Here is a 56803-nt window from a genome sequence, read left to right on the forward strand (position 1 = left end):
CGCTGGAGGAAATCGTGATGGCGGTGAAGACCCGCCACGACCTGATGCCTGTGACCACCAATATCGACCCGGTACATATCGTGCCCACCTCGCGCCTGGTGTCCTCCATTACCGGTTTCCCGGTGCAGCCGAACAAGGCCATCGTGGGTGCCAATGCCTTCGCGCATGAATCCGGTATCCACCAGGATGGCGTGCTCAAGTTCCGTGAGACCTATGAGATCATGAAGGCCGAGGATGTGGGCTGGAACACCAACAAGCTGGTGCTCGGCAAGCACTCCGGCCGTGCGGCGGTCAAGGCGCGCTTCGAGGAGCTGGGCATTACCTTTGACAGCCAGGAAGCGCTGAATGAGGCGTTCGGCCGCTTCAAGGCGCTGGCAGACAAGAAGCACGAGATTTTTGACGAGGATCTGCAGGCGCTGGTCGGTGACAGCACCCACGAGGTGAAGGAAAAGTTCAGCCTTGTCGGCCTCGAAGTGATCAGCAAGACCGGTGCTCGCCCGAGCGCGACCCTGGACCTGGTAATTGAGGACGCTGCCGTCAAGGCCCACGCCGAGGGCAGTGGCCCCGTGGATGCGACCTTCAAGGCGATCGAGTCCGTGGTCAACAGCGGTTCCGAGCTGAAGCTCTACTCCGTCAATGCGGTAACCGAAGGCACTGACTCCCTCGGTGACGTGACGGTGCGCCTGGAGCGCGGCGGTCATCTGGTCAACGGCGTGGGTTCGGATACCGATGTGGTGGTGGCCTCTGCCAAGGCCTACCTGGATGCACTGAACCTGCTGGAATCCGGCGTGGCCGCGGAAGCCAAAGAAGGCGTCTGAATTTCAGTGCCCTTATAGCGACAGAGACTGTTATTGATGAACGAACTGCGTAGAGCGGAATATCTGAATGCACTCGGCGTGGCGAGCTATATGCCGCGCCGGCTGCTGCCGCTCGCGCCCAAGCCGCGATTGGCCCAGTTACCTGTCGAGAAACGGCCGGAGGCCAGGCAGGAGCCACAAGTGGCGCCTGGGGTGCAGCTCGGGCAGGTCGAACAGGCTTCGTCACCTGCGCAGGTGGCTTCCGTTATCGATCGCATCGAGGTCGCTGTCGATGGCACTGTCGATAGCGCACGGCAGGCACCGCGCGCGCCGGTTGTGGAGGCTGCGGCTGTAGCACCCACAGCACAGCAGGCAGCGGAGCCGTTCGTGCTGAATTGCTGGTGGATGGGCGAGCAGCTGCTGGCCATCGACAGCCACGCGCCGGGTGTCGCCCTGCCACTGGAAAAACTGTTTGCGAATATGGTGTGCGCGCTGGAATGGCACAAGCTGCCGTTGGCGCGCCATCGCCTGCAGTGGCCACTGGCCCAGGACCGCTTCTCGGCACAGGCCGGCGAAGACGATGCGCGCGAAATGTGCCTGTCCTGGCTGGAAGCCGTGGCTGAGAAACGCCCGACTGCGGAAATCTGGTTGATGGGCGATGCCGCCCGTCGCTTCTGTGCACCGGTGGAGTTGTCCGGCCCCACCGCAACCTGGACACAGAACGGTAACGAGGCCCGCGTTGTGGCCTTCCCGAGCCTGACTGAACTGTTGCAGGCGCCGGCGCGCAAGCGCGACGTCTGGCAGCTGATGCAGAAGCTCTACCTGCAGCCAGCCGGCTGATGGACCAATTCCCCTCCCTCGATTTGCGCAGGGCAGTAGTGGCGGACGCTGTCGCCATGGCTACTGTGGCCGCGCAGGTCAACTCTCATCCCTGGTCCGAAAAACTTTACCGCGAAAGTATCGAGCAGGGGCACGCTTGCTGGGTGGTGTATGACGCAGGCGTGCTCGTCGCTGCCGCGGTGTTCCGCCAGATCTGCGATGAGGCGGAGTTGCTGGATGTGTTTGTGGCGCCGGCATGGCAGGGGCGGGGGCTGGCGACTGCGCTATTGCATACCCGCATTACGGCGCTACCGCTGGATGCGGAGCGGGTCTTTCTGGAAGTGCGCGCCTCGAACAGTGCCGCCATCGCGCTGTACAGCAAACTGGGTTTCGGCGAGGTGGGCCTGCGTCGTGGCTACTACCCGGCTAATCTCGCCGCAGGCGCTGATCCTGCCTCCACCGGCCGTGAAGATGCGATCCTGATGGCGCTGCTGCGCTGAATCGCCCCTCAAAATTTTATTATTGCTTGACCGGCCTTTTCTGCAGCTTGCGCTGCAGGGTGCGCCGGTGCATGCCGAGCGCCCGTGCCGTCGCAGAGATGTTGCCCTCGTTTTCCGCCAGCACCCGCTGGATATGTTCCCACTCAACCCGTCCCACGGAAGGTGGATTGTCGGGCAGCGGTGTCTGCACAAGCGCTTCTTCGGCCTCGGCTGCCGGCTGGCCGGCAAGTGCTGCAGCAACCGCCTCCCCGGTGGCCGGCTTGCACAGATAGTCGTTGGCACCCAGTTTGATCGCGGCAACGGCGGTGGACACGCTGGAATAGCCGGTAAGCATCAGGATGCGCGCGTGTGGATTGCGGGCGCGCAGTGGTTCGATCAGGTGCAGGCCGCTGTCATTGCCGATCTTCAGATCCAGCAGGGCGCAGTCAAAATCCTGCTGCGCGATCAGCGCCAGTGCAGCCTCTACAGAGGCCGCATCGGCAATCGCAAACCCCTGTCGCTCCAGCGCGCGCTTCATCAGGCGCAGCGCCGTCTCGTCGTCATCAACCAGGAGGCAGCGCGGTTCAGGCATGGAAAGCTCAGGCATGGACAGTTCAGGCATGCACAGCCTCCCCGGGTTGCTTGCCGGCCTCTACCTCCCAGCGGGAGAGTGGGAAGCGCATCTCCGCCAGGCTGCCCTTCGGCCTGCCTTCTTCGGTTGCGCACTCCCTGAGATCCAGCTCGCCATCAAACTGCTCCAGCGCCTTGCGCGAGAGTAGTAGGCCAATGCCCATACCGGGCCTTTCGCGACTTTTATTGCCTGTACTCTGCTCTTCCCCGTCCATGCCGGCAGACAGGCCCCCGCCAAAGTCGCGCACACTGATGACTGCGCCAGAGGCGTTCCAGCATGCGCGGATCTCAATGGGGTGACTGCTGCCGGTATCTGCGGCGTTATTCAGCAAGTTGGTGAGTGTTTGCTCCAGCGCGAGTGGGAGCTGGTAACAGCTTTCCGGGTTGCCGAGCAGACAGGTGTTGTAACGCACTTCCGGACGCAGCAGTTGCCACTGATCCAGTAGTTTCTGCAGCCATTCGGGCAGTGTCTTCGCATCACCCTGGCAAGGGTTTACGGCGCGTTGCTTCAGGTCCGCTAGCGTGCGGTTGCACTGGGTTATCTGTTTGCGCAGCAGCTGCAGGTCCTCGCGGCGGGCATCTGCATCCATGTCCTCGCGCTGCAGCTCATCTGCGATCATCTGCATATTGTGCAGCGGCGTGGCGAGTTCGTGCGCGGCGCCGGCCGCAAGTGTGGCGATGGAAAGGAACTGGTCGTTGCGGTCGCGTTCGGCCTGCAGCTGGGCGAGGCGGCGGTCCCGGCGGCGCAGTGCCACGTTCATTTCACTGACGAACAGGGCCACCAGGATTGCGGTAAGGGAAAAGGTCGCCCACATGCCCAGCAGGTGCTGCTGGAAGCCGCTGCCGTGGTGCGCATGGGCACCGCCGGAGGATGGCAGCAGGGCGGTGTAGCTGGCAATGGCCAGCGCGGCGATGCCCCATACAAAACGTCGCGGCAGCGTCGCGGCGGCAATCAGTAAGGGGACAAGGTAATAGGCTACAAATGGGTTGGCCGCACCACCACTGGCCATCAACAGCGGTGTCAGCCAGAGCCAGTCTGCAAGCAGGTGCGCACAGAAGCCCCAGTTGCTGACCGGTTGTTTTTTTAGCGAACGCCAGGCGCTGGTGACGGTGGCGATGGCACCGAGTGCCAGATAGAGGGCCAGGTTCAGGCCCAGCGAGGCAACGTCCGACTGCGCCAGATAGATGCCGGTCAGCGCCAGGCTGGTGAGCGTGATGGCACGCAGGGCCGCTAGTCGGCGCAGGTTACTGGTGTTGGGGCTGGTCAGCCCTGGGTCCGGGGCGGCCGGGCTGCCAATTTGCTGCTGCACAGGTTTACCTCCTGCCGCCTCTCGCGAATAAATCTGCAGCCATTGTACCGGACTGCGTCAGCCTCGGCTCGACCTGACTCGCTATCCGATCGTAGTTACCAGCTGGCGCTGAGCCCCAGCTGCCAGGTGCGACCAATGCCCGGAATGCGGCTGCCCTGTGCCACGGTCCCGTCCGCCGGGCGATAGATGCCTCCCAGGTGGTTGGCGTGGTCGCGGTCCAGCAGGTTTTCAATGCCGGCGCGCAGCTGCCAGTGCTCGCCGAGGCGATAGGCGGCGGACAGGTTCAGCAGGGCGTGGCCGGCGGTTTCCATTTCCGCGTTGATTTCGGAAACGCGGTCCTGCCGGGCGCGCGCAACCAGCTGCAGTTCAGCCTGCAGCGGCCCGCTCAGGTAACCGAGTTCGGTCACTGCCTCAAGCGGGGCCAGGCGGTACAGCGGCTCGTCCAGGCTGGTATTCTCGCCGTGGGCATAGGCCACGCGTGCATTGCCGTACCAGCGCTCGCCGAGCCGGGCCTGGTATTCCAGTTCGATCCCGCGGATGCGCGCATCGGTGTTGTCGAACTGCAGCGGCGCCTTGCCGCTCATCATGGTGCCGACCATGTTGGCCATCATATTCCCGCTGAGCGGAGTGCCCTGGATGTAATCGGTGATGTCCCGCACCCAGGCGCTGGCATAAAGTTGCCATTCAGCCTGCTGCCAGCTGATCCCGGCAAGCAGTTCATCCTGGCGCTCCTTGTTAAGGCTCGTATTGCCGATATAGGTATAACCGTCACCGAGGCCGCCGGTGGCTTCCATCGGCAACCACAGGAAACTCTCCTGGTAGCTCGGTGCGCGCTCCTTGTGGGCTGCGCCAAGGGTCAGGCTGACTTGCTCGGTGAGCGGCAGGTTCACCTGGGCCACGCTGTCGACTAGGTTGTGATCCAGCGCGCGCTTGCTGTTGTTGAACTGCACCGCCAGCATATTCACGGCACCCTGCATGTCCATCATGCCGTTCATGCCGCCGTTCATCCCGTCCATGCCGCCATTCATGCCACCTTTCATCATCATCGGCATATTGGCGCTGACGTTGCCGGCAGACAGGTCGACGTTGCTGGCGCGCAGGCCCAGCTGCCATTCGGCCTTGCCGATCACCGGGGTGTACTCAACGAACACGCTTTCGCGCTCGCGCTGTACGTCGCTGAAGTTGTTGACGAAGAACATCGGGTTGTTGGGGTTGCTGACCACGGCACTGTGGTCTTCGCTGCGCATTTCGATACCGGCCTGCCACGCATCTTTCTGCCAGCCGAGGCCGAGCAGGCTCATGTCGCCATCGGCATCAGTGCTGCGGTGACGCATCGGGTTGCTGTTGCTGCGTAGCTGGAAGTTGTCCATACGGTGGAACACCTCCTGGCCGGCGGCACGCAGGCTGAATTCGCCGAGTGCGGTCTGGTATTTGCCCTGCAGCTGCCAGCGGTCGCTGTCGATGACGATGATGTCCATCGGCAGTGCCGGTGTACCGGTTTCCCCGGTTTCCAGTGAGCCGACGCTGGCCGTGAAGGAAAACGCACCGATACTGGCGCCGCCAACCAGTTCCGCGATATCCCGCTTGAAACGGGTGGCCTGCAGATCAGAGGTGCGGTAGTCACCGGCAGCTGGCAAGTCATCGGCGGAAGCGCTGTTGGCACGCAGGCCAAGGAAACCGTCGGTGCCACCGAAGCCGGCGCGCAGGGTAGTGGACTGGGCACTGGCGCTGCCGGCCTGGACAGTGGCCTGACCGCTCCAGCCGCTGTCACTGGCAGGCGCCCAGGTTTGCATGGAGGCCGCGCCACCTGGTGCTTCGGCGCCGGCGCTGACCGGGCTGATACCGCGATAGTGGCTGCTGGATTCGATAAATGGTGTACCGGCGTAGGACAGTGGGCTGTCCATGGCGTTGGGGCCGCCGGTGGCGGGGCTGATGCCATCGACGCTCAGCGATATGCGGTCGCCGCTCAGGCCGCGCATCTGCAGCACGCTGGTGAGTGGGCCGTTGCGGTTGGCGTTGACGCCGGCATGCCGGGTCAGCAGGGCGCTGGGATCGGCCGGGGTCGGTGATGGCAGGTCTGTCACATCGACCGTTTTCGCGGTTATTTTTTCACCTTCGACGGTGACTTCTTCAATCGCGCTCGCCGGGGCGGCACTTGCCTGGCTGATGGCGGTGGCGAGCAGGGCGGTGGCAAACATGGGATCCCTCCGAATACCGAAAATAGATATGGCACGAGCGATGGCAATCGTGCCCATAGTGCAGGTCTGTCATTCTATGTGGGCGCCTCTGCGCGGGGGATGCGTCCGATTGTCACACCTGTGCGGTGATCCGGTGCCAAAGCCTGCAGCGCGGCAATGGAGAGCGCGGTACAATGTGCGGCTTTGCGCATTATCTACCGGTTGAGGTTCAGCTTGTCCCCATCAAAGATCACGGTATCCCTGACTGAAGGCCCCGTCGCAGGGCATCTCTATCGCATGGCCATGCCCATGGTGTGGAGCATCCTGCTGATGATGTCCTTCAACGTGATCGACACCTGGTTCGTGTCCCGCCTCGGGGTGGCAGAACTGGCCGCCATGAGCTTTACCTTCCCGGTGGTCATGACCGTTTCGAGCCTTGCCATCGGCCTCGGCGCCGGTGTCTCTTCCGTGGTGGCCCGTGCGCAGGGCAGCGGCAATACCGACAAGGTGCGCCAGCTGGTCACCGACGGCAGCATCCTCGCTACTGCGCTGGGGGTGGCGATTACCATCATCGGCCTCGCCATTAACCGGCCGCTGTTCCAGGCTCTGGGCGCCAGCGACGAGACTATGCCGCTGATTCTCGATTACATGGTGATCTGGTTTATCGGCGCGCCGCTGGTGATTGCGCCGATGGTGGCGCTGTCTTCGTTGCGTGCCCTCGGCAACAGCATGATCACCGCCAAGATCATGGCAATCGGCTCTGTTATCAATATTGTATTGGACCCAATCCTGATCTTTGGCCTGCTGGGCGCACCGCGACTGGAGCTGCAGGGGGCGGCAATGGCGACAGTGGCGGCGCGCCTGCTGACATTTGTAGCGGGGTACTACTACCTGAAAAAGGCCGGCGTACTGGCGCCGCCGACCCTGAATTTTTCACGCATGTGGGAATCCTGGAAAGGCATCTTGCATGTTGGCCTGCCGGCGGTGGCCACCAATATGATCATTCCCATCGCCGGCGGCGTGGTGGTGGCGCTGGTGGCGCAGCACGGCCGCGAGGCAGTGGCGGGTCTGGGTGTGGCCATGCGCATCGAACCGATTGCGCTGATTGTGTTCTACGCGCTCTCTTCCGTGGCCGGGCCCTTCTTCGGCCAGAATGCCAGTGCCGGCAAGGTTCACCGCCTGCACGAGACCCTGAATATCCTCACCCGCTTCTGCATCCTGCTGGGCCTGGGTCTTGCAGTGGCGCTGTTCTTCGGGGGCAGCTTCCTCGCCAGCTTCTTCAGCACCGAAGAACAGGTTCTTTACGTGGCGTCCGCATACCTCGCGGTGGTGCCACTCAGCTATGCCGGCTACGGCCTGCTGATGTCCATCAATGCGGCGTTCAACGGCCTCGGCAAACCGCTGCCGGCTACCGCGCTGTCCTTCCTGCGGGTAATGGGGTTGTACCTGCCGCTGGCACTGGTGGCCAATCACTTCTTTGGTATTCCGGGCCTGTTCGCGGCCACGTTCTTCTGCAACCTCGTCATGGGCCTGCTGGGCTGGTGGTGGTTGCGCCGGGCGATCCAGGCCGTTCCTGAGAAACCAGAATAGTCGGCGGGCCAGCGCGGCCCGTCAGGTTCGCCTCACCTGCTTTTAGTAGCGGCCGCTGTAAGTCACTGATTTAAAATTACCCCGTATTTGTTAAGCAGTACCAGTTCTGGTGGGTTCAGGCGTCGCTTGCGTATATTTCCGTATTACTCGTAATGCTACTTTGCGCCAACTGCCTCAAAGGAGTAGAGTTTTTGGGTTGTTTCGGAAATTTTCTTCCTAAAAATAATGCAGTCGAGATATACGGCAGGTGCTGCTGAAAAAACTGTTAAGTGTCTTGAGAATGAAACTGGACGTATACGGAAAAGAAGTTGAGGTGATTCGCTCGGATAGCCGCTGGTGCGTTTATTACCTCGGCGCTGAAGGTAAGAAACGGATTGCTCAAGACTTGAATATACCGTCTGATCTGCCAGAGTCTGAGGTCATGGATTTTCTCGCTGATCTGTGCCATGAGTGGGCTGGTCCCGGACGGGTGGAAGTAATAAGAATCAGATGAGGTCCGTCAAGGTACCGTAGGGCCGCTGTACTTTGGATATTTTCCGGCGGCCTGCCACTTAACAAGCGCGTAAAGGTCGACTCCGTAAGCTTTGCTTCGGTTTTTTGTTGCTCGCCGCGCTCACAAATTAACAAAAACCCGGCGCGTCGCTAGTCGCACCTTACGCGGGCGTTAGGAGGCGGAGAAGACTTGAAGACACTTTTAAGCATCGTCGTTGCGGCAATACTGGTCCGCAACTTGATCATGGCGTGGGCTGCGTACGCCACCCCGGGCTACTCCCTGAGCGGAGACTTCCTGAGCGAGTTGGCTGCGATCGATGCACCGCATCAGTTGCTCGTAACTATCTGGGGCCCAGCGCTCACTGGGGCCGTACTCCTTGCGGCCGGACCGGCTCTCTGGACGCTCTGGCGCCGCACCACGACGGAACTAGCGGGAGCCGCTATGCTGACCATTGCCGGGGTAGCCTATCTGGGAATCGCGTTGGCGCCATGCGACCCGGGGTGCACGACTGCGAACATGGGTCCTCGCATGACAATTCACTTGATTTCGGGTCTGGTTGCGATGGGGGGGCTGCTGTTCGCAGGGCTGGCGATGGCGCTCGGCCGCATTCGAGCACCGGCGGACCGTCGGCTCGGCTGGGCTCTACTAACCACAGCCTGCTTCGGCGTAGCAGCTTTCTTCGTTCTTGCGGTGATGGGGCAGACCCTGCAGTCTCCGGGCCTCGTGCAGCGTACCGCACAATTTGCCGGTGACCTATCCGTCGTGGGGATCGTGGTCGTATCGTGGCGGAAGTTGGTGAGAATGCAAGAAGGTCGGGAACTCAATGAATCCGCATCCTGACAAGGAGTTGCTGCTGTCCGCGTAAGCTATGGGAGATGCTCGTGTCGCTCGCTGGCGGACTCGTTTTCCGCGGTTTCAATTGCGCATGCCTGGCGGCATTGTTGCGCAATCTGGCCGCTACAACCTCGCTCTGTGTTTGAGGCGTTAGGTGAATGCAATGTCACGAAGCATACATGTTACGAAAAAGAAGGCTTTAGCATCGCTTAACGATGGCGATATTGAAGAAGTTAAGCAGTTCAGGCTAAAAAAGATTATTAAATCCGAATATCCAAAGTATCGAAAGTCAAAAGGTAAATGGACTGATAAAAAAGATGTTGCACCTACAAGTGCAAGCTACGAAGGTGCTGTTAAGAAGGTGCTGGATTGACAATATTAGAACTGAGTAAATCACTTAGTATCAACTTTGAACTGCGACAAATGTAGTTACTTCCCCCGGTTTAGTGGACACCTCCACATTACGGCCCCGTTGGGGCCGTTTTCAAAAATGTGTCCGGGTAAATACGATATGGCCTAGCCTAAGACAGGCTGCTGAGTGCTTCTGCTGTAAACGGAGCCAGCTCATTGAGGCGGCCGTCGCGTACCTTGTTGGCCCACTGCGGATCCTGCAGTAGTGCGCGACCAACGCCCACCAGATCAAACTCACCGCTGTTCAGTCGCTCGATGAGGTCGTCAAAGGCGCGGGTTTCCGAAGACTGCCCGGAGAACGAACCAAAGAAGTCGTCATTCAATCCGACCGATCCAACGGTCACTGTCGGTTTGCCTGTGAGTTCTTTGGTCCAGCCTGCCAGGTTCAAATCGGAACCGTCGAACTCCGGCTCCCAGTAGCGGCGGGTGGAGCAGTGGAATATATCGACGCCGGCGTCGGCAAGCGGCGCCAGGAACTCCAGCAGTTGCTGCGGGTTTTGCGCCAGGCGCGCGCTGTAGTCCTGCTGCTTCCACTGGGAGAAGCGGAACATGATCGGAAATTCGGGACTGGTAGCGGCTCGCACTGCCTTGATGATTTCTGCTGCGAAGCGGCCGCGCTTGGCCATGCTGCCACCCCAGGCATCGGTGCGCTGGTTGGTACCCTCCCAGAAAAACTGGTCAATCAGGTAACCGTGTGCCCCGTGGATTTCCACCCCGTCAAAACCGAGCCTTTGCGCATCGGCGGCGGCATCGGCAAATGCCTGGATCACGCGCTCGATATGTTCGGTCGTCATGGGTTCGGCAATTTGTTTGCCCGGTTTCACTAACCCGGACGGGCCGGCGCTGGGGATGTCGGGATTTGCAGCTTTGCGCTGGTCCCGGGCAGTACCCACATGCCAGAGCTGCGGGAATATCTTGCCGCCGGCCGCGTGGACATCGTCCACTACCTTCTTCCAGCCGGCCAGTGCTGCTTCGCCGTGAAACTCCGGTATCTGCTGGCTCATGCTGGCCACAGGATCATTCACCGTGGTGCCTTCGGTAATGATCAGGCCGGTGCCGCCCTCGGCGCGGCGGCGATAGTAATCAGCAACATCCTGCCCGGGTATACCGCCCGGTGAAAATTCACGGGTCATGGGTGCCATGACAATGCGGTTGGGCAGTTCGAGGTTGTGCAGTTTAAAGGGGGTAAACAGAGGGTCTTGTGGCTTTGTCATTTCTTGCGTGAACTCAATTCTCAAGTTTTTGGCGAGCGCTAAGGCCCTGATGGCCGGATAGGTTCTGGCCAATTACACGCATAACATGGGGTTGGGGCGCCACGTTTCAATGTCTTAGGAGGTAGATGAGTGGGGTCAGAGCTTCGGCTCTGACCCCATTTATCACGGCTCTGACCCCATTTATCACGGCTCTGACCCCATTTATCACGGCTCTGACCCCTTTTGTCTGTGTATTTATCCAGTAGAATGTCGGTAATCTCTAACCCAGGTCTTAACCCAGAGCCAGCTCTTGCCCCAAGGATTCCTTCTCACTCGCCACAGCTTTGATCAGCGCGGCAGCACCTGCATCCACTACTGGCTGGCCACGCCGGAGGGCCCGGTCAAGCTGGTCATTGAAGGCGAACGGCCGGTCTTTATGGTGCAAGTGGCGGATCGCGCCGAGGTAACAGAGGCGTTGGCCGGCGTGCCCCACGACTGGCAGCAGCTGGGCTTCCAGACGTTCGGTCGCGAGGAAGCGGCCATGCTGTATTTCCCCACCATCGATGCCCACCGCCACGCCCAGACTCTGTTGCAAGATCGCGACATTGAGGTTTTCGAAGCGGATTTTCGCCTGCACGATCGCTATCTGATGGAGCGCTTTGTCCGCGGTGGCCTGTACTTTGAAGGTGTGGCCCGGTCCAGGGATGGCTATACGGAATATCGCCAGGTGCGCCTGAAAGGCGCCGAGGTGCAGCCAGATTTCAAGGTAGTCTCCCTGGACGTGGAGTGCTCCGGCCAGGGTGCGCTGTATTCCATCGGTCTCTACGGCCATGGGGTGGAAGAGGTCTTGATGGTTGGCACACCGGAGGATGTCGATACCAGCATTCACTGGGTTGAGAACGAAAGGGCTCTGCTGCAGGCGCTGGAAACCAGGATTCAGTCCCTGGATCCGGACATCATCATTGGCTGGGCTGTGGTGGATTTTGATTTCCGGTTGCTGCTAAAGCGGGCGGGGCGTTATGGTCTGCGTCTCAAGCTCGGGCGTGGTGGCACGGAGGCCCGCTGGCGTGATGGCCGCGAAGGTAGCCAGGGGTTTGTGACGCTGCCGGGGCGGGTGGTGCTAGATGGCATCGACGGGCTGAAGAGCGCCACCTACAACTTCGAAAGCTTCAGTCTGGAGTTCGTGGCCCAGACGCTGCTGGGCCGGGGCAAGGACACCGAAGATGTGGACAACCGGCTGGCGGCGATTGAACACGATTTCCGCCATAACAAACCCAAGCTGGCCGCGTACAACCTGGAAGACTGCCGCCTGGTCTGGGACATTTATGAGCACACCCGGCTGCTGGATTACCTGCGCCTGCGGGCACAACTGACGGGCCTGGAGCTGGATCGCAGCGGCGGCTCTGTGGCGGCCTTTACCAACCTCTATCTGCCCAAGCTGCACCGCAGCCACTATGTGGCGCCTAACCTGCCCGCAGATGGTGGCTTGGCCAGCCCCGGCGGTTATGTAATGGATTCCCGCCCCGGCCTGTACGACAACGTGCTGGTGCTGGACTTCAAGAGCCTGTATCCCAGCATTATCCGTACCTTCAAGATTGATCCTATGGGATTGATTGAGGGCCTGGCCGAGGAAGCGGGCGATGACGTTGCCATCCCCGGTTTTCGCGGTGCGCGCTTTTCCCGCGACAGGCATTTCCTGCCGGACATCATTACCAATCTCTGGGCCGAGCGCGACATCGCCAAGCAGGAGCAGGATGCCGCCCGCTCCCAGGCCATCAAGATCATCATGAATTCTTTCTACGGGGTACTGGGCAGTGGTGGCTGCCGTTTTTACGATACGCGCCTGGCCAGCTCCATCACCCTGCGCGGTCACGAGATCATGCAGCAGACCGCGCGCTGGATTGAGGAGATCGGTGAAGAGAATCATCAGGTCATTTACGGCGATACCGACTCCACGTTCGTCTGGTTGCGTGGCCAGCCCAGCCCGGAGGAGGCGGATGCGATCGGCAGGAAGCTTGCCGAGGAGATCAACACGCGCTGGCGTAACAAGCTCAAGGAAGAGTTGCAGTTGGAGTGCGAACTGGAACTGGAATTCGAAACCCACTACCAGCGTTTCTTGATGCCCACCATTCGCGGCTCGGAGGCCGGCTCCAAAAAACGCTATGCGGGTCTTGTTGTTAACGGGGATGAGGAAAAGCTGGTATTCAAGGGCCTGGAAACGGTACGCAGCGACTGGACCGAGCTGGCCAAGCAGTTCCAGACCCGGCTCTACGCCATGGTGTTTCACGGTGAAGACCCCTCCGACTATATTCGCGAGACGGTGGAGAAAACCCGTGCCGGGGACATGGATGAGCATCTGGTGTATCGCAAGCGGCTCAGGCGCAAACTGGAGCAATACGTAAAAAATGTACCGCCGCATGTGCGCGCGGCGCGACTGGCAGATGAAATCCGCCGTCAGCAGGGGCTGTCACCCCGGTACCAGAACAAAGGCTGGATTCGCTACGTGATTACCCTCAGTGGCCCCGAGCCAGTGGACTACCGCCAGTCACCGGTGGATTACCAGCACTATATCGACCGGCAGCTCAAGCCAGTGGCCGATGCCATATTGCCGTTTATCGACCTGGATTTTGACAGCCTGGTGGATGGCCAGCTGGGCCTTTTCGGCGGGGCCGATTGAGCATTTTTTAGAAGCGTAATGACAAGCAGCTTAATCCGCCGTCCAGTTTTTGAAATTCGGACATGGCTACTTCCCGGGTTTTATAGCCAAGTTGCTCAATTTTGTTCAGCGTTTTAGGGAAGCCTTCAGGTACCAGTACAGTGCCATTTATCCAGACGGAATTGGCTGCATAGGCTTCATCTATATCAATTTCAATACGGTTGAATCCTGAAAATTCCGTGTGGCCGTGCATTTCCCCAAAAGTCAGGAGGTTGTTGTTCTCCAGGTAGCTCAATCCCGTTTTCAAGTGGAGCATTTCTGACATTTCCACCATGGAGCCGGTCATGCCATTCTTCTCAAGAATATCGATGAGCTGGGTTGCGCCCTGGATATCGGTACGATCCGAAAGGCCGATATAAAAATGCTCGCCGACCATCATGATATCACCGGCTTCCACATGCCCCGCTGCACTAATCTTTTCCAGATTCGGATAAAATTCCCGAACAGCAGCTGCTATATGCTGGGTCTCGCCCCTGCGACTATCAGCCCCGGGGTTGGTGAGAATTGCCAAATTGGGAGTAAGCAAGGCAACGTCTTCAACAAAACAGGAGTCCGGGTAGGATTCCAGTGCCGGGAGTTCAGTGATTTGCAACCCGCATTCTTTGAGGGCGCTAATGTAGTCTTGATGCTGTTCGCACGCTAAATCATAGTCAGGTAGCCCCAGGCTTGCACTGGTAAGCCCGTTGAGCATTGCTTTGCAGGGTTTTCGGACTATAGCTCTTGTAAACATTTGTTTCCCTAAAATCTTTTTATTGATAAACAACCCATGTTCCAACAAGAGCCAGTACTGTAAATAGTGTGGCGAGTAAGGCAATGGACAACTGGGTAATACTGATTTCCTGGTTCTGCTTATGATCCTGCCATTGCAATTTGATGCTGGCTAACGCTGTTGTAAGGTAGACAATCATTACTGCGAATGTGGCAATTACCAGTAGATATTCATAGCTTTTTATTAGCGAGTCATAGCTGTTAAAAAATAGAAGCATCACGCCCACGGCACTTGAAAATAGCAATGCCCGAACCGGCGCGCCCCGTGAATTCTTCTGGCTGAAAAGCCTGGGGAATATGCCATCTCGGGCTCCAGCGGTCATGATGGTGCCAGTGATCATGATGCAGACATTCAATGTGCCGCTGATGGCGAATAAGGCGCCAATAGTGATAATCATGGCGCCGGAGCTGCCGACGAGTATTTGGGCCGCATCGGCGAATGGAGATGCAGAGTTTTGCAGGTCTGATAAAGGAATAACCGACATCAGACCCAGTGTGGCGATTACATACACTGTAACAGCAGTCAGTGTGCCCAAGATAGAAGCTCTGGGAATGGTTTTTTCCGGCTCTATCGTATCTTCTGATGGCAATGTCGCGGATTCGACTCCAATAAAGGCGAACATCACCAGCAGGCACAATCCTGCAATCATATGAAATAGCGAGTTGCTGCCGGGGTTTATTGCGGGGATCTCTTTTACTTCGCCAAACATGATTCCGGCAAAGCCCAGAAATACCAGTGGCAGTATCTTGACCACGGTGGTTATTAGTTGCACTGAGCTCGCCTCGCGGGCGCCGCGAGCATTGATGGCTGTAAAGAACAAAATAATGACTGCGGAGAACGCGGCACTATAAAAGGTGCTGTCTGAGATAAGTGGAAGGTAAGCCTTGCTGTAACCGGTAAAGGACAATGCAAGAGCCGCAACGGATGCGACTAGCGAAATCCAGTACCCCCAGGCCACAAAACCAGCAAACCGGGTGCCGAAGGCTTCTTGCACATAGAAGTATGGGCCGCCCAAGCCGGGTTTACGGGAAGACAGGTAGCTATAGCTTAAGGCTAAGCAGATCGCGCCAAATCCCGTCACCGCCCAGCCAAGAAAACTGTAACTGCCATAGGGTGCAAGTAGAGCAGGCATGGTCAAAATGCCGGAGCCTATCATCATGCCGGCTACCAACGCCCATGAGCGCCAAATCCCAATGGTTCTTTTCATTTTTTAAATTGTACAGCGGTTGATTTGCGTGCTAAATGGGCGAGCTTAATGGAAGTGGGCGGTTAGTCAAAGCCTTTATATGCCGGTGTATTTACCCTGCGTTTACCGCATTTGCTATCCAGGTGCAGGTCACTACAACTTTAGTTGGACCAGTAAACTGATGTCGGCCGTTGCCGCGACAGGGACTATACGGTAGCTTTCAGGTATTCATGCATATTGAGCACCTGACAATGAGAATAATCACAGCCGTATTCCTGCTTCTGGGCATCCTGATGGCCCCTCTGGTCTCCGTGGCCTCACCGGCACTAGCCAAGCCCGTAGCCGAAACCCAGAACAGCCCCTTTGACAGCCGTCCGATTTCTTTCGCAGTGGTGGATGAAGTGTCCATTGCCTATCAGGACATGGGGCCGCAGGACGGTGAACCTATTTTATTGGTGATGGGCCTTGGGGCGCAGATGCTGCATTGGGGCGACGCCTTTGTGCAGGGCCTCATCGATGAAGGCTATCGCGTGATTGCGTTCGATAATCGCGATGCGGGCCTGTCACAGAAGTTCTATGAAGGCAGCGAGCCTTCTATGATTTGGACCATGCTGCAGTACAAGTTTGGCTGGGAGATCAATTCCGATTACAGCATCGCAGACATGGCCAATGACGCGGTTGGTCTGCTGGATCATTTGCAGGTGGAGAAGGCGCATATCGTCGGTGCCTCCATGGGGGGCATGATTGCCCAGCATGCGGTGTTGGCACACCCAGAGCGTTTTTATAGCCTGGTTTCCATGATGTCCACCACCGGTGCTCCTGACCTGCCCGAGGCGGAGCAGGATGCGCTGCAGGCGTTATTCGGCGCAGGGCTGCCCGAGAATACTCGTGAGGAGGTTGTTTACCGCGGTGTGCATGCGGTGAAGGTGATAGGCTCAAAGAAGTATTTCGATGAGGCTCAGGCTCGCAGCCTGGTCGAGCGACAGATCAACCGCGGTCGCTACAAGGCCGGCAAGTTGCGCCAGATGCAAGCGGTATTTGCAGACGGCGATCGCACAGAGCGTCTCAAGGCCGTTAAGGTACCGACCCTGGTTCTGCATGGTGCTGAGGACCCGTTGGTACCGCCCGCACACGGCAAGGCGACCGCGGATGCGATTCCGGGAGCGGAATATATGGAGATTGCCGATATGGGGCACAACCTGGAGCCGGAAGTGGCCCGGTCACTGATTGCCGGTATGGTGCCGTTCTTGCAGCAGGCCAGCCCCGCAGGTGCTGGTGTTGTGGATGCTGGCGAGCCTATGGATACCGAAGAGATGCAGGAAGTAGTGGAGCAGTAATTTTAAAGGCCGCAACTTACCCAAAGAAAACCCCGGCATGCCGGGGTTTTCTTTTAAGCGGGTATCTAGATCGCGCGGGTGCTGTGCTCAAGCCACGCGCGGGTCTTGTCGCTCACCAGCGGTGTCAGGGTGTCGCGCACCAGTGCGTGGTAGTTATTGAGCCATTCCGTCTCCTGCTCGGTGAGCAGGGATGGCTCTACCAGACTCAGGTCGATCGGTACCAGGGTCAGGTCCTCGAATTCCAGGAAGCCCTCGAAGCGCTCACTCTTTTTCACAAACACCAGGTTCTCGATACGGATGCCGTATTCGCCGGTGAGGTAGAAGCCCGGTTCGTTTGACAGGATCATGCCCTCGCGCAGGGCGACGCCGCTGGCGGCCTTGCCGATACGCTGCGGACCTTCGTGTACGCTGAGGAAGCTGCCCACGCCGTGGCCGGTGCCGTGCGCATAATCCAGGCCCGCATCCCACAATGATTTGCGCGCGAAAGCATCGATATGTTCGCCGTTGGTGCCTTCCGGGAAGCGCAGTGTGCCGAGCGCAATATGGCCCTTGAGCACGCGGGTGAAATGTTCCTTCGCGGAGGCTGGTACTTCGCCCATGGCCAGCGTGCGGGTCACGTCGGTGGTGCCGTCCGGGTACTGGCCGCCGGAGTCGATCAGGTAGATACCCTTCGGCTCCATGGTGAGGCTGGATTCCTCGGAAACCCGGTAGTGGCAGTGGGCGCCGTTGGGGCCGTAGCCGGAAATGGAATCGAAGCTGTCATCGGAGAAACCGTCGGTGGCCTCGCGTTTGGCGCGCAGCAGGTGCACCGCCTGCATTTCGCCGAACGTGTTGCCGTCGATGTGCTGCGGCAGGTCGGCCAGGAATTCACACACGGCCACGCCGTCGCGGATATGCGCAGTGCGGGCACCGTCCAGTTCGACCGGGTTCTTGCAGGCCTTGGTCAGTACCACCGGATCTGCGGCGCGTACCACGCTCATGCCCTGTGCCTCGATCTGCTGCAGGGACCACAGGTTGGACAGCAGCGGGTCGCACTGCACCGCTTTCACGCCGCGCTCTTTCGCGTGGGCGAACAGGGCCTGCTTGTCGTGCAGCAGGGTGACGCCTTCGCCCAGATGATCGCGCAGGGCCGCATCGGCGGCGCTCTTATGCAGGTACAGCGCCGCACTGCCATCGGCATAGAGTATGCCCATGGACAGGGCCACCGGCAGGTGCGGAATATCATTGCCGCGGAAATTGAACAGCCACGCGCATACTTCCGGATTGGGCAGCAGCAGGGCCCCGGCCCTGTTTTCTGCAAGGCCCGCGCCGATACGCTGGCGCTTGCTGGTGGATTCCTCACCGGTGTACTGCAGCGGGTGCGGTACGGCCAGGCCACTCGGGGTGGCGGGGCGATCCTGCCAGATGGCATCGATGGGGTTGCTGTCCAGCGCCACCAGCTCGATGCCGCCCTTGGCACAGCTTTCGCGCAGCAGCTTGAGACCCGGTTCGGTGTGCAGTTTCGGGTCGTAGCCCAGCTTGTCGCCCTCGCCCAGAGTGGCGATGGCCCAGGCGGCGATATCCGCCGGGGTCAGGGACTGCTGGCTGATCTGCTGCTCGCCGATCTGGTCGGCGGCCTGCAGGGTGTAGCGGCCGTCCACGAACAGGGCGGCGGCCTTGCCCGTAACCATGGCGAGGCCAGCGGAGCCGGTAAAGTCCGTAAGCCAGGCCAGGCGCTCGTCGGCGGCCGGCACATATTCGTTCTGGTATTCGTCACAGCGCGGCACCAGGAAGCCCTGGACCTCTTGGGTGGCTAGCTGGTCGCGCAGTTGCTCGAGTCGGATCTGGCTCATGGGAATCCTCGAATGCGTGGTATTGCGGCGCAGTGTATCGCATCGCGCGCCGCATTTGGTACGGGCTCTGGGCGCACGGGCACAGGCCAATGCGGCCGTGTCCGTGTATAATCCGCAGCCAATTTTTTCCGCGAGTTTGCACAGACAGTAGCCATGGCTCAAACAGACGTTATCGAGGGCGTGGACGGGCGCCGTACCTTCGCCATTATTTCCCATCCGGATGCCGGTAAAACCACCATCACCGAGAAGGTGCTGCTGTTCGGAAACGCCATCCAGATGGCGGGTTCCGTCAAAGGCAAGAAGGGCCCGCACGCCAAATCCGACTGGATGACCATGGAGCAGGAGCGGGGCATTTCCGTGACCTCGTCCGTGATGCAGTTTCCCTATGGCGGCCGCACCGTCAACCTGCTGGACACGCCTGGTCACGAGGACTTCTCCGAGGATACCTACCGCGTACTGACCGCGGTGGACTCCGCGCTGATGGTGATCGACGGCGCCAAGGGTGTGGAGGACCGCACCATCAAGCTGATGAACGTGTGTCGCCTGCGCGATACCCCGATCCTGTCGTTTATCAACAAGCTTGACCGCGACATCCGTGACCCGATTGAGGTGATGGACGAGATCGAGGAGGTACTGGACATCAAGGCCGCGCCGATCAACTGGCCGCTGTCCTCCGGCAAGACGTTCAAGGGTGTGTACAACCTGTATACCGACACCATTCACGTGTTCCAGCAGGGTATGGGTCACACCATCCCGGACGATATCCAGATCAAGGGCCTGGATTCGGACGAGGCCAGCGAGCTGCTGGGCGTGGATGCCGATGATATTCGCGAGGAAATCGAGCTGGTGCGCGGCGCCACCCATGAATTCGATCTGGAGGAGTACAAGGCGGGCAAGCTGACCCCGGTATTCTTCGGCACGGCGTTGGGTAACTTCGGTGTACGCGAGATGCTGGACGGCTTTGTGGAGTGGGCACCGGCACCGCAGCTGCGTGCCACCTCGACCCGCGAAGTGCAACCGACCGAAGAAAAATTCAGCGGCTTCGTGTTCAAGATCCAGGCGAACATGGATCCCAAGCACCGTGACCGCATTGCGTTTATGCGTGTCTGCTCCGGCACCTACAAGCGCGGCATGAAGATGAAGCATGTGCGCCTGGGCAAGGACGTGAAAATCGCCGATGCGGTGACCTTCATGGCCGGCGACCGTACTCATGTGGAGGAAGCGGTTGCCGGGGATATCATCGGCCTGCACAACCACGGCACTATTCAAATTGGTGATACCTTCACCGAGGGCGAGGCACTCAAGTTCACCGGTATTCCGAACTTTGCGCCGGAACTGTTCCGCCGTATCCGCCTCAAAGACCCACTCAAGCTGAAGCAGCTGCAGAAAGGCCTGCAGCAGCTGTCCGAAGAAGGCTCCACCCAGGTATTCTTCCCGCTCGATACCAATGACATCATTGTTGGTGCCGTGGGGGTGCTCCAGTTCGAGGTGGTGGCCTACCGCCTCAAGGACGAATATAAGGTGGAGGCGATCTACGAGAACGTCAACGTCAACACCGCGCGCTGGGCAGAGTGCGATGACGCGAAAAAACTGGACGAGTTCCGGCGCAAGGCCAGCATTAACCTGGCTCTGGACGGCAGCGGCCACCTGACTTACCTGGCGCCGACCCGGGTCAACCTGAGCCTGACCGAGGAGCGTTATCCGGACATCCAGTTCCGCGCCACCCGGGAACACTGACCGGTTGGTGACAGGCATAACAAAATAGTAATCTAGGGTATTGGCGCGGGAAGCGCCTTTCTGACCATCTTCAGGGGAGGGCTCATGGCCACCATTCCTTCAAATATCCCGCCGGAAGTGCCGCGGATGAATAGTCGCCTGGCGGGCTGGATCGGGCTGGTTTTGACCAAGTTGTTGCGCTTCCGCTTCGAGGGCGAGTTCCCCAAGGAGAAAAAGGTCATGGTGGCGCTGGCACCGCACACCTCGCTGTGGGACTTTATCGTTTCCATGCCGTTGCTGATGGCGATGCGCCTGAAGATTCACTACCTGATGAAGAAGGAGGCGTTCTTCTTCCCGTTCAAGCGTCTGTTTATGGCGCTCGGCGGTATCCCTACCGACCGCAGCGCGCCGGGCGGACTGGCAAAACAGGTGGCCAACCTGTACCGCGACAACGAGCAGATGTGGATTGCGATCGCCCCGGAAGGCACCCGTCGCAAGGTGACCAAGTGGAAGAACGGTTTCCTGCGCATCGCCTATGCCGCAAAAGTGCCGATCGTGCTGATCGCCTGGGACTTCCCCAGCCGTCGCGCGGTGATCGATTCCACCTACTATCCTACCGGTGACCTTGAGGTCGATATGCGCGAGATCCAGCGCCGCTACGCCAAATATCGGGGGCGCAACCCGGAAAAGCAGGGTTACCTGCCGGGCGTGGAGTCTGAAGAAGGCGCTAGCAGTAAATAGCAGCGGTCAATAAGCGCTGGAATATTGCCAATCCGTGCGCTATTTTGGCCGCGACGTTTCGGGTTCAGGGATCGACCCGGGCGATATGTATGAGAGAAGCAAGATTTAACGATGCCTGAGGTCTGTCATGGGTAATGTAGTCCCGGTGATCCCGGAGAAATGGCCCAAAATGGGTAACGCTTTCACGCGCTGGATTGGTCGCACCATCCTGCGTATCTTCGGCTGGCGGGTCATTGGCACGCCGCCGGACCGCGCCAAGTTTGTCGCGGCCGGTGCGCCGCACACCTCGAACTGGGATTTCGTCTTCGGCATGTCCGCCCTGCTGGGCATGGGTGTGAAGATGAACTGGATGGGCAAGCACACCATCTTCAAGCGCCCGTTCCGCAAATTATTGATCCGTATGGGTGGCATTCCCGTCAACCGCAAAGCTGCCAAGGGTGTGGTGGACGAGGCCGTCTCCCAGATCCGCAACAGCGGCCGCAAGATCATTGCACTGGCACCGGAAGGTACCCGTTCACGGGTGGAAAACTGGAAGGTGGGCTTCCTGCGGATTGCGCACAAGGCCCAGGTACCCATCCTGCCGATCGGCATTGATTACAAGACCCGCACCATCCGCCTGGGTGAACTCTTCTATACCAGCGGTGACTTTGAGGAAGATATGGCCAGGATGAAGGCCCACTTCCAGCAGTACACCGGCAAGTTCCCGGCGCTCGCGGGTTAATGGCCGGTTAAAACCAGATTAGTGGTATCTCAGCTCGGTGGTCTTGCCGCGAAACACGTAATAGGAAAATGCCGTGTAGGCAAGAATCACCGGCACTACCAGCACCGCTCCCACCAGAATAAAGCGCAGTGACTCAGGCGCACTGGCTGCCTCCCAGATGTCCATCCGCCCCGGTACGATCTCCGGAAAAAAGCTGAATGCCAGCCCGGTAAAGCACAGGGCAAAGATCAGCGCGGTTACGAAAAAGGGCCGCGCCACGTGTCGGCTGTCGCCATGGAGCTGGCGCCTCAGGGTCATGTCGTTCCAGATAAATGCGGCAAAACACAGTGCCGGAATCAGCAGTACAAACATCACCAGCGGATATTCAAACCAGCGCGCAAATACCCCCGGGTTCACCAGCGGGTTGATCACTGAAACCGCCACCACCCCGGCAAAGCAGATTCGGCCACAACGGCGCGCCCAGTGCAGTGCGCGCTGGCGCAGCGCGCCTTCGGTCTTGAGTGCCAGCCAGGTGGCGCCAATGTAGCTGTAGGCAGCGGTGACACCCAGGGCGGACACCGCCGCGAACAGCATCGCCTGCCAACCCGTATCAAATCCCATGACATACTGGCCCAGCATAAAGCCCTGACTCAGGCTGGTGAGCAGTGAGCCGGCCTTGAAAGTGCGGTCCCAGGCGAGCTTCTGGCTGACCGCAGCCTTGGCCCGGAAATCAAAGGCAACGCCGCGCAGAATGAGTCCGATCAGCATAATCGCGATCGGAATATAGAGGTGATACATGACCACGCTGTGGGCGTGAGGGAAAGCGATCAGCAGCAGGCCGATGGCCAGTACCAGCCAGGTTTCATTGGCGTCCCAGAACGGGCCGATGGACGCAATCATGGTATCGCGCTGGCTTTCCGAGCTGGTTTCCCCGGCATCGAATGGCAGCAGAATGCCCACACCCAGGTCGAAGCCGTCGAGAACGGCATAGATCAGCACGGCAAGGCCCATCAGCGCGATAAAAATCACCGGCAGCCAGTGGTCGTCCATCATGTGCTGCTCCCCCGGGCTGTCTTGTCCACGTTGGGCAAGCTGCCTTCGAGTGTTGGTGGCTCCGTTTCGAACTCTTCCACTTCTACGGATTTTTTCGCCATGACGCGCAGTGTCTGGATATAGGCGAGCAACAGCACCACATAAACCAGCAGGTACAGTGACAGCGACAGGGCGACGTTACCGGGGGCGAGGTCGGTGACGGCCTCGTCGCGGGTCAGCAGGCCGTGCACCAGCCACGGTTGTCGGCCGATCTCCGCAACATACCAGCCGGACAGGGTGGCCACCCAGCCGATAAAAGTACAGGCGACCAGCACGCGCAGGAATCCCGTGGATAGCGGTTGCTTACGCCAGGTGCGGTAACTGGCTATCCAGGCAACGGCGATCATCAGAAGGCCGCAGGCCACCATCACGCGGAAGCTCCAGAATACCGGCCCCACCGGCGCGTGTTCACCCTTGAATTCATTGAGGCCCTTCACCTCACCATCGGGGTCGTGGGTCAGGATCAGGCTCGCGAGCCTCGGGATGCCAATCTCAAAGTGGTTGGTCCTGTTCTCGGAGTCCGGAATGGCGAACAGCAGCAGCGGCACGCCTTTCTGTGTTTCCCAGACTCCCTCAATGGCAGCGATCTTGGCGGGCTGGTACTTGACCGTGTCCAGGCCGTGCAGGTCGCCGACCAGCACCTGCAGCGGCGCCAGCACTGCGGCCACCAGCATGGCGGTTTTCAGGGCCAGCCTTGGCGCACGCTTGCTGTCGCCGTGGAGCATACGGTAGGCAGAGATGCCGGCTATAAAGAAGGCCGCGGTAAGCCCGGACGCCAGCAACACGTGAATCAGCCGGTAGGTGAAGGAGGGGTTGAAGATGATTTCCATCCAGCTCACCGGAAAGGCGATGCCGTCCCGCAGTTCGTGGCCCGCGGGGGTTTGCATCCAGGAATTCAGCGCAATAATCCAGAAAGTCGAAAGCGAGGTACCGATTGCCACCAGCAGGGTCGATAGGGTGTGCACTTTCTGCGGGACCCGGTTGATCCCAAACAGCATGATGCCGAGGAAGGTTGCCTCGAGGAAAAACGCGGTCAAAACCTCGTAGCCGAGCAGCGGGCCGGCAATGTTGCCTACCTTCTCCATATAACCGGGCCAGTTGGTGCCGAACTGGAAGGACATGGTGATGCCGCTCACCACACCCAGTGCGAAAGTGAGGGCGAATACCTTTACCCAGAAACGATAGGCGCGCATCCACACCGGGTTTCCGCTCAGGTCAAAGCGCAGTTTGAAATAAAACAGGAACCAGCCCAGTGCGATAGTGATTGCCGGGAACAGGATATGGAAACTGATATTCGCCGCGAACTGGATTCTCGAAAGCAGTAGTGTATCCAGCACGATAAATTATCCGGGGCGTGTCATTGTGCGTTGATAAAGTAGGGCAAGGCTCTGAACAGTGTTGTTTCCGGCTGCGACAGTGTCCAATCAATTGGATGAAATTGGGGGCGTATTTGCGTGTAAAGCGGCATAATGTGTTCCTTTAATCCTTCGAAAACCCTCAGAGAGTAGTGGCGGTAATATGTCACCGGAACAGCAGGAAACGGCACAGCAGCCAAGCGCAAGTGATATGGCATTGCGCGATGAGCCTGTAGGGCGGCTGTTCTGGCGCTACGCGTTGCCAACTGTGTCGGCGATGCTGGTTACCGGTATCTATGGCGCCATCGACGGTATTTTTGTCGGCCAGGTAATCGGTGCCGATGGTATGGCCGGTGTCATGCTCGGCTACGCCATCGGCGGCATTGTGTACGCAATCGGTGCCGGAATCGGCATGGGTGCCGCGGCACTGGTTGCCATCGCTCTCGGGCGCGGCGATGTGGCCAGTGCGCGTCGTCTGGTGGGTGCCAGTCTGACGATGTGCATTCTGGCGGCGGTATTGCTGATATTCCCCGGCCTGTCACTGGCGAATTCGCTGCTGTACTGGCTGGGTGCATCGGAGCGCGCCACGCAGCTGGCGGCAGATTACCTGCTCTGGTATTTCCTGCTCGGATTTTTCCCGATCATCGCCATGGCGTTTTCGGCATTGATGCGGAACGACGGGCACCCCAGGCAGGTAACGCTCTATATGGTGATCGGCGGCTTGCTCAACATCCTGCTTGATTACCTGTTGATTGTGGTGGTGCCGCTGGAGCTGCACGGTGCCTCCATCGCCACCATGTTGTCGCAGCTGGTAACCGGTGGCCTGTGCCTGCTGCATTTCTTCGGCCGCAATACCCGACTGCGGATAAGCTGGGATACGTTGCGCCTGCGCTGGAAGGATTGCCGGGATATCATGCGTACGGGTTTATCCAGCTTCCTGATGTACCTGTACCTTTCCGTGGTGCTCACCATGCACAACAAGGCCCTGTTGTGGGTCGGGCAAACCATTCACGTCGCTGCCTACGGTATCCTCAGCTACATCGAGTCGTTTTTTTACCTGGTGTTCGAGGGCGTCGCGCTCGCGATACAGCCGATCACCAGCTTCAATTTCGGCGCCGGCAAGTGGGAGCGGGTCAAGCAGGCGCGCAATTACGCCTTCCTGGCTGCGTTTGTACCGGGGGTGATTGGCCTGGTGCTGTTATTCATCTGGCCGGATATCGCAATCCGCGCATTTATTGCGGACGACCCGGAGGTAATCCGCTACACCCGTGATGCCACCTATCTGTATTTCTGGGTGCTGCCGGCGCAGGGTTTGCTGCTGGTCGGTGCCATCTATTTCCAGTCCATCAAGATGGCCAACGAAGCTGCCATGCTGGTGGGCGGCAAGCTTGTGCTGGTTGGTATTGCCCTTGTGATACTGGCGAAGTACTTCGGTGTTGACGGGGTCTGGGTGACCTTGCCACTGGTCAGTTGGTGCCTGGTGGTATGGATGTGGGTCATCATGCGCAGGGCGGATGCCCGGCGTGAGGGGGCAGTATGACGGACGGGGAGGCGGTGGTTACCCGCACGCCAAGGCTGCGCCTGCGTCGCCTCCGCTACGGCGATGCGGCGTTTATTGTGGCTGTGCTCAATACTCCGGGGTTTTTGCGTTTTGTCGGGGATCGCAAGATCCGGACAGAGGCGGATGCCCGCTGCTATCTCGACGAGGGCCCCCTGAAAATGTACCGCGAGCGGGGCTTCGGACTGTGGCTGGTGGAACGCAGCTCGGATGGGGTGGCACTCGGCCTGTGCGGCCTGATCAAGCGCGATTCCCTCGAGGATGTGGATATTGGTTATGGCTTCCTGCCCGAGCATGAGGGGCAGGGCTATGCCCTCGAGGCGGCCCGGACGGTGGTTGCACATGCAGAGGCTGTCGTGGGGCTCGATCGCCTGGTGGCGATTTGTGACCCGCAAAATGCGGCCTCCATCCGTCTGCTGGAAAAGCTGGGCATGGAAATCGAGGGGCAGATCAGCGCGGAGGAGGATGGCAAGGCGCTGCACCTGTTCAGTATCGATCTGGCATCGCCGGGAGCAAACATTGCCTGAGCTGGAACTGGGAATTCAGCTGCTGCTGGTGGCGGCGGGGTTTATTGCGGGCTTTGTCAGCTCAATCGCTGGTGCCGGTGGCATGATCGCCCTCCCGGCGCTGCTCTGGGCCGGGGTGCCGCCACTGGAGGCGCTGGGAACCAACAAGTTCCAGAGTGTGTTCGGTACCCTGTCTTCCACCATCAATTTTTTCAGTAAGGGCCACCTGCAGTTGCGCTGGTTACTGCCCGGTATCTGTGCAGCGATCCTCGGTTCCGTAGTGGGGGTGTGGCTGGTGCAGCGACTCGATGCGGATTTTCTGTCGTGGCTGCTGCCGGTCTTGCTGATCGTTATCTCCCTGTATTTCCTGATGTCGCCGCGAGTCAGTGACCTCGACAGTCGTGCGCGTATGGGCAGGTTGCCGTTCAACCTGCTAGTGGGTGGCGGCCTTGGTTTTTACGGTGGTTTCTTCGGGCCCGGTATGGGTTCCTTCTTTGCGCTGGCATTCGTGGCGCTGCTGGGGTTCAACATGCGCGCCGCAACGGCGCACACCAAGCCGCTGGTACTCGCCACCAATACCACGGCCATGCTGATCTTTGTCGCAGGCGGGCATATTGTCTGGAGCCTGGCGCTGGGAATGTCGGTGGCGCAGGCGCTGGGCGCCCGGCTGGGTTCCAATATGGTGATTACCCGTGGCGCGGCGCTGGTGAAACCGGTGCTGGTGGGCGCGAGCCTGTTGATCGCCATTCGCCTGTTGCTGGAGCAGGGGGGATTGTTGTGAACCTGCTGGTAACCATACTGCTGTCGATTGTGATGTTTGTTGTTGTGATCTGGGGGCTGGCCAACATGAAAACGCCGCGTTACCGTATGACGCGGCAGCTGTTTGTGTCGTTGCTGGAAAAGGTCATCACCGGCCAGGGGAGTGACAACGACTGGGACCTGCTGAGCGGCTATGTGATCTATCACGATGAACAACTGGAGCAGGCGCGTCGCCGCTGCCTGCAAATTGAACAAGACCATTACACTGGCAAGCCGCCCTATCTGTTTACCGAGGACGGAATTGCCGAATTGAAGGCAGTGCGCGAGATGCTGCTCGAACAAGAGTAACAATCCAGGGGGAATTGCCTTGAGCGAATCGCAAGCCCGGAGTGTAGGACTGGCTACCTTCGCGAATACTCCATTAACCCGCTTCCTGATCGTAGCCGCGGCCTGTGTGGTCGTGCTGGCTGGTATGCGTGCGGCGGAATCGATCCTCGTCCCGTTCCTGCTTTCGCTGTTTATTGCGGTGCTCTGCTCGCCACCGCTGCTGTGGTTGAGCCGGCACAAGGTGCCCAACGGCCTGGCGATCCTGATTGTGCTGTCCGTGATCATTGCCCTGTTTGCGCTGGTGAGCATGGTGGTTGGCTCATCGGTCGCGGACTTCCGCGAGGACCTGCCCAGCTATCAGGCGCGCCTGCGTGGACAGGCAGACCAGTGGCTGGCCTGGCTGGCGGCCAAGGGCATCGACCTGGACACGAATATCTGGCGGGACAACATTAACCCGGGTGCGGTGCTGGGGTTCGCGGGGAATGCGCTGGCGTCGTTCGGCAACATGATGACCAACTTCTTCCTCATACTGCTGACTGTTGCATTTATCCTGGCGGAGGAAGTCGGTTTCGCTGACAAGCTGCGCAGCGCGCGGCCAAATGCAGACGCCTCAGTCACGGCAATCGGCCGGTTTACCCATGCGGTCAACCGCTATATGGCCATGAAGACCTGGATCAGCATGCTGACCGGTAGCCTGGCACTTCTGTGGTGCTACTCCATCGGCCTGGATTACGCGCCGCTCTGGGGGCTGCTGGCCTTTCTGTTCAACTTCATCCCCAACCTGGGCTCCATCATCGCGGCGATTCCGCCCGTGCTGCTGGCGCTGGTGCAGCTGGGGGTGGGCGATGCCGCCCTGACCGCAATTGTCTATGTGGCAATCAACACCCTGATCGGCAATATCCTGGAGCCGAGGTTCATGGGCAAGGGACTTAACCTGTCTGCGCTGGTAGTATTCCTGTCCCTGGTCTTCTGGGGCTGGGTGCTGGGGCCGGTGGGTATGCTGTTGTCGGTCCCGCTGACCATGACGGTCAAGATCGCACTGGAAAGTTTCGAGGAAACCCGCTGGATCGGTGCCATGATGGGCTCCGGTGTGGCCTCGGTAGAGGCGCTGCTGGAACACCAGTCAGCTGCCGGAAGAGGGCCAGAAATGCCTTCGGAAGCGAGTCCGGAGGCGGCCCCGGGAGAAGTGCCGGAAAAAGAGAATGAGGTTAAGAATGCTGAATAAGAAACTGGCAGCCTGTTTGCTGGCTGCGGCCTTGCCATTTGCCGCCTTCGCTGCGAATGACGCGGCCCTGAGCAAGGAGCAGCTGGAGGTTGCCTCCAAGCTGCGCGACCAGGCGCTCGAGAAGTCTGACGCCTATAGCCTGGTGGAATCGCTTACTGTTGAAGTGGGCCCGCGTTTCCCCGGCACCGAGGGCGACGTTCGTGCCGTTGCCTGGGCTACTGAAAAAATGCAGGCCCTGGGTTTTGACCGGGTCTACACCGAGCAGATCGATGTGCATCGCTGGCGCCGTGGCCACGTACATGCGGAAGTCGTCGCGCCCTATCCGCAGCCGCTGGTTGCGACTTCACTGGGTTACAGCGCAGCTACCCCGAAAGGGGGGATCACCGCGGAAATCGTCGAGTTTGCCGATGTGCAGGCGCTGGAAGCTGCCGACCCGGAAACGGTGAAGGGCAAGATTGCCTTTATTAACAAGCGCATGGTGCGCACTCGTACCGGCGAAGGCTACGGCCCCGTAGTTGGCGCGCGCAGCCGCGGTATGCGTATCGCCACGGAAAAAGGCGCAGCGGCACTGGTAATCCGCTCTGTTGGTACCGATTCCGACCGCTTTGCCCACACGGGTATGATGGCATTTACCGGCGTGGACAACCCGGTGCCGGCGCTGGCACTTTCAGCCCCGGACGCGAACCTGGTTGAGGCCATGCTCAAGCGCGGCAAGCCGGTGGAAATCAAGATTTCTGCCGATAACGAGATGCTGGGCGATGGTCCGTCCTTCAATGTAATCGGCGAATTGCGCGGCCGCGAGAAGCCGGACGAGGTGGTGATTATCGGTGCGCACCTGGATTCCTGGGATGAGGGCACTGGTGCACTGGATGACGGTGCCGGTGTGGCGATTGTGATGGAAACCGCGCGCCTGCTGGCGCAGCTACCGGAGCGTCCGCGTCGCACCGTGCGTGTGATCCTGTTCGGTGCCGAGGAAATCGGCCTGGTGGGTGCCAAGCAGTATGTGGAAGCGCACAAGGATGAACTGGACAAGATCGTCGCGATTTCCGAATCTGATTTTGGTGCGGGCAAGGTGTGGCGTTTCGATACCGGTTTCCCGGAGGGCAAGTTGGGCCTGGCCGACCAGATGATGCAGGTACTTGCGCCGCTCGGCATTGAGCGTGGCAATAACAAGTCCAGCGGTGGTCCGGACAGCAGCGTATTCTATGCGCAGGGTGTGCCGGCATTCCGCTTGTACCAGGACGGTAGCGATTACTTCGATTACCATCACACGCCCAATGATACGCTGGACAAAATCGACCCCGAAAATATGAAGCAGAACGTCGCGGCCTGGATAGCGGCCACTTATCTGCTGGCGGAAATGGAAGAAACCCTCGGACAACTGCCAACCGCAAAATAAACTGATGTTCAAAAGGGCCCTCGGGGCCCTTTTTTATTCAAATAGCCTTTCCTAGTAAACGCAACTTTCCTTATTCAAATCAGGTGTAAGGAACCGCGCGCCATCACCTTAGCATCCTTCCTGTCTGCCGAAATTCCACATGGAGTTCCGCCGCCTTAGGCTGCGGCAGGCGCAAAGGGGTCACCGCAGTGCAGTAACAAGATCGGTGACTTGTTGGGGTAATCATTACGTTACCGCGATGACCAAATTGGGCTTTCAGGTCCCCGATCTGTGTGCCCGATAAGTCGACTTGCGAGGTTAAGTCATGAGAATACGCGCCTTCAAAACCGCCGGAGTCCTGTCGGGCCTGCTGGGCGTCCTGTTAATTGCTGAGTCCGCATCTGCGCACCACACCTATACGCAGCGTAATCAGTACAGCAACAACAACAGCCGGAGTGTCAGTTACAACGACTACTATCGGAAGCAGGCGGAAGCGAGGAAGCGTTACCGGAATGGCGGGGCGCGCTTCTACCAGAGCCGTCGTGCTTACAGCTCTTCCTACAATCGCAACAGTAATCGCCGCTATTCGGGTAGCCATCCTTATCAGCAGAGTAACGAGCGTATTCACTGGAATGGTCATGGTGTGCGCGGTACGCCGAGCATCAAGATTGATATCAGTGAGCAGCGCGCTTATTTCTACAAGGGTGACCGTATTGTAGGCAGCACCAGGGTTTCAACCGGTAAGCCGGGTTACGAAACGCCGCTGGGCACCTTCAAGATTTCCGAGAAGAAGGTAGCGCACCGCTCCAACCTCTATGGCCAGTATGTGGATCCGAGAGGCTATGTGATCCGCAGTAATGTGGACGTGCGCAAGCACCGTCGCCCGGCGGGTACTGTGTTCCGCGGTGCATCCATGGATTACATGATGCGCGTGAGTGGCCCCGTGAGCATGCACGCCGGTCGGGTGCCTAACTATCCGGCGTCCCATGGCTGTATCCGACTGCCCTGGCACATGGCTCGTATCTTCTTCGAGAACGCGTCAGTGGGTACCGTGGTGCGGGTCGTCCCTTAACAACGTTTGTTCTTGAAAATTAAAGGGGGTCAGATCTTTGATCTGACCCCCTTTGCCCATTGGTCCTGAAGATGAGCGGGGTCAGATCCATGATCTGACCCCTTTTGTCCATTGATCCTGAAGATTAGAGGGGTCAGATCCAAGATCTGACCCCTTTGTCCAATGATCCTGAAGGTGAGCGGGGTCAGATCCATGATCTGACCCCCTTGTCCAATGATCCTGAAGGTGAGCGGGGTCAGATCCAAGATCTGACCCCTTTTGTCCATTGATTCTGAAGAGTTGCGCATCAAGGATGCGCGCCACGCAATTCCCGCACCTCCTGTTGCAGATCGGCTGCCGCTGCCTTGCCGGCGGGGATCGGCTCTCCCGCCACCACACACACACGCGACCAGAACCGACGCGGCAGCGTGGTAAACGCATGGCCGTCCTTGTGGCTGAAGAAGCTGCCCCAGAGTCCGCGCAGGGCCATGGGAATCACCGGTACCGGGTTCTTCTGGAGAATTTTTTCGATACCGGCCTTGAATGGCTGTATCTCTCCGTTCCCGGTCAGTTGTCCTTCGGGGAATATGCACAGCAGGTCGCCGTCCGCGAGTGCCTGTTCTATCTCGGCAAACGCCCGTGTGTAGCCTTCAGGATCCTGTGACTTGCCGCAGATGGGAATGGCACGGCTGGTGCGGAAGATGAAATTGAGTACCGGAATCTCGTAGATCGGCTTGTACATGATAAAGCGGATCGGGCGACGCACGGCGCCTGCGAGCAACAGTGCATCCACATAGCTCACATGGTTGCACGCAATAATCGCCGCGCCTTCCTCGGGAATGGCTTCCAGCCCTTTGTGCTTGACCCGGTACATGGTGTGCGAGAGCAGCCACACCAGGAAGCGCATGGCAAATTCCGGGACGCGATTGAATACGAAGATCGCCACCGCCGCATTCATCAGGGCAATCACCAGGAAGAAACCGGGGATGGAGACCTTGAGTATGTTCAGGAACAGGATGCCGAGCAGCGCGGCGATCACCATAAACAGAGCATTGAGGACATTGTTGGCGGAGACAATACGCGCGCGCAGTGTCTTGTCCGAGCGGTCCTGCATCAGGGCGTACAGCGGGACTATATAAAAGCCGCCGAAAATACCGATCAGGACCAGGTCCACCAGTATGCGCAGGCTGCCGCTGGCCGCCCAGTAGTCCATGATGCTGGCGTCTTTCAGCAACTGGAAACTGCTGCCTGTCCAGGCCAGATCAATGCCCGCCAGGGTCAGACCAATGGCGCCGACCGGAACAAGTCCAAGCTCGATACGGCCACCGGAGAAGTGCTCGCACAACAGGGAGCCGGTGGCGATACCAATGGTGAAGGTACAGAGCAGCAGGGTGACCACCATTTCGCTGCCGCCAAGTACGTTCTTGGTGAAACTGGGAACCTGTGTCAGGTAGGCAGAGCCCTGCAGCCAGAACCAGGAGATACCGATGATCGCATAGAAAACCGCGGGTTTTTGCGCGGCCAGCCTGAGGACCCGTCCGGTCTGGCTGAAGGAATTGAAATTGATGCGCAGATCCGGCGCCGGCGGCTGTGCTGCCGGAATCTGGCGGCTGGCGAGATAGCCGGCGGTGGAGGCGAGCATCAGTATGGCCGCAATCCAGTAGAGCCCGTACTCGCCCTCTCCGGTCTGCCCGGCAAGCAGACCGCCAAAGATGGTGCCCAGCAAAATCGCCACGAATGTCCCCATTTCCACCTGTGCATTACCGCCCACCAATTCCGATGAGTCCAGGTGCTGCGGCAGGATGGCGTATTTGACTGGTCCAAAAAAAGAAGATTGTACTCCGAGCAGGAATAGCACCAGCAGGCTCATGGGTGTGCTGCCGCTGAACAGGGCAATGATCGCAAGAATACAGATGATGATCTCGGCCAGCTTGATCACCCGGATCAGGCGGCCCTTGTCGTACTTGTCTGCCAGCTGCCCGGCAAAGGGCGAAAATAAAAAGAATGGCAGGATGAAAAGCCCCGCAGCGAGGTTGATCAGCGCATTGGCCTCGTTCTGGCTCAGGCGGAAGGCGATCATGACCACCAGCGCATTCTTGAACACGTTATCGTTGAAGGCGCCCAGGAACTGGGTAATGAAAAACGGCAAAAAGCGGCGCGTTTTCAACAACTGGAACTGATTTTTAGCTGCCATACCTGGCCTCTCAGTTGAAATTATCTGTGGTTGCTCAAAACTGCTTCTGGATAGGTTCGCGACGCATGGAAGTGAACAGGCTCAGCTCCCATGGGCGCATGGCCAGCAGCAGGCTGGAACCGAATTTCTCAGCCTGCGGCAGGTTCTTTTCTTCGCGGTGCAGCTGCTCGAATTCTTCGCCGAGCTTTTTCATTTTACGTTGCATCAGGGCGTTGGCTTCGCGGCTCAGCATGCCATTCTGGAACAGCATCAGTTCGCCGGGGCCGTGGAAGTCACACTGGAAGAACTCTGACTCGATGTGCCTGCGGAAAAAGGTCCTGATGGGGCCGCCGGAACGCCAGCGGAAATGGGCGTCCACCAACACCTTGATGCGGTTGCCAGGCAGTAGCTCGATTGCGCCCATGCGATCGAGACGCGCCAGCAGCTGGATGCACTCGGTTTCCGAGATCGCGTAGGTACTGACAATCTCCTGGAAAGACCAGCGGTTGAGTGCGCAGACCGCTACCAGCAGGAGGGGGGTGTTGTTTGCCAGCTCCTGCTCTTGGATCTCGCTGAGCTCCAGCAGGGGGCGTCGCTGGTCCGCGTGCTGCACCAGGTCGGAAAAGCGGATGTCGAGAAATTCGCAGATGCGCTCCAGCCTGTCCAGGGTAAGCGGGCCGCGGTTCAGGAGCCGCTTTACGCTGGCCTCACTGATATCCAGTACGGCAGAAACGTCTGCGTAGGTTTTACCGTGTTGCTTTAACGTGGCTTTAAGCGCCCTGACGATCCCTGCGGCTTGGGCCATGTTCGGCTCCCTGTTCCCAATGTCTGACCAGACGGACCCATCATGCGCGACGGGATCGGTATGTGCAACTTGCTATGGTTTGGCTTGCCTGCTGTGCCTTCGGGTAGCACGTGGTGATCCTTTTGCGGGCCAAAAGTCCTGATCCGATGAATATCGGCCAGGCATAAAAAAGCCGGGCATGGAACCCGGCTTTTCCTGTGAGACCCGGATGCCCGGCTATTTGGGCATGCGAAAGGTAATCGGCATGGTGAAGGAGAAGGTCTCATCCTTCAGCTGCGTGGGAATTTCCGGGAAAGGCGCCGCGCGCTTGATAGCCTCTTCGGCCGCGCGGTTCAGGGTACCGTAGCGGCTTTCCTGTACCGTGGCGATATCCTGGATTTCACCCTCGCGGTTGATGACCACGGCAATACGCACGCTGCCTTCATGTCCGCGTTGCTGTGCGCGGGCCGGGTAGCGCAGGCCCTTGCGCGCGTGGCGGAACAGGCTGGACTGGTAAATCTGGCGCGCCAGCAGCATATCGGCGGTGATGACTTCGTCGTCTTCGTCGAGCTCGTCATCCTCTACCGGTGCCGGTTTTGGCTTGGCCTTGGCGGTCTGGACCGGCTTTGGCTTGGGCTTCTCAGGCGCCGGTGCTTTCTCGATAGCCGGGGCCTCTACTTTCAGGTCAGACGTATCGACGCTGGCGAGGCTCGGGCGCATCGGCAGGGCAGCGGGCACGGTTTCCATCGGGGCTGCGGATGCAGGTTGGCTTTGCTCCTGCGGCTCGGGTGCGGGCGCTGCAGCAACGGTCCGGCTTGCTCCGCGGGTAGCGGCAACGCGCTCCGCACTCGGCTGCAGGCTTTCGAAGGTCAGTGCCAGGCCGGAATCAACGTTGCCGGAAGAGAGCAGGCCCTCGCGGAAATCAGAGGAGGGCGGAACCGGGCCGATCCAGGCACGCAGCAATACGTTAAAGAAGGCGGGATCATTTACCTGGCCGAGTTCCTTGCCGTTCAGGGTGATGACCACCGGTGCGTTCGGCTTGTATTCAACCGCCAGGTTGTCACCGGCGTAGAGGCGGCCGCGGAACATGTTGGCGAAGCTCACCATGTTGTCGGACTGTGCGGTGAGTACGTCGCTGCCGTTGTTGATGGCAATGCCCTCAATCCACTGGCTGCGCAGGCGCCGGGCGGAGAGACGTTCCTCGACAACACGCACTTCAAGACGACGGGCAGAGCGCTCGCTCAGTGCTGCGTTGCGGTCGGAAGTCAGGGTTTCGGAGTAAAAGGCAGCGATGTAGCTGTCCTTGTTGAATTCCTGGTTCAGTGCGAGTCCGTTCATCAGCGGCTGGGCGAGTGCGCCCATCGTAAACAGTCCCCCGAAGACCCAGAGCATGGTAGATACAAATATTTTGGTTTTCATGGCATTGCCTGTTTTTGCTGTCTTTTGGTCGGGCGCCAGATTGTGTGCTGGCTTGAGCATATAGCGAACAATTTGCTCAAGCTGTGACCAGCTCTTCCCCTAAGTACTGGTACATCTAAACCATACTGCAATTGGTACTTAGTTCAAGCGTGATTTGTGGGCAGTCACGCGTTTTTCGATTATTTGTACAAGGCCCTCTGGCGTGAAGTATGGCGAGAGGATTAGAATCCCGATGCCCTTATGAAGTTGCAGCTGTAAAAGAAGTATTCCAATGATTAGCAAGCCCCTTACAGACTTCCCCCGCGACTCCGTTGACAGGTTACTGAATGTCATTCACCTGTTTCGTGATATCCGTGCGAGCAGCGAGTGGCAATACGACGTACTGTTCAAGCGCTCACGCCTGGTGACACTTGAGCCCGGTGAGGCGCTGTTCCATGCGGGTGACGTGGATCAGTGGATGTATTTTCTGCTGCGCGGGGAGCTCAAGGTGCTGCCGGGCCGTGAACCATTGCCGGGCACCAAGCCGCTGGCCGAGATCCGCCCGGGAGAGGTATTCGGGGACCTGGCAATGCTGCTGGCGGAGCCCCGCAGCGCGACTATCGTCGCTGCCGGCGAGGCAAAGGAAGTGCAGGTGCTGGGTGTCGATTGCACCCTGTTTGGCGACCTTGAGGACTTCACCCTGCTGCAGCTGCCCACCAAGCTGGTGTTCTACCGCAACATGGTCCACTCACTACGCTGGAAGCTTGAGGTCTATCGTTCCCGCTTCCCGGAGCACGAGCTGGCCAACAGTCACCGCAGGTTGCGCCTGTACACCGGGCAGAAGAACTGCAAGGAAGAGCTGGTGGCGCTGGCGGAACAGGCACGCTGCCTGGCGGGCATCCTGCTGGACTGGAACGTCGAGTTCGGCAGTGGCGACCTGGTCGAGGATCGCTCCGGCATGATGGATTTCCTTGACGCCATTTTCGACTAAAGGCTGTTTCCCCTCTCTCTCCTTCTAATCAGGGGGCGCGTTTGCGCCTCATGTCATTGACCGATTTTGTCTTGTCATTTAGCGCCATTGCGTCACCGGCCGCGTGCCTAAATCGGTTATCATGTCGCAGTCCGCATCTGGCACCCGCATTACGGGGACCCTCCCCGTGAATAATCCGGTGCCGCGTCCAGTCGGTGGCCAATAAGACCGACCCCCGCGCGGAAATTCTTGCTGATTTCATAATCGACACTGTTCTGTGGCTGCACAATGGCGCGGCCGCACCTAGACTGCGTGCTTTCGTGCGCCGGTGTCTGCCGGTTTGGAAAATGTTCCCCAGGGTGGGGTATTGGCTGTAAATAATGAGTTTGATCAAAAGTATTCTGTCGAACAAAAACTACCGGGTCGCGGCAGTCGTTGCGCTGCTGACCCTGGCCTGGCTGGCCAGTGGCCTGATGGGCGACAAGCAAGATGTGATCCCCGCAGCCGAGGTGGCCGGGGAAGAAACCCTGCCGCTGGTGCAGGCGGCAAGGCTGCAGGCGCAGCCCTACGCAACCACCGTGGTGGTAAATAGCAGTACCGAGCCAAACCGCAGCGTGCGCCTGCGCGCCGAGCTCGACGGCGTGATTACCAAGGTCCCCGTGGAAGAGGGCAGTAATGTGTCTGCCGGCACGGTGATCTGTGAAGTTGGGGAGGAAGACCGGCGCCAGAAGCTGGTGGAGGCCGAGGCCCAGCTTGCAAAGGCACGCCTGGAATACCAGGGTGCACAAAAATTGATCAGCAAGGGGCTCAATTCGCAGACGGCCCTGGCCCAATTCAAGGCCGCGCTGGAAACCGCTCGCGTGGTGCAGAAACGCGCCGAACTGGATATCGAGCGCCTTCAGATCAAGGCGCCCTACGCCGGTGTGGTGAACCGGCGCATGGTGGAGCTGGGCGACTTTGTCCGCCGTGGGGAAGATTGTGCCGTGCTGCTGGATCTGGACCCGATCCTGGTGGTGGGGCAGGTGTCCGAGAGTCAGGTTGGCCTGCTGCGCAAGGGTTCGACCGCGCGCGCCAAGTTGCAGGTGGGTGGTGAAATCACCGGCACCCTGCGCTACATCAGCAGTGAGACGGATCCGATTACCCGTGCCTACCGGGTAGAAGTGGCAGTCCCGAATGCGGATGGCAAGCTGCGTGCCGGCATCAGCGGGCGTTTGGCGCTGCCCACCGGGGAGATGCTGGCGCACAAGATCAGCCCGTCGCTGCTCACACTGGATGATGAAGGCCTGATGGGCGTGCGTATCGTGGACGATCAGGGCCGTGTGCGCTTTGTCAGGGTTAACCTGGTTGGCGATGCTGCGGACGGGGTCTGGGTTACCGGGCTTCCCCGTGAAATCCTGCTGATCACTGTCGGCCAGGAGTATGTTGGCGAAGGTGACCTGGTCAAAGTCAGCATCGAGGAAACAACTGGCGCCAACAAGGTGATTGAGCCGGTGGGCGGTGAGCGTACAGAACCCCGGGTAGAGAAGTAACCATGAGTGTGATTTCTGCAGCAATCAGCCGTTATCGCAGCAGCCTCAGCATTATGCTGCTGATCGTCATCATGGGTATTGCGGCCCGCGCTGCCATGACAGTGGAGTCCAACCCGGAAGTAAACCCGCCGTTCGTTATCGTCTCGGTCCGCCATGAGGGGATTTCCCCGGAGGACGGGGTGCGCCTGCTGGTGCGCCCGATTGAAAAGGAAGTGCGCGCGATCGAGGGGGTCAAGGAAGTTACCGCGACCTCGCGTGAATCGCTGGTTTATGTCGTGCTCGAATTCGAGAGCGGAATCGATATCGACCAGGCGGTGAACGACACGCGAGTAGCAGTGGACAGGGCCAAGGCGGAGTTGCCTCAGGATTCCGATGAGCCGGTGATCGAGGAGGCTTCGGCTTCGCCATACCCGTCAATCGTGGTGACCCTGGCCGGTAATAATGTGGGTGAGCGCACGCTGCTGGCCACTGCGCGACACCTGAAGCGCAAGATCGAGGGTTTGCCCACCGTATTGAGCGCGGACCTGGGTGGTAACCGGGAGGAAGTGGTTGAAGCCATCATCGACCCGGTACGGCTCGAGCACTACCGCATTACCAGTGCGGAGCTGATCAGTGCGGTGCTGGGCAACAACCTGCTGATACCGGCGGGTGAGCTGGAAACCGGCCAGGGACGTTTCTCCGTGAAGGTGCCGGGCCTGATTGAGTCGGAAAAGGACGTTTACAGCATTCCGATCAAGACCAGTGCCGAGGGTGTGGTAACCCTGGGCGATGTGACGGATATCCGCCGTACCTTCAAGGATCCTTCCAGTTATACCAGCGTCAACGGCAAGCCCGGTCTCGCAATCGATGTGGAAAAGCGCGGCGATGCCAACTCGGTGGATGTGGCCGATTCCGTACGTGAACTGGTCAACGCGGAAATTCCCGGGCTACCCGCGGGTGTCGAAGTACAGTATGTGTTTGACCAGTCTGATTTCGCGCGGGACATGGTCAACGAGATGCAGGGCAATATCCTCACCGCCATGATTTTGGTGATGGTGATCGTGGTGGCGGCGCTCGGCTTTCGCTCGGGGCTACTGGTGGGGCTCGGTATTCCGTTCTCGTTACTGTTTGGCTCCATCATCACCTGGTACCTGGGCTTTTCATTCAACTTCATGGTGATGTTCGGCATGTTGCTGGCGCTCGGTATGTTGATTGACGGCTCCATCGTGATTACCGAGTTTGCCGATCGCAAGATGGCGGAGGGCCTGTCTGCGAAGGGCGCCTATGTGCTCTCCGTGCGGCGCATGTTCTGGCCGGTGGTGGCTTCAACCGGCACCACCCTGGCGGCGTTCCTGCCGATCATGTTCTGGCCGGGGGTGGCCGGCGAATTCATGCGTTACCTGCCGGTGACGGTGTTTGCGGTGCTGGCGGGTTCACTCCTGTATGCACTGTTCTTCGCACCGGTGATGGGCGGCCTGTTTGGCCGTAGTGACATGGACCTCAAGACCCAGCATCACCTGCGTGAACTGGAAAGCGGGCAGCCGACCAAGTTGCCCGGTATTACCGGTGCCTACGCGCGCCTCCTGTCCCGGGTGCTCCGGGTCCCGGTGCTTGCGTTCGGCATAACGCTGGTGGTGCTGTGGGCAATCTTTACCGGGTTTACTACCTTTGGCGCGGGTGTTGAATACTTTACTGACACCGAAGAGCAATACGGCAATGTGGAAGTGCGTGCGCAGGGTAACCTCAGCGTGGCGGAGAAGCGTAAGCTGGTCGTGCAGGTGGAGCAGGCGGTAATGACAGTGCCGGAGGTGCGCGTCGTCTATACCGCGATTGGTTCTGGCGGTATCTCCGGCAAGACCGACAAGGCGCCGGACCAGATTGCGAACATGCTGGTGGAACTGCACGCGGCGGAAAAGCGCGAACGAAAGAGCCGCGAGATCTTTGAGGATATCCGCCGCAGGACGGCGCGTTTCCCCGGAATCAAGGTGGGTGCGAAGGTGTTTGAGGGCGGCCCACCGGTAGGCAAGGATATTGTCATCGAACTCCGAGGCCAGGACTACGACAAGCTACTGGTGGAGACGCGGCGCATCCGTGCGGCCATGGAGAGCGAGTTTGAAGGGCTGCGCGATGTGGTGGATACCTCGCCATTGCCCGGTATTGAGTGGGAAATTGAAGTCGACCGTTCCAAGGCAGCACTTTACGGCGCAGATATTACCGAGGTGGGGCGCGCCGTACAGCTGGTGACGGCAGGGGTGCGCGTGGGTGAATACCGCCCCGACGACACCGACGAAGAGGTGGATATCCGGATTCGCTATCCGGGCGATTTCCGCGGGATCTCAGCCCTGGAGCGCCTGCGAATCAACACTCGCGAGGGCACCGTGCCGATCAGCAGTTTTGTGCAGGCAGTGCCCAAGCCCAAGGTCGACAAGATCCAGCGCATCGACGGTGTGACGCGCATGGAAGTAAAGGCGGATGTGGACAAGAGCCGCTACCTGGTGAATGACAAATTCCGTGAGATCCGCGAGTGGATCGATGCCAACCCCGTGCAGGGCGGTGTGGAGGTTGTCTACCGCGGTGCCGATGAGGAGCAACAGGAGGCGATGCTGTTCCTGGGCTTTGCGTTCAGTATGTCGTTGTTCCTGATGTTTATCCTGCTGGTGACACAGTTCAACAGCTTCTACCAGTCGGCCCTGATCCTGTCGTCGGTAATCATGTCTACTGCCGGTGTGTTGCTGGGCCTGTTGCTTACCAACAGTACATTCAGTGCCATCATGACGGGCGTGGGTATCGTGGCGCTCGCGGGTATTGTTGTGAACAACAATATTGTCCTGATCGATACCTACAATTATGTCAGGCACAAGGAGCCCGGCCTGTCGCCAACCGCCGCTGCCATCAGGGCGTCTGCACAACGCCTGCGACCGGTATTCCTGACCACAGTGACAACGATCCTGGGGTTGTTGCCGCTGGCGCTTGGAGCCAGTGTCGATATGGTGGGACGCAATATCATCGTCAACGGCATTATTGCGTCTTTCTGGGTCAAGCTGGCGAGCGCCATCGTTTATGGGCTCAGCTTCTCCACGATTTTGACCCTGGTGGTAACGCCTGTCATGCTGGTGTTGCCGGATCGTGTGCGTGACCTTTGGCGGCGCTACGTCGCGCCGAAGTTGCCCCGCTCCGGTAACACTGCGGAGATAGCGAAAGAAAGCTAATGGATTTGCACAGGGAGGTGCACTTGCATAACTGGCCGGAAAATATCAGGACTGCAGCCCGCGATGCGGGTGTTGAGATGGCGGATGACATTGACTGGTTTATCCGCGAGCAGCGCTTGCCGGCCACATTTGCCCAAACCATTCACGAATATTACCTGCCTCTGGCGGTCTGGCTTGCAGAGAAGCGCAATGAGGCCAATGGCCCGTTGCTGGTGGGTGTATGCGGCGGTCAGGGGGCGGGGAAGACCACCCTGACCGGCTTCCTGCAGCTGGCACTGGGCAAGCTGGGCTGGCGCAGCCTCTCCCTCTCGATTGATGACTTCTACCTTACCCGTAGTGAGCGGGAATCCCTGGCGCAGGCTGTGCACCCGCTGTTGCAGACACGCGGGGTACCCGGTACCCACGATGTCATGCTGGGGCTGGCAACTATTTCACGCCTGATGGGGTGTGCGCCGCAGGACATTATTCAGGTGCCCAGGTTCGACAAGGCGGCGGATGACCGCCTGCCTGCGGAAGAGTGGCCCAGCTGGCGCGGGCCGGCAGATATCGTGCTGCTGGAGGGCTGGTTTGTGGGTGCCACGCCGCAGGAGGATATCTCCGAGCCAATCAATCGCCTGGAGGCGGAGGAAGACGCGCAGGGTGAGTGGCGCAAGTACGCCAACGATATGTTGAGCACCGTTTACCCGCTGTTGTTTGATCAGATTAACTGCCTGGTGATGCTGAAGGTGCCGGGTATGGAAAGCGTACTTTCCTGGCGTACCCTGCAGGAGCAGAAGCTGCGTGACGCAGGCCGCGGGGGCATGTCGGATGATGAGGTTGAGCGTTTTGTACAGCACTACGAGCGTCTGACGCGGCATATCCTGAAAGAGATGCCTGAACGGGCGGATTGCGTGCTGGAGCTGGGCCGTGATCACCGGTTTTCCGGGGTGCGGCTCCTTCAGGAGTAAACTGGGGGCATAAAAAAACCGGGGCAGTGCCCCGGTTCTTTCAGCAATGCCAGATTACTTCTTGGCCTTGCGCGGACGACCGCGGCCGGCAGCTTTTTTGGCTGCCGGCTTCTTGGCTGCCTTTTTAGCTGCTGGTTTCTTTGCAGCTTTTTTGGCAGTTTTCTTCGCAGCAGGCTTTTTAGTGGCCTTCTTCTTGGCAGCGGCAGCCTTCTTCTTGGCTGCGGCAGCAGCTTTTTTCTTGGCAGCAGCAGCCTTCTTCTTCTCAGCAGCAGCCTTTTTCTTGGCGGCAGCAGCAGCCTTCTTCTTGGCAGCAGCGGCCTTTGCCTTTGCGGCAGCAGCGGCTTTCTTGGCAGCAGCAGCAGCCTTCTTCTTGGCAGCAGCGGCTTTTGCCTTTGCGGCAGCAGCGGCTTTCTTGGCAGCAGCGGCAGCCTTCTTCTTGTCAGCAGCGGCCTTTTTCTTGGCGGCGGCAGCGGCTTTCTTGGCAGCAGCGGCAGCTTTCTTCTTGTCAGCAGCAGCTTGTTTCTTGGCAGCAGCAGCAGCCTTCTTCATGATGGCAGCTTCAGCCTTGGCGATAGCAGCTTCAGCAGTAGCGGCGGACTTGGCGTTGTCCTTGGCGGCCTTGGCGGCGGCTTTTGCTTCGCTGGCAACAGCCTTGGCGGTATCAGCGACTTTCTTCGCTGCAGCTACGGCAGCCTGGGCAGCCTTGACCTGCTTCTGTGAAGCAGCTGACTTCTTCTTGGCTTTAGCGGCCTTCAGCTTGGTCTGGGCAGCTTTCACCTTGGCCGCAGCCTTGGTAGCGTCCTTTCCAGCCTTGCCTGCCGCCTTGGCGGTATCGGTTACTTGTTTGGCCCGAGCGGAAACCAGTTTTGACTTTAAGGAGGCAATTTCCTTTTCCAGTGCTACAACTGGATCTACAGCCTTGCTTTTACGTGCAGCCATAATTAAATACCCTGTAACTTTGCCTGATTTGTTGTTCTGTAGTGAGTGGTTAACGCCAGGTCAAGGAAGCTCTGAAATGGTTGCCCGTTGTGGGCATATCCGGAGTTCCTAAAACTCGAAACTGCGAACCCGAAATGCGTCGCGCTAATTCCAGCGTATTTACATGCTTCATTGCAAGTTTTTTTTATAAAAAAATCATTGTTCAGGACCAATTTATGGTTTTTTTTACTTTTTTTTCTTTTATGTGGCTTTTTCTTTGTGGAGTTTGGGCCTTTTACCAATTTGTCGGGGATGCTTCGCTCGCGTGGCTGGGTTTGACAGTCAACTCGCTGGCCCTGCCATTTTGGGTTGCATATCGGCATTTCAAAGCGGAAAAAATCAATGCGGATTTGCGTGAGACACCGGCATTTTTTCTCGTGCTCACCGGCCTGTTAATCACTTTGCTCACAGACCAGGAAAAGGGGGTGCCGCTCTATTTCAGCCTCTATAACCTGTTTATCGTATTGCTGTACCTTTTTCAGTTTTCACGGCTTCGCTTTCCCCGTGATTACAAAACCATGCTGGAGTTTCCCCCTGCGACGCGGGGCAGCAGCGATGAAAGTGAAGAAAAAGCCTCGCTTTGGGTTTTCTTGCGGAGCCCCTGGTGCGCACATAGCCGCGCAGTTGTGACGTGTCTGGAGCAGAATGCGGGAAAATTTGCGGAGGCCGGTGTTCGAATCACCCTGTGGCTGGCGAAAGGGAACCGCATAAGTGGAAATAAGCCGCTTGCTGAAAATATTGAAATAAAAACCTGGGCGGGCGGTGAAGTGGGCGTGGAAATGGATGGTGGCCAGCCACTGCTTGCACGTATCAGTGGGCAGGGTAGTGATGCTCTCAAGCCCAGCTACTGGCTGTTGGACTCCTGCGGCAGAATTTTGTGGCGGCATCTGCCGGCAAATTATCGTACTCCAGGGGATCCGTTACAGGCGCTCGGTTTTGTGGGGAGAGCTGGCTAGGTTCAGCTGGCGAGGTACAGCCGCTGGCCGCCGCTCCGGTAATCGGGCGGCAGCGGAGCCGAATGCGGGCCAGATAGCGGGCGCGGAGTCCAGTGGGGCTGGTGAACTACAGTGGCCCGTAGGGCAGGAAACGGTTTTCCGAGTTCTGCTTCAGCCACATCAGCTGCTCCTTGTTGAGCGGAGATTTGCGCCGGCGCAGGGATTTGGCCAGTGGTATCACCGCCGACTCGGCGCCGCCTTCCCAGCTGGGCAGCTGAGCCTCGGCCAGCGCAAAAAACTGGATCAGGTGCCAGATTTCCCCGTCAGACCAGTTGTCGGCTTCCTGCAGCCATTCTTTGCCCGGTAGTCGTACAAGGAAGTCGCTTTGCTGGTCTTCTTGAGCCAGGAGGTCTGCCAGGGCAGGTGCCTGGTTACTTTCGAGCAGGTCTATAAAGCGCTGCAGCTGCTCGCGTTCGATTTTGGCCGGTTTCTTGTCCGAGGGCGGAGTCCAGGCGCCAATCGTCATATTCTCTTCCTTATATAAAGCTGCCTCTATTGCGGGCGGTATCAGCTTGGAGGGCCCGCGGCCGGGATTATAGCGCTCCGGAGGCAGGGGGTGGTATCGGTCGTGCAAACAGCAGAATTGACTGTTGGACGGGAAGTGTCCCACCGGTCGGTTTCTTTTGGCGCTAGACTAGGGCCGTTGTAATTCGTGCCAGCTTGTCTGGTTGTGTTGCAACTGTATGATATTTAAAGGAAAATTGTCGGATTGGCAGGTTGGGCTTGCAAACGCCCGGTTTTCGGGGCAATCTTGCCGCCTGCAAGTCCGGTGTTCCGGCAATTTGAATTAGAACAAATTACGGTGTTTTATGAGCAGACGACGTGGAAGGGCCGTAGAAGAGGAAAAGTCAGAGATTGACCTGACGCCCATGTTGGACGTTGTGTTTATCATGCTGATCTTCTTTATCGTGACGGCGTCCTTTGTAAAGGAAAAGGCGCTGGACGTTTCGACTCCGGATCCTAACGAGCAAACCATGGAGCAGACCGAAAGCAAGAACATTTTGTTCACGGTCACGGCTTCCGACGAAATTATGCTGGTGGATCGCCGCATTGATACCCGCGCTGTGCGAGCGAACATCGCCCGCCTGCACGCCGAGAACCCGGAAGCTATCGTGATCGTACGCGCGCACCGCAAGTCCAGTGCCGCAACTTACGTTGCGATTGCCGATGCGGCTCGCGAGGTAAAAGATGGTATGCAGGTTTCCCTGGTGCCATACGAAGACTGATACAGTCTTCGGACAAGAAAAAGCCAGCTTCAAGCTGGCTTTTTTTTTGCGCGTCTGCTGCCAGAGCCCGGGTATTAGAGCTCGGCGCGGATAGCCCACAGGTCTGGGAACACCGGGCGGAACAGCGTGCTCTGCAGGTAGCCCACACCGGACGATCCGCCGGTGCCCATCTTGGAGCCAATAGTGCGCTCCACCATTTTTACGTGGCGGTAGCGCCACTGCTGCAGCGAGGTATCAATATCCACCAGGGCCTCGCAGATTTCCGCCAGCAGCGGGTCGTTGCGATAGATATCAATCAGCAGCTTCTGCACTTTCTCCGAGGGTTCGCTGCGCTGGGTCCAGTCACGCTTCAATAGCACCTCCGGCACTGCATAGCCTTCCTGCTTGAGAAGCTGCAGGAAGGCGTCCCACAGTGTCGGGGACTGCAGGCGCTTTTCAATGCGCTTGTAGTGCCCGGAATCCTTTTCATAAACATCCAGCTTGCTCGCATCCTTGGCGCCGAACAGGAATTCCAGCTCGCGGAACTGGTAAGACTGGAAGCCACTGGCCGTGGACAGGCGGTCGCGGAAGGAAAGGAATTCCAGTGGGGTCAGGGTCTCGAGGATATCCACCTGCTGGATCAGGGTCCGGTAGATGGTGTCCACGCGCTTCAGGGTGTGCAACGCGCGGTTGCGGTCGCCCTTGTTGAACAGTTCCATCAGGAAGTCCAGCTCGTGCAGTACCTGCTTGAACCAGAGCTCGTAGCTTTGGTGAATGGTGATAAACAGCAGTTCATCGTGTTCGGGGCCGTCGGACAGGGGATGCTGGCATTGCAGCAGCTCGTCGACCTTGAGGTATGAGCTGTAGGTAACAGACATGATTAACACCTGGCATGTCGCCGCATACTTGCTGGCGGCGATAAAGTTATTGTTATAGGCCGGCGCCGACAGAACCGCATAGGTGAGCAGCGTCGCCGGAGGTGCTCGGATTATATAGCCTTGTGGCGCCGCGAAAAGCCATCGCAGTGACGCGCCGGCCATTTGGGTGCAAAAAATAAAGTGTCTGGGAAATGGATTCTGGTCATTCAAGGCAAGCCATATGAGCAGTGCTGCCCCTGTGCGGGGTGGGTGATTCCTTATAATCACGTCAAACGCATACTTAATACCGAATACCCAATTCAAGGCGCCAATGACAGGAGATGCAGATGCAAAGCGAATGCCCGGAGATTAGTGCGCAGGAGCGCGGTCGTGTGCTGGAGATCACCATCAACCGGCCGGAGCGCAAGAACGCCCTGACACAGGCCATGTATGCAGCCATGGCGAAGCTGATAAACGAGGCACGCGAGCACAGCCATATCCGGGTCGTATTGCTCACTGGCTCAGAAGGCAACTTCACCAGTGGCAACGATGTCGCCGATTTCCTCTCGTTACCGTCAGATTTTGAAAACTCGGCGGTGGGCCAGTTTCTGGGCGCGCTTTACCACTGTGACAAGCCGGTTGTGGCGGCGGTGAATGGCCCGGCGGTTGGGATTGGCACCACCCTATTGCTGCACAGCGATCTTGTGTACTGCGGGGACGATGCCGTGTTCCAGATGCCTTTTGTCAATCTCGGGCTTTGCCCGGAATTCGCTTCCAGCTATTTCGTGCCGCGCCTCGTGGGCCATGTAAAAGCCGCTGAATTGTTGTTGCTGTGCAAACGCTTTGATGGCGCGGAGGCCGAGGCGATGGGCCTGGTGAATGCCTGTGTACCGGCAGCAGAAGCACTGGAGCGAGCGCGTACCGCAGCAGAGCAGCTGGCAGCGCAGCCGCCGGCAGCGGTGCGTCTGACCAAGAAACTGCTGCGCCACGCGACCTTTGATGTGGGTGAGCGGATGATCAGTGAAGAGGTGAGCCACTTCACGCCGCTGTTACAATCCGGCGAGTTCCGGGAAGCGGCCACCGCGTTTATGGAAAAGCGCAAGCCGGATTTTTCCAGCTTTGACTAATTGCTCGAAACGTTAATCCGCCTTCAGGATCTCCCGGACCTTGTCCGGGTGATCCGTAAACAGTCCGTCCACCTGCAGGTGGTCGCTGAACAATTTGACCAGGCTGGCAAAATCGGGCACGCCTTCAGGCAACTGGTCGGCACGGAAGGTATAGGCGTGCACCGTAAGCCCGGCATTTTTCGCCGCCCGGTACCAGGGCGCAGCCGCCGGAGGCTGCCCTCCCTGCAAAGATTCTGATTCCGGCAGTATCAGCCCAGCCGCTGGCCCTATGCCATCGGCATAAGTCGCGACCCGGTCCATGCCTTCCTCGGTCAGCATCCATTCAAATTCGTAGTTGCGCCACGTATCGCCCACTTTTTCCTGTGCCAGCTCCCAGCTGCTCGGCGCGATCAGCTGTACCAGTGGGACATCTATCCCAACCTCTTCCATCAGTCCGCTGCGAATCCGCTGGAGTTCGTTGGCGTCAAATGACTGTAGTAACACCTGTGGCGTTTTGTGCTTCTTCCCCCGGTGCCCGAGCCCATAACCGTATCGTTTCAGCACTTCCAGGGTGGCACGGGCAATATCCTTGCCTTCACGGCGGTGGTGCCACGGCGCCTTGATCTCGGGGTAGATGCCAATGTCATGGCCCAGCGTCCGGTTCAAGCCCTGGATCAGTTCAATTTCTTCAGCGAAGGTGTGTACGCTGAAGGCCGACTGCCATACAGGAAAGCGCCCTGGAAAATACGGCTCAGTTCCCGCATCGGTGGTCTCAAAGCGCTCACTGACGCGCAGCTGGCGGATTTCGTCGAGATCGAAGTCCACCACGTAGAAATGCCCGTCCTCGCGGGCACGACCGGGAAACTTTTCCGCGACATTGGTTACCGCCTCCAGGTAGATGTCATGCAGGACAATCAGGCGGTTGTCACGGGTCATGACCAGGTCCTGCTCGATGTAGTCCGGCCGCATGGCATAGGCCAGCGCCTTGGCTTCCAGTGTGTGCTCTGGCAGGTAACCCGAGGCGCCGCGATGGGCGATGACCGCCGGCGTGGCGCCCGCTTGTGCTGCGGTTGCCAGAAGCAGGAGCAGTCGTAGCTGAGTGAAGAGTCTGTTCATGGTCATGTCGTGGAGGGTTTTGTCCTACAAAATAACAGCCGGCAATAATGCCGCCAAGTTCCGGATGCGGGGTAATAGAAGCTTCGACATATATACTCTTGCAATGTGCCGGCGGCATATGAGGGAAGGGGGATTGTGACAATGCTGAAAACCGGTATGCACTGGTGCGGGGCAGGTGGGCTCCTGCTGTTATTGCTTGTGTGCGCAGGATGCAGCAGGACCGATGACGCGCGCGAGCCACAGGCTCTGCGCGCCGGCCAGGGCGACACCGCCGCGGCAGGCGTAGAGGCCGAGGTGATTTTTTTTGGTGGCGAGATCCTGACCATGGAGGGTGAGAGGCCGCAATATGTCAATGCCGTGGCCATTGCGGAGGGACGCATCCTGTTTGCAGGTGATCGTAAAGGTGCCCTGGCACTGCGCGGCGAGGGCACGCAAATGCGTAACCTGCGCGGGCGCGCGATGCTGCCAGGTTTTATCGATGCCCACAGTCATTTCATGTTCGCCCTGGCCATGGTGAACCAGGTCAATATTGCCAGCCCTCCCGTCGGAAAGGCGACGGATATTGCCTCAGTAATATCCGCACTGAAAGCGTTCAAGGCCGAGCGCGGCCTCGCGGATGAAGACTGGATAGTGGGGTGGGGCTATGACCCGGATGGGCTAAAGGAAAAACGCCATATCACGATCGAAGACCTGGATCCGTATTTCCCGGACAACAAGGTAATGCTGATCCATGTGTCGGGCCACGGTGCTGTGCTGAACTCCCGCGCACTGGAATGGGCTGGTATCGGTGAAAATACGGCGGCTCCCGAGGGAGGCGTCATTGCGCGCATGCCCGGTGGTACCCGGCCGGCGGGGCTGGTGATGGAAACCGCCTACCTGCCAATACTAGCAAAGCAGCCGAAGCCTTCAGAGCAGGAATTACTTGAATTGATGGACGAGGCGCAGGCCGTGTATACCAGAAACGGGTATACCCATGCGCAGGAAGGTTTCTCTCACATTCAGGAGATGGACTTGTTGCTCAAGGCCGCAGAACAACAGCGCCTGCTGATCGATATTGTCTCGCTGCCGAATTTTACTGAGTACGAGTCATGGAAAGGCAAATACACTTTTGGGGTATATCGCAACAGGCTCAAGTTCGAGGGCATAAAGTTCACCCAGGACGGATCCCCGCAGGGCAAGACCGCCTATGTCAGCGAGCCGTACCTGACCGAAGGGCCGGCAGGGGAGCAGGCGTGGCGCGGCAAGCCCACCCAGCCTGAAGCGGACTTCATTAGCCAGGTGCAGCAGGCGCTGGCAGACGGGCTGCATGTCTTTGTGCATGCCAATGGCGATGCGACCATCGATGCCGTGATCGAGGCGGTCTCGGGTGCCGGCATCACTGCGGCTGACGATCGCAGGACCATCGTCGTACACTCGCAGTTTCAGCGCCCGGAACAGCTTGACCGCTATGTGGAGCTGGGGTTGTCACCGTCCTATTTCACCAACCACACATTTTTCTGGGGCGAAGTGCACCTGAAAAATATCGGGCGGGACCGTGCCCGTTTCATCAGCCCGGTCCGGGCCGCAGTGGACCAGGGGCTGGTCTTCTCCAATCACACGGATTTCAACGTTACCCCGCTGGATCCCTTCTTCGTGATGTGGACGGCGATGGCACGCCAGATGCGCAATGGCAAGGTGCTGGGCGCGGATCAGCGGGTGGATGCCTATACCGCACTGCAGGGCCTGACTACTGGCCCTGCCTGGCAGGTTTTTGAAGAGAACCGCAAAGGCCGGATCAGGGCCGGCCTGTTGGCGGATTTCGTGATTCTCTCGTTCAACCCCGCAACGGCTTCCGCAAAAAACATCCGCAATATCCGCGTACTGGAAACCATCAAGGAGGGCCGGACGGTTTACAAGGCTGAGCTCTAGGCAGGCTCCTCCTGCGGCCACTGGTGATTTTCAAACTGGGTACGCAAATCTTTCTTGCTGATCTTGCCGGTGGCGGTGTGCGGCAGTGATTCCACGATGACGCAGTCGTCCGGAATCCACCAGCTTGCCACCTTGCCCTCGAAAGCGGCCAGCAATGCAGAAGGCGCTAGGTTTGCGCCGGGTTCCGGCACAACCAGCAATAGCGGTCTTTCTGCCCACTTGGGGTGTTGTGCGCCGATCACCGCCGCCTCGGCCACATCGGGCTGGCCAACCGCCAGGTTTTCCAGTTCGATCGAGGAGATCCATTCACCGCCGGACTTGATCACGTCCTTGGTCCGGTCGGTAATACCGAGGTAACCGTCCGGATCAATGGTTGCAACATCACCGGTATCGAACCAGCCGTCTGCGGTGAGCGCGCTCTTGTCACTGCGGAAGTAGCGCTCGCAAACCCAGGGGCCGCGCACCTGCAGGGCGCCAAAGGCGATACCATCACGCGGTAACTCGGTGCCGGCGTCGTCGACGATACGCATCTCCACCCCGAACGCGGCGCGGCCCTGTTTCATGCGCAGGGCGCGGGCCTTGTCTGCCGGTACAGTATCCGGAACCCGCGCGTTGTAAGTGCCGAGCGGGCTCATTTCCGTCATGCCCCAGGCGTGGTGCGTGTAGACGCCATGCTCCTGCTCGAACTCCTCCATGATGGACCAGGGGCAGGCAGAGCCACCGGTGACCACTCGGGTGAGGCTTTCTATGGACTTGCCGCTTTCGCGCAGGTAGCCAAGCAGCGCAAGCCACACGGTGGGTACGCCGGCAGAAATGGTGACACCCTCGGTGTTGATCAGATCTGTCAGGGTTTCACCGTCTGCCATTTTCGGGCCGGGCAGCACCAGCTTGGCGCCCACGGCGACTGCGCCATACGGGAGTGACCAGGCGTTTACGTGGAACATCGGGACTATTGGAAGCACTACATCCTGCCGACCAACGCCGAATACATCCGGCAACAGCGTTGCGTAGGTGTGCACTACCATTGCGCGGTGAGAATAGAGCACGCCCTTGGGGTTGCCGGTGGTACCGGAGGTGTAGCAGAGCGCAGCTGCGCACTGCTCGCTCAGCGCCGGCCACTCGAACTCATCGGTGCATTCTTCCAGCAGCTGCTCGTAAGAAATGCAGTTGGGCAGGCTGGTGTCCGGTAGCTGATCTGCCGGGCAAAGCACCACATAGCCTTCAGCCACAAGCTTTGAAGAGAGCTTTTCCAGTAGCGGAACAAACATGGGGTCAATGAACAGCCATCGATCCTGCGCGTGATTGATGATGTACTCGATCTGGTCGGGGAACAGGCGCGGGTTGATGGTGTGGCACACCAGCCCACTGCAGGAAGTGGCATAGTAGATTTCGAGGTGGCGGTAGTCATTCCAGGCGAGGGTGCCGATGCGATCGCCCGGGGAAGCGCCGAGTAGTTGCAGGCCCCTGGCGAGCTTGCGGCAGCGCTGGAACGCATCGCGGAAACGGTAGCGATGCCTCGGGTTGTCCGCTGTTACTGATACAATTTCCTGGTCCGGGTAGGTCTGCTCTGCGTGACGCATGATCGCGGTGAGTAGCAGTTGATCGTCCATCATCAGGCCCTGCATGGTGTCCTCCTTATGGGATCTGTTCTGTTTTACCTCTGTGTCTGTACTTCTTTTGACTGAAACTTTGTGAATTTATGGCTTAGCCGGCTTTTACGGCCCGCTGGCAACCGGAAGCAAATACCAGGCCCGCCGCGAGACCTGCCACGCACTGCCCCAGGAACCCCCACATGCCGCGGGTACTGGCGATCAGGCTGACATTGAAGATCGGGTGCATCGCGGCCAGGAAAACCAGGTAGGCGATCACACCGCCCGCGGGGTAGACAATCGTGGCAGGCAGGCCGGTGAACCGGCGCAACAGGCCCATCACCAGAAACCCTGCCGCAAGTCCAATGGCAATCACCGTGCCGTAGCCCGGCATCAGCCCCGCGATGTCGCGGCCTGTCGCCACCAAGCGGTCCTGCCAGCCAATTTGTACACCGAGTTCGGCAAGGCCAGACAGGACTACCTGGGTATGGATAACACTGCTCAACAGGAAGGCAACGACTACGGCGCACAGGTAGGACAGGAGTACCACTGACTTGCGAATCGCGGTTTTTTCTTTATTCATGGTGAAGACTATGGCACAAGTTTGGCGCTGCGCGAAGGGTCCGGCAGGGCCGCTGCGATAACCACAATCCCTGTAGTGGTTACGGGTTCTGCGTTATAGTTTCCGGAAAAATAAAAGGAGTGCGCAAGTGCCAGTTAAAATCAATGCATGGGCGGGCTTTATGTCCCTGGCCCTGTTTGCCGGCGCGGCGACCGCTGAACCGCCGCAAGAGGTTCCGCTGGGTGCGGAGATCAATAGCGATGCGTTTACCGTTACCGAGCTGAATACCGAACTGCAGTTACCCTGGGGGCTGTCCTTCCTCCCGGATGGGCGCATGCTCGTGGCCGAGCGTGGCGGACGCCTGGTAATGCTGGATGCGGACGGCGGCAACCTGCGCGAAGTCGGTGGGCTTCCGGAAATCTACGTCAAAAGCCAGGGCGGCCTGTTCGAAGCAATGCCCGCGCCCGATTTTGCGCAAACAGGCGAAATTTTTATCTCCTACGCGCATGGCACCGATAAGGCCAACGGCACGCGGCTCAGCCGGGCAACCCTGCGCGATGGTCAGCTGGAAAACCTGGAGCCGGTGTTTACCGTGGAGCCGCTCAAGGATACCCCGGCCCATTTTGGCGGGCGCATGGCCTTCCTGCCCGATGGCACACTGCTGCTGACTACCGGTGACGGCTTCGATATGCGTGAGGACGCGCAGAAACTGGATGGCCTGCTGGGCAAGGTAGTGCGCATCAATCGCGATGGCAGCGTGCCGGCGGACAATCCCTACGCCAGCAGCAAGGGAGCCGGCGCCAAGGTCTGGACTTATGGCCATCGTAACCCGCAGGGCCTGGTTTACGACGCGGCCAGTGACAGCGTCATCATGCATGAACATGGCCCGCGCGGTGGCGATGAGGTCAATATCCTGCAGGCTGGCAAAAACTACGGCTGGCCGGTAATCACCTACGGTGTGGATTACTCTGGCGCGATCATTTCGCCGTTTACCGAATACGAGGGCATGGAGCAGCCCCTGATGCACTGGACTCCGTCAATCGCACCCGCGGGCCTTGCGATATACCGCGGTGACCTGTTCCCGCAGTGGGACGGGGACCTGCTGGTAGCGGCGCTGGCGGGCCGTCACCTGCGTCTGGTGGACATGGAGGGTGGCAAGGCGGTTGCGCAGCAGGTGTTACTCTCCGACCTCAATGAGCGCATTCGCGATGTGCGTGTGGGGCCGGACGGGGCCATTTACCTGCTGACCGACAGTATCGAGGGCAAGCTGTTAAAGCTCGAGCCGCGCTGATAAGAAACACGTTGATATAAAAAAGGCTGCGGCGCTTCCCCGCGCCCGCAGCCTTCCGTTTGCCCTGACTCTGGACCGTTCAGGTCCGCTCACTTCACGATCTTGATCCAGTCACCGGGCTTCGGCTCACCCCTTGGATAGTACCCATTGAGCAGGCGTAATTGCTCTTCCGGATAGGTGCCGATGTCGGCGTGCCGCGCCAGTGCCTCGAACGTGGTTTTTTCGTTGGCCCTGACGTAGTGAATACGTTTTACGTCCTTCTGCACCAGATCGGTTTTCTGCAGCGGCCTGAAGCTTCGGATACTGGTCAGGAACATGTCGTCGTAGTTCGTCTCCTCCCGCGCTTCCAGCACCTTGCCTTCCAGCAGGTACTGGCGGCTGCCGAAATAGATGACCGCGACACGGTCCGGTGCATCGGTGCTGCCCTCCGGCAGTTTGCCGGTGTGCCCTGTCAGGCGGTATTGCTGCAGGGCCTGGTCATCCTCCAGTTTGCGCACATCGTAGGCCTCACGTAGGGCCATGTCCGCGGGCTGGTTCTTGCGGTGATCCACGCGGATGGTGATTTTCGCATCGTTGTTGGGAGAGGTTCCCACGATGGCGCTGCGCTGGTTTTCCACTTTCCAGCCATCCGGGAACAGCAACGAGAAACCGAGCTTGGCATGGTTGTAGCGATTCTTGGCGCCGGCAGCTGTGTTGTTACCGTAAATAATGCCTTCGGTCTTTTCCCGGTAATTCTCCACCTTGACGATCTTGCTTTCTTCCGGCAGGTCACCGGCTGCACGCACCACTTCCTGCAGGCGCAGGTCGTTGCGCGGGTGCGTGGCAAACACGCCGTGGTAGGTCTGCTGCTTCTTGCCCTCGATGCGGGCGCGGCGCCGGGCAAAAGTCTCCTGGTCCTTGAGCAGGGCGATTACGTTAATCATGGCTTCGGGGTCATACCCGGCATTGAACAGGTACTGGGCCCCGAAGCGGTCCGCTTCGAGCTCCATGTCACGTCCATAGCCCTTGACCGCTGCCGTGCTCCAGAGTTTGGTGACATCGCCCACCATGCCGCTGCCGGTGGCCAGTACAGACATGACTGAAAGCACACTGGCACCCGCCGCTGCAGTTTTCTGGCGTACGGCGTGGCGCGCGGTAATGTGGCCCACCTCGTGCGCGAGCACTGCCGCCATTTCTGCCTCCGAGTGCAGGTAGGTGAGCAGGCCGCGATTGATATAGATATAGCCGCCGGGCAGGGCGAAGGCGTTGATATCCTGGCTGTCGATGATCGTGAACGTATATTTCAGCTCGGGACGATCACTGGCCACTGCCACTTTCTGGCCAACGTGGTCGACGTAGGCATTGAGCACAGGATCCCGGTATATCGGTGTGCTTTCCAGGATCTTCTCGTGCATCTCCTTGCCGATCTCCAGCTCCTTGGACTCGGACATCAACACCAGATCGGGCCGGTTGGTGGCCGGGTTAAAGGAGCAGCCGGCGAGCAGCGATAGCGACAGGGTCGCAATACCCAGCACGCCTGCAATTTTACGGTTCATGGTTTGCTCTCCAGTCTTTATTTATATCCGGTCATGTGCCCGCGCCTGCGGGCATCAGGAAGTCTTCAAGTTGTGCCGCGATGCCCTTGCAGGCATTCGTCTGCACTCTTGCAATGAGGGGGATGGGCACCACAATTGCGGGCATATAGGAGGTGCCCTGCGCATCCGCACTGATCTTTCCGGAAACTTCCCGATCGCGGAAATTCCAGATGGCTGCCTCGTAGTCGGATTCCTTGTCCCAGGTGCCAAAGCCGAAGCAGCCGGCGCCGGCTGTACCGATGGAGCAGCCAATGGAGCCGGCACTGTCGGTGGTCTCGGTGTTGCCATCGATCCAGACAATGTATTTCACCCCGTAATTATCGAGGCGCTCCTGTACCCCGGGGATCTCCAGTAGTCGATCCAGGGACTTCATGTGCATCGGCGCGGTGCGCGGTTCAAACCAGGGATAGAGCGCGTCTACGAACTGGCTTTCGGAAATCACACGAATGCTTTTGCCGTTGTCGAGCTCGTTGCCGACACAGCTAATCAGGCTGGGTTCGGTTTCGTAATCGCTGGAATGGCGCCGGCCGAGAATCACGACGGAATCGCCTGCATCCAGTTCACCCGCACTTCTGCGATATTCATCAATGGAGACCGTTGTGCAGCCACCAAGGAAACCGGTTGCCAGCAGCAGGCCGCCCAGCAGTGACGGAATTTTGTAAAACGAATTCATTGAACCTCTCCTTCGTTTTCGGGAGCCTCGTCTCGCAGGCTGACCGCACGACGCGGCGCTGCCAGGAAGGCCTGTAATTCGGGAACGCGATTGAAGCCCAGATACAGTGTCGCGCCAGCGTCCCTCAGGGCGATATTGATTGCCTGGGCGAGGGCATCCTCCTCGGACTTCAGGAATGCGGTCGGGGTCTTGCCGTAGGCGGTAATCACCCAGTCAGCCACGCTCTCGCCCTGGGCGTTATAGGCGTGCATGTCGTACTTGATCCAGACCTCGAAGATGTTGACGCGCGTTTCCCGCGGCATGGTGAATTGCAGTTCGCGCACCTCCGGCACTATCACGATATCGACATTGCCCGGGACAGAAGCCGGGTACTGCGCCAGCTGCACCGAGCTGTCGAACATGGAGCCCAGCACCGTATTGAACAGGTTGTACTGGGCCTTGCCGGTATTGATATTCCAGTCCTCGCGATCCTCACTGTTGTCCACGTAAGTGAAATTGCGGAAGTCTGGTGAAAAATACAGCCCGACCGTCATGGGATGTGTCTTGCCCACCGGTGCGGGAAAAGTCCCGTCTACCCGGACCGAGTGGGTACAGCCGGCAAGGGCAAGTGCCGTCATTACTGCCCCGAAAAATGTCAGGGGGCGAATTTTCCGCAAATTCTCAAACATATCTGGCTCCTGTCCCTGGATGCCGAACCGGGTTTGCGCCCGGATTCCCGTCAAATTTTCATCAATAAGACTTGTAGTCGTTCAGTCCCACAAAAGTACCGCCGTTGCGGTAGGTCAGTTCCCGCATCAGCGCGGCGAAGCGCAGGCCGGTGGTCTGCAGGTGTTTGGGCCGTGCAAACTGAATCGGAAAGCCGATGGCGTGAATGCGTACCATGCGGTGGTCCTCACCGCGTTGCGCATTGACGCGATCCACCGCCTGCACCACCCGCTGGATGGAGCGCCCGGTAAACTCATCGCCCAGTACATAGAGG

The 56803-nt window shown here is 58.9% G+C and carries 50 protein-coding genes (2 of these 50 only partly in view); 28 read left to right on the top strand and 22 right to left on the bottom strand.

Features of this window, described 5'->3' with window-relative positions; all coding sequences use genetic code 11:
- The 3 genes in view from QSJ80_RS07235 to rimI are tightly spaced (at most 36 nt apart) and all read left to right on the top strand, a layout consistent with a single transcriptional unit that may run on beyond the window.
- On the top strand, positions 1 to 818 hold the 3' portion of the coding sequence (locus tag QSJ80_RS07235; protein WP_285763760.1) for a 2-isopropylmalate synthase. The gene continues 736 nt to the left of window position 1, outside the view; the window shows 818 of its 1554 coding nt (coding positions 737-1554); its start codon lies off the left edge, out of view; it ends in the stop codon at positions 816 to 818.
- A 36-nt stretch (positions 819 to 854) separates the two neighbouring features.
- Entirely contained in the window at positions 855 to 1637 is a 783-nt protein-coding gene (locus tag QSJ80_RS07240) for a hypothetical protein (RefSeq protein ID WP_285763761.1), read from the top strand.
- A complete protein-coding gene (gene rimI, locus QSJ80_RS07245) occupies positions 1637 to 2116 on the top strand; it encodes a ribosomal protein S18-alanine N-acetyltransferase (RefSeq protein ID WP_285763762.1) in 480 nt (159 codons plus the stop codon). Before QSJ80_RS07240 ends, rimI begins: the two co-directional genes overlap by 1 nt.
- Positions 2117 to 2135: 19 nt before the next feature.
- Here the strand turns inward: rimI and QSJ80_RS07250 are convergent, their stop codons facing one another.
- The 3 genes from QSJ80_RS07250 to QSJ80_RS07260 form a co-directional block, all read right to left on the bottom strand.
- Positions 2136 to 2717, bottom strand: a complete 582-nt coding sequence (locus tag QSJ80_RS07250) for a response regulator transcription factor (protein WP_285763763.1) — start codon at positions 2715 to 2717, stop codon at positions 2136 to 2138.
- Positions 2710 to 4035: an ATP-binding protein gene (locus QSJ80_RS07255; RefSeq protein ID WP_285763764.1), complete on the bottom strand. Its 1326-nt coding sequence runs from the start codon at positions 4033 to 4035 to the stop codon at positions 2710 to 2712. The genes QSJ80_RS07250 and QSJ80_RS07255 overlap by 8 nt, the downstream gene beginning before the upstream one ends.
- 95 nt (positions 4036 to 4130) lie before the next feature.
- The gene (locus QSJ80_RS07260; protein ID WP_285763765.1) at positions 4131 to 6233 is read right to left on the bottom strand and encodes a TonB-dependent receptor domain-containing protein; all 2103 of its coding nucleotides are present in this window, start codon (positions 6231 to 6233) and stop codon (positions 4131 to 4133) included.
- A 213-nt stretch (positions 6234 to 6446) separates the two neighbouring features.
- On the opposite strand from QSJ80_RS07260, the gene QSJ80_RS07265 reads away from it, so the two are divergent.
- The 4 genes from QSJ80_RS07265 to QSJ80_RS07275 all read left to right on the top strand — a co-directional run bounded on the left by QSJ80_RS07265 (position 6447) and on the right by QSJ80_RS07275 (position 9502).
- A complete protein-coding gene (locus QSJ80_RS07265) occupies positions 6447 to 7802 on the top strand; it encodes an MATE family efflux transporter (protein ID WP_285763766.1) in 1356 nt (451 codons plus the stop codon).
- 280 nt (positions 7803 to 8082) lie between these two features.
- On the top strand, positions 8083 to 8295 hold the full coding sequence (locus QSJ80_RS15650) for a DUF7661 family protein (RefSeq protein WP_434219174.1): 213 nt from the start codon (positions 8083 to 8085) through the stop codon (positions 8293 to 8295).
- Between the two features lie 189 nt (positions 8296 to 8484).
- Positions 8485 to 9135, top strand: coding sequence for a DUF998 domain-containing protein (locus QSJ80_RS07270; protein ID WP_285763767.1), 651 nt, complete (start codon positions 8485 to 8487; stop codon positions 9133 to 9135).
- Between the two features lie 157 nt (positions 9136 to 9292).
- A complete protein-coding gene (locus QSJ80_RS07275; RefSeq protein WP_285763768.1) occupies positions 9293 to 9502 on the top strand; it encodes a hypothetical protein in 210 nt (69 codons plus the stop codon).
- A 148-nt stretch (positions 9503 to 9650) separates the two neighbouring features.
- Here QSJ80_RS07275 and QSJ80_RS07280 read toward each other — a convergent pair whose 3' ends face one another.
- On the bottom strand, positions 9651 to 10754 hold the full coding sequence (locus QSJ80_RS07280; RefSeq protein ID WP_285763769.1) for an NADH:flavin oxidoreductase: 1104 nt from the start codon (positions 10752 to 10754) through the stop codon (positions 9651 to 9653).
- A 289-nt stretch (positions 10755 to 11043) separates the two neighbouring features.
- Here QSJ80_RS07280 and QSJ80_RS07285 point away from each other — a divergent pair, with 289 nt between their 5' ends.
- Entirely contained in the window at positions 11044 to 13410 is a 2367-nt protein-coding gene (locus QSJ80_RS07285) for a DNA polymerase II (RefSeq protein WP_285763770.1), read from the top strand.
- Positions 13411 to 13417: 7 nt separating this feature from the next.
- On the opposite strand, the gene QSJ80_RS07290 is transcribed toward QSJ80_RS07285, so the two are convergent.
- Together QSJ80_RS07290 and QSJ80_RS07295 are read right to left on the bottom strand one after the other, a co-directional pair.
- On the bottom strand, positions 13418 to 14212 hold the full coding sequence (locus QSJ80_RS07290) for a dimethylarginine dimethylaminohydrolase family protein (RefSeq protein ID WP_285763771.1): 795 nt from the start codon (positions 14210 to 14212) through the stop codon (positions 13418 to 13420).
- The gene (locus QSJ80_RS07295; protein WP_285763772.1) at positions 14199 to 15425 is read right to left on the bottom strand and encodes an APC family permease; all 1227 of its coding nucleotides are present in this window, start codon (positions 15423 to 15425) and stop codon (positions 14199 to 14201) included. The genes QSJ80_RS07290 and QSJ80_RS07295 overlap by 14 nt, the downstream gene beginning before the upstream one ends.
- A 230-nt stretch (positions 15426 to 15655) precedes the next feature.
- Between QSJ80_RS07295 and QSJ80_RS07300 the strand changes: the two genes are divergently transcribed.
- Positions 15656 to 16741, top strand: a complete 1086-nt coding sequence (locus tag QSJ80_RS07300) for an alpha/beta fold hydrolase (protein ID WP_285763773.1) — start codon at positions 15656 to 15658, stop codon at positions 16739 to 16741.
- 65 nt (positions 16742 to 16806) lie between these two features.
- On the opposite strand, the gene QSJ80_RS07305 is transcribed toward QSJ80_RS07300, so the two are convergent.
- A complete protein-coding gene (locus QSJ80_RS07305) occupies positions 16807 to 18573 on the bottom strand; it encodes an aminopeptidase P family protein (RefSeq protein ID WP_285763774.1) in 1767 nt (588 codons plus the stop codon).
- Positions 18574 to 18726: 153 nt separating this feature from the next.
- Here QSJ80_RS07305 and QSJ80_RS07310 point away from each other — a divergent pair, with 153 nt between their 5' ends.
- The 3 genes from QSJ80_RS07310 to QSJ80_RS07320 all read left to right on the top strand — a co-directional run bounded on the left by QSJ80_RS07310 (position 18727) and on the right by QSJ80_RS07320 (position 21751).
- Positions 18727 to 20310 carry a peptide chain release factor 3 gene (locus QSJ80_RS07310; RefSeq protein WP_285763775.1) on the top strand — a complete coding sequence of 528 codons (1584 nt, stop codon included), beginning with the start codon at positions 18727 to 18729 and terminating at the stop codon, positions 20308 to 20310.
- 84 nt (positions 20311 to 20394) lie between these two features.
- Positions 20395 to 21030 (top strand): 1-acyl-sn-glycerol-3-phosphate acyltransferase, encoded by a 636-nt coding sequence (locus QSJ80_RS07315; RefSeq protein ID WP_285763776.1) that lies wholly within the window; start codon positions 20395 to 20397, stop codon positions 21028 to 21030.
- A gap of 127 nt (positions 21031 to 21157) precedes the next feature.
- Complete coding sequence (locus QSJ80_RS07320) at positions 21158 to 21751, top strand: 1-acyl-sn-glycerol-3-phosphate acyltransferase (protein WP_285763777.1); 594 nt, start codon at positions 21158 to 21160, stop codon at positions 21749 to 21751.
- A gap of 18 nt (positions 21752 to 21769) precedes the next feature.
- Here QSJ80_RS07320 and QSJ80_RS07325 read toward each other — a convergent pair whose 3' ends face one another.
- Both QSJ80_RS07325 and QSJ80_RS07330 read right to left on the bottom strand, forming a co-directional pair.
- Entirely contained in the window at positions 21770 to 22783 is a 1014-nt protein-coding gene (locus QSJ80_RS07325) for a cytochrome d ubiquinol oxidase subunit II (RefSeq protein WP_285763778.1), read from the bottom strand.
- The gene (locus QSJ80_RS07330; RefSeq protein WP_285763779.1) at positions 22780 to 24159 is read right to left on the bottom strand and encodes a cytochrome ubiquinol oxidase subunit I; all 1380 of its coding nucleotides are present in this window, start codon (positions 24157 to 24159) and stop codon (positions 22780 to 22782) included. Before QSJ80_RS07330 ends, QSJ80_RS07325 begins: the two co-directional genes overlap by 4 nt.
- Before the next feature lie 181 nt (positions 24160 to 24340).
- Between QSJ80_RS07330 and QSJ80_RS07335 the strand changes: the two genes are divergently transcribed.
- The 7 genes from QSJ80_RS07335 to QSJ80_RS07365 all read left to right on the top strand — a co-directional run bounded on the left by QSJ80_RS07335 (position 24341) and on the right by QSJ80_RS07365 (position 31002).
- Entirely contained in the window at positions 24341 to 25717 is a 1377-nt protein-coding gene (locus tag QSJ80_RS07335; protein ID WP_285763780.1) for an MATE family efflux transporter, read from the top strand.
- Positions 25714 to 26262 (top strand): GNAT family N-acetyltransferase, encoded by a 549-nt coding sequence (locus QSJ80_RS07340; RefSeq protein WP_285763781.1) that lies wholly within the window; start codon positions 25714 to 25716, stop codon positions 26260 to 26262. The genes QSJ80_RS07335 and QSJ80_RS07340 overlap by 4 nt, the downstream gene beginning before the upstream one ends.
- Positions 26255 to 27022 carry a TSUP family transporter gene (locus QSJ80_RS07345; RefSeq protein WP_285763782.1) on the top strand — a complete coding sequence of 256 codons (768 nt, stop codon included), beginning with the start codon at positions 26255 to 26257 and terminating at the stop codon, positions 27020 to 27022. The genes QSJ80_RS07340 and QSJ80_RS07345 overlap by 8 nt, the downstream gene beginning before the upstream one ends.
- Positions 27019 to 27348: a hypothetical protein gene (locus tag QSJ80_RS07350; protein WP_285763783.1), complete on the top strand. Its 330-nt coding sequence runs from the start codon at positions 27019 to 27021 to the stop codon at positions 27346 to 27348. The genes QSJ80_RS07345 and QSJ80_RS07350 overlap by 4 nt, the downstream gene beginning before the upstream one ends.
- 19 nt (positions 27349 to 27367) lie before the next feature.
- Positions 27368 to 28552 (top strand): AI-2E family transporter, encoded by a 1185-nt coding sequence (locus QSJ80_RS07355; protein ID WP_285763784.1) that lies wholly within the window; start codon positions 27368 to 27370, stop codon positions 28550 to 28552.
- A complete protein-coding gene (locus QSJ80_RS07360) occupies positions 28542 to 29951 on the top strand; it encodes a M20/M25/M40 family metallo-hydrolase (RefSeq protein WP_285763785.1) in 1410 nt (469 codons plus the stop codon). The genes QSJ80_RS07355 and QSJ80_RS07360 overlap by 11 nt, the downstream gene beginning before the upstream one ends.
- 304 nt (positions 29952 to 30255) lie before the next feature.
- Positions 30256 to 31002 (top strand): L,D-transpeptidase family protein, encoded by a 747-nt coding sequence (locus QSJ80_RS07365; protein WP_285763786.1) that lies wholly within the window; start codon positions 30256 to 30258, stop codon positions 31000 to 31002.
- A 286-nt stretch (positions 31003 to 31288) separates the two neighbouring features.
- Here the strand turns inward: QSJ80_RS07365 and QSJ80_RS07370 are convergent, their stop codons facing one another.
- From QSJ80_RS07370 to QSJ80_RS07380, 3 genes are all read right to left on the bottom strand, one after another.
- On the bottom strand, positions 31289 to 33175 hold the full coding sequence (locus QSJ80_RS07370) for an MFS transporter (protein ID WP_285763787.1): 1887 nt from the start codon (positions 33173 to 33175) through the stop codon (positions 31289 to 31291).
- A gap of 34 nt (positions 33176 to 33209) precedes the next feature.
- The gene (locus QSJ80_RS07375; protein ID WP_285763788.1) at positions 33210 to 33959 is read right to left on the bottom strand and encodes a helix-turn-helix domain-containing protein; all 750 of its coding nucleotides are present in this window, start codon (positions 33957 to 33959) and stop codon (positions 33210 to 33212) included.
- A gap of 216 nt (positions 33960 to 34175) precedes the next feature.
- On the bottom strand, positions 34176 to 35357 hold the full coding sequence (locus QSJ80_RS07380) for a TonB family protein (RefSeq protein WP_285763789.1): 1182 nt from the start codon (positions 35355 to 35357) through the stop codon (positions 34176 to 34178).
- A gap of 271 nt (positions 35358 to 35628) precedes the next feature.
- Between QSJ80_RS07380 and QSJ80_RS07385 the strand changes: the two genes are divergently transcribed.
- From QSJ80_RS07385 to QSJ80_RS07400, 4 genes are all read left to right on the top strand, one after another.
- On the top strand, positions 35629 to 36327 hold the full coding sequence (locus QSJ80_RS07385; protein WP_285763790.1) for a cyclic nucleotide-binding domain-containing protein: 699 nt from the start codon (positions 35629 to 35631) through the stop codon (positions 36325 to 36327).
- Between the two features lie 359 nt (positions 36328 to 36686).
- Positions 36687 to 37835: an efflux RND transporter periplasmic adaptor subunit gene (locus QSJ80_RS07390; protein ID WP_285763791.1), complete on the top strand. Its 1149-nt coding sequence runs from the start codon at positions 36687 to 36689 to the stop codon at positions 37833 to 37835.
- 2 nt (positions 37836 to 37837) lie between these two features.
- Positions 37838 to 41023, top strand: a complete 3186-nt coding sequence (locus QSJ80_RS07395; RefSeq protein ID WP_285763792.1) for an efflux RND transporter permease subunit — start codon at positions 37838 to 37840, stop codon at positions 41021 to 41023.
- Positions 41023 to 41970: a phosphoribulokinase gene (locus QSJ80_RS07400; protein WP_285763793.1), complete on the top strand. Its 948-nt coding sequence runs from the start codon at positions 41023 to 41025 to the stop codon at positions 41968 to 41970. The genes QSJ80_RS07395 and QSJ80_RS07400 overlap by 1 nt, the downstream gene beginning before the upstream one ends.
- 54 nt (positions 41971 to 42024) lie before the next feature.
- Here QSJ80_RS07400 and QSJ80_RS07405 read toward each other — a convergent pair whose 3' ends face one another.
- Positions 42025 to 42909 carry a hypothetical protein gene (locus QSJ80_RS07405; RefSeq protein ID WP_285763794.1) on the bottom strand — a complete coding sequence of 295 codons (885 nt, stop codon included), beginning with the start codon at positions 42907 to 42909 and terminating at the stop codon, positions 42025 to 42027.
- A gap of 134 nt (positions 42910 to 43043) precedes the next feature.
- Here QSJ80_RS07405 and QSJ80_RS07410 point away from each other — a divergent pair, with 134 nt between their 5' ends.
- The gene (locus QSJ80_RS07410; protein WP_285763795.1) at positions 43044 to 43904 is read left to right on the top strand and encodes a thioredoxin domain-containing protein; all 861 of its coding nucleotides are present in this window, start codon (positions 43044 to 43046) and stop codon (positions 43902 to 43904) included.
- Positions 43905 to 44010: 106 nt separating this feature from the next.
- Here the strand turns inward: QSJ80_RS07410 and QSJ80_RS07415 are convergent, their stop codons facing one another.
- Positions 44011 to 44409 (bottom strand): hypothetical protein, encoded by a 399-nt coding sequence (locus QSJ80_RS07415; RefSeq protein ID WP_285763796.1) that lies wholly within the window; start codon positions 44407 to 44409, stop codon positions 44011 to 44013.
- 343 nt (positions 44410 to 44752) lie between these two features.
- On the opposite strand from QSJ80_RS07415, the gene QSJ80_RS07420 reads away from it, so the two are divergent.
- On the top strand, positions 44753 to 45169 hold the full coding sequence (locus QSJ80_RS07420; RefSeq protein WP_285763797.1) for an ExbD/TolR family protein: 417 nt from the start codon (positions 44753 to 44755) through the stop codon (positions 45167 to 45169).
- Between the two features lie 74 nt (positions 45170 to 45243).
- On the opposite strand, the gene QSJ80_RS07425 is transcribed toward QSJ80_RS07420, so the two are convergent.
- A complete protein-coding gene (locus QSJ80_RS07425; protein WP_285763798.1) occupies positions 45244 to 46026 on the bottom strand; it encodes a tryptophan 2,3-dioxygenase in 783 nt (260 codons plus the stop codon).
- Positions 46027 to 46352: 326 nt separating this feature from the next.
- On the opposite strand from QSJ80_RS07425, the gene QSJ80_RS07430 reads away from it, so the two are divergent.
- Positions 46353 to 47132: an enoyl-CoA hydratase gene (locus QSJ80_RS07430; protein WP_285763799.1), complete on the top strand. Its 780-nt coding sequence runs from the start codon at positions 46353 to 46355 to the stop codon at positions 47130 to 47132.
- A gap of 12 nt (positions 47133 to 47144) precedes the next feature.
- Here the strand turns inward: QSJ80_RS07430 and glpQ are convergent, their stop codons facing one another.
- Positions 47145 to 48227, bottom strand: a complete 1083-nt coding sequence (gene glpQ / locus QSJ80_RS07435) for a glycerophosphodiester phosphodiesterase (protein ID WP_285763800.1) — start codon at positions 48225 to 48227, stop codon at positions 47145 to 47147.
- Between the two features lie 141 nt (positions 48228 to 48368).
- Between glpQ and QSJ80_RS07440 the strand changes: the two genes are divergently transcribed.
- Positions 48369 to 50135: an amidohydrolase gene (locus QSJ80_RS07440; RefSeq protein WP_285764290.1), complete on the top strand. Its 1767-nt coding sequence runs from the start codon at positions 48369 to 48371 to the stop codon at positions 50133 to 50135.
- Here QSJ80_RS07440 and QSJ80_RS07445 read toward each other — a convergent pair.
- Positions 50132 to 51760, bottom strand: a complete 1629-nt coding sequence (locus QSJ80_RS07445) for a long-chain-fatty-acid--CoA ligase (protein ID WP_285763801.1) — start codon at positions 51758 to 51760, stop codon at positions 50132 to 50134. The two genes, QSJ80_RS07440 and QSJ80_RS07445, sit on opposite strands and share 4 nt — an antisense overlap.
- Positions 51761 to 51839: 79 nt before the next feature.
- The gene (locus QSJ80_RS07450; protein WP_285763802.1) at positions 51840 to 52307 is read right to left on the bottom strand and encodes a hypothetical protein; all 468 of its coding nucleotides are present in this window, start codon (positions 52305 to 52307) and stop codon (positions 51840 to 51842) included.
- Between the two features lie 127 nt (positions 52308 to 52434).
- On the opposite strand from QSJ80_RS07450, the gene QSJ80_RS07455 reads away from it, so the two are divergent.
- The gene (locus QSJ80_RS07455) at positions 52435 to 53577 is read left to right on the top strand and encodes a PQQ-dependent sugar dehydrogenase (RefSeq protein ID WP_285763803.1); all 1143 of its coding nucleotides are present in this window, start codon (positions 52435 to 52437) and stop codon (positions 53575 to 53577) included.
- A gap of 89 nt (positions 53578 to 53666) precedes the next feature.
- Here the strand turns inward: QSJ80_RS07455 and QSJ80_RS07460 are convergent, their stop codons facing one another.
- The 4 genes from QSJ80_RS07460 to QSJ80_RS07475 all read right to left on the bottom strand — a co-directional run.
- Complete coding sequence (locus tag QSJ80_RS07460; RefSeq protein ID WP_285763804.1) at positions 53667 to 55112, bottom strand: M48 family metalloprotease; 1446 nt, start codon at positions 55110 to 55112, stop codon at positions 53667 to 53669.
- 31 nt (positions 55113 to 55143) lie between these two features.
- Positions 55144 to 55824, bottom strand: coding sequence for a hypothetical protein (locus QSJ80_RS07465; protein ID WP_285763805.1), 681 nt, complete (start codon positions 55822 to 55824; stop codon positions 55144 to 55146).
- A complete protein-coding gene (locus QSJ80_RS07470) occupies positions 55821 to 56492 on the bottom strand; it encodes a hypothetical protein (protein ID WP_285763806.1) in 672 nt (223 codons plus the stop codon). The genes QSJ80_RS07465 and QSJ80_RS07470 overlap by 4 nt, the downstream gene beginning before the upstream one ends.
- Positions 56493 to 56553: 61 nt before the next feature.
- Positions 56554 to 56803: the final stretch of a vWA domain-containing protein gene (locus QSJ80_RS07475; protein ID WP_285763807.1), read on the bottom strand. The gene runs 755 nt beyond the window's last position; 250 of the gene's 1005 nt are visible here — the last part of the coding sequence; the start codon falls outside the window, past its right edge — the gene reads right to left on this strand; it ends in the stop codon at positions 56554 to 56556.

It is taken from the genome of Biformimicrobium ophioploci, from assembly GCF_030270605.1.
Taxonomy (GTDB): domain Bacteria; phylum Pseudomonadota; class Gammaproteobacteria; order Pseudomonadales; family Cellvibrionaceae; genus Biformimicrobium; species Biformimicrobium ophioploci.

What these genes read in the sequence shown, in the direction of transcription:
- glpQ (WP_285763800.1), bottom strand. Translation starts at nt 48,227, where the DNA reads ATGAACAGACTCTTCACTCAGCTACGACTGCTCCTGCTTCTGGCAACC.
- QSJ80_RS07445 (WP_285763801.1), bottom strand. Translation starts at nt 51,760, where the DNA reads ATGCAGGGCCTGATGATGGACGATCAACTGCTACTCACCGCGATCATG.
- QSJ80_RS07325 (WP_285763778.1), bottom strand. Translation starts at nt 22,783, where the DNA reads ATGATGGACGACCACTGGCTGCCGGTGATTTTTATCGCGCTGATGGGC.
- QSJ80_RS07385 (WP_285763790.1), top strand. Translation starts at nt 35,629, where the DNA reads ATGATTAGCAAGCCCCTTACAGACTTCCCCCGCGACTCCGTTGACAGG.
- QSJ80_RS07430 (WP_285763799.1), top strand. Translation starts at nt 46,353, where the DNA reads ATGCAAAGCGAATGCCCGGAGATTAGTGCGCAGGAGCGCGGTCGTGTG.
- rimI (WP_285763762.1), top strand. Translation starts at nt 1,637, where the DNA reads ATGGACCAATTCCCCTCCCTCGATTTGCGCAGGGCAGTAGTGGCGGAC.
- QSJ80_RS07335 (WP_285763780.1), top strand. Translation starts at nt 24,341, where the DNA reads ATGTCACCGGAACAGCAGGAAACGGCACAGCAGCCAAGCGCAAGTGAT.
- QSJ80_RS07320 (WP_285763777.1), top strand. Translation starts at nt 21,158, where the DNA reads ATGGGTAATGTAGTCCCGGTGATCCCGGAGAAATGGCCCAAAATGGGT.
- QSJ80_RS07465 (WP_285763805.1), bottom strand. Translation starts at nt 55,824, where the DNA reads ATGAATTCGTTTTACAAAATTCCGTCACTGCTGGGCGGCCTGCTGCTG.
- QSJ80_RS07425 (WP_285763798.1), bottom strand. Translation starts at nt 46,026, where the DNA reads ATGTCTGTTACCTACAGCTCATACCTCAAGGTCGACGAGCTGCTGCAA.
- QSJ80_RS07260 (WP_285763765.1), bottom strand. Translation starts at nt 6,233, where the DNA reads ATGTTTGCCACCGCCCTGCTCGCCACCGCCATCAGCCAGGCAAGTGCC.
- QSJ80_RS07360 (WP_285763785.1), top strand. Translation starts at nt 28,542, where the DNA reads ATGCTGAATAAGAAACTGGCAGCCTGTTTGCTGGCTGCGGCCTTGCCA.
- QSJ80_RS07365 (WP_285763786.1), top strand. Translation starts at nt 30,256, where the DNA reads ATGAGAATACGCGCCTTCAAAACCGCCGGAGTCCTGTCGGGCCTGCTG.
- QSJ80_RS07450 (WP_285763802.1), bottom strand. Translation starts at nt 52,307, where the DNA reads ATGAATAAAGAAAAAACCGCGATTCGCAAGTCAGTGGTACTCCTGTCC.
- QSJ80_RS07400 (WP_285763793.1), top strand. Translation starts at nt 41,023, where the DNA reads ATGGATTTGCACAGGGAGGTGCACTTGCATAACTGGCCGGAAAATATC.
- QSJ80_RS07415 (WP_285763796.1), bottom strand. Translation starts at nt 44,409, where the DNA reads ATGACGATTGGCGCCTGGACTCCGCCCTCGGACAAGAAACCGGCCAAA.
- QSJ80_RS07250 (WP_285763763.1), bottom strand. Translation starts at nt 2,717, where the DNA reads ATGCCTGAACTGTCCATGCCTGAGCTTTCCATGCCTGAACCGCGCTGC.
- QSJ80_RS07440 (WP_285764290.1), top strand. Translation starts at nt 48,369, where the DNA reads ATGCTGAAAACCGGTATGCACTGGTGCGGGGCAGGTGGGCTCCTGCTG.
- QSJ80_RS07275 (WP_285763768.1), top strand. Translation starts at nt 9,293, where the DNA reads ATGTCACGAAGCATACATGTTACGAAAAAGAAGGCTTTAGCATCGCTT.
- QSJ80_RS07420 (WP_285763797.1), top strand. Translation starts at nt 44,753, where the DNA reads ATGAGCAGACGACGTGGAAGGGCCGTAGAAGAGGAAAAGTCAGAGATT.
- QSJ80_RS07340 (WP_285763781.1), top strand. Translation starts at nt 25,714, where the DNA reads ATGACGGACGGGGAGGCGGTGGTTACCCGCACGCCAAGGCTGCGCCTG.
- QSJ80_RS07240 (WP_285763761.1), top strand. Translation starts at nt 855, where the DNA reads ATGAACGAACTGCGTAGAGCGGAATATCTGAATGCACTCGGCGTGGCG.
- QSJ80_RS07280 (WP_285763769.1), bottom strand. Translation starts at nt 10,754, where the DNA reads ATGACAAAGCCACAAGACCCTCTGTTTACCCCCTTTAAACTGCACAAC.
- QSJ80_RS07305 (WP_285763774.1), bottom strand. Translation starts at nt 18,573, where the DNA reads ATGAGCCAGATCCGACTCGAGCAACTGCGCGACCAGCTAGCCACCCAA.
- QSJ80_RS07370 (WP_285763787.1), bottom strand. Translation starts at nt 33,175, where the DNA reads ATGGCAGCTAAAAATCAGTTCCAGTTGTTGAAAACGCGCCGCTTTTTG.
- QSJ80_RS07380 (WP_285763789.1), bottom strand. Translation starts at nt 35,357, where the DNA reads ATGAAAACCAAAATATTTGTATCTACCATGCTCTGGGTCTTCGGGGGA.
- QSJ80_RS07470 (WP_285763806.1), bottom strand. Translation starts at nt 56,492, where the DNA reads ATGTTTGAGAATTTGCGGAAAATTCGCCCCCTGACATTTTTCGGGGCA.
- QSJ80_RS15650 (WP_434219174.1), top strand. Translation starts at nt 8,083, where the DNA reads ATGAAACTGGACGTATACGGAAAAGAAGTTGAGGTGATTCGCTCGGAT.
- QSJ80_RS07405 (WP_285763794.1), bottom strand. Translation starts at nt 42,909, where the DNA reads ATGGCTGCACGTAAAAGCAAGGCTGTAGATCCAGTTGTAGCACTGGAA.
- QSJ80_RS07395 (WP_285763792.1), top strand. Translation starts at nt 37,838, where the DNA reads ATGAGTGTGATTTCTGCAGCAATCAGCCGTTATCGCAGCAGCCTCAGC.
- QSJ80_RS07410 (WP_285763795.1), top strand. Translation starts at nt 43,044, where the DNA reads ATGCGTCGCGCTAATTCCAGCGTATTTACATGCTTCATTGCAAGTTTT.
- QSJ80_RS07390 (WP_285763791.1), top strand. Translation starts at nt 36,687, where the DNA reads ATGAGTTTGATCAAAAGTATTCTGTCGAACAAAAACTACCGGGTCGCG.
- QSJ80_RS07310 (WP_285763775.1), top strand. Translation starts at nt 18,727, where the DNA reads ATGGCTCAAACAGACGTTATCGAGGGCGTGGACGGGCGCCGTACCTTC.
- QSJ80_RS07315 (WP_285763776.1), top strand. Translation starts at nt 20,395, where the DNA reads ATGGCCACCATTCCTTCAAATATCCCGCCGGAAGTGCCGCGGATGAAT.
- QSJ80_RS07460 (WP_285763804.1), bottom strand. Translation starts at nt 55,112, where the DNA reads ATGAACCGTAAAATTGCAGGCGTGCTGGGTATTGCGACCCTGTCGCTA.
- QSJ80_RS07300 (WP_285763773.1), top strand. Translation starts at nt 15,656, where the DNA reads ATGAGAATAATCACAGCCGTATTCCTGCTTCTGGGCATCCTGATGGCC.
- QSJ80_RS07295 (WP_285763772.1), bottom strand. Translation starts at nt 15,425, where the DNA reads ATGAAAAGAACCATTGGGATTTGGCGCTCATGGGCGTTGGTAGCCGGC.
- QSJ80_RS07375 (WP_285763788.1), bottom strand. Translation starts at nt 33,959, where the DNA reads ATGGCCCAAGCCGCAGGGATCGTCAGGGCGCTTAAAGCCACGTTAAAG.